35 protein-coding genes, 2 tRNA genes and 3 rRNA genes (2 of these 40 running past the window's edge) are annotated in these 57,671 nt (G+C 40.0%); 15 read left to right on the plus strand and 25 right to left on the minus strand.

Annotated features, from left to right (window positions below):
- From dnaJ to PYV58_RS21905, 4 genes are all read right to left on the minus strand, one after another.
- A protein-coding gene (gene dnaJ / locus PYV58_RS21890) for a molecular chaperone DnaJ (protein WP_034614677.1) crosses the window boundary here: on the minus strand, positions 1 to 238 show its beginning. It extends 875 nt beyond the left edge of the window; only the first 238 of its 1,113 coding nucleotides appear in the window; its start codon is at positions 236 to 238; the stop codon falls past the left edge of the window.
- A gap of 92 nt (positions 239 to 330) precedes the next feature.
- On the minus strand, positions 331 to 708 hold the full coding sequence (locus tag PYV58_RS21895) for a hypothetical protein (RefSeq protein WP_004718846.1): 378 nt from the start codon (positions 706 to 708) through the stop codon (positions 331 to 333).
- A 136-nt stretch (positions 709 to 844) separates the two neighbouring features.
- Positions 845 to 3,991: an efflux RND transporter permease subunit gene (locus tag PYV58_RS21900; protein WP_034614674.1), complete on the minus strand. Its 3,147-nt coding sequence runs from the start codon at positions 3,989 to 3,991 to the stop codon at positions 845 to 847.
- A gap of 2 nt (positions 3,992 to 3,993) precedes the next feature.
- The gene (locus PYV58_RS21905; protein ID WP_004818239.1) at positions 3,994 to 5,094 is read right to left on the minus strand and encodes an efflux RND transporter periplasmic adaptor subunit; all 1,101 of its coding nucleotides are present in this window, start codon (positions 5,092 to 5,094) and stop codon (positions 3,994 to 3,996) included.
- Positions 5,095 to 5,239: 145 nt separating this feature from the next.
- Between PYV58_RS21905 and PYV58_RS21910 the strand changes: the two genes are divergently transcribed.
- Entirely contained in the window at positions 5,240 to 5,860 is a 621-nt protein-coding gene (locus PYV58_RS21910) for a TetR/AcrR family transcriptional regulator (RefSeq protein ID WP_004818238.1), read from the plus strand.
- Positions 5,861 to 6,086: 226 nt separating this feature from the next.
- Entirely contained in the window at positions 6,087 to 8,777 is a 2,691-nt protein-coding gene (ppc, locus tag PYV58_RS21915; protein WP_034614670.1) for a phosphoenolpyruvate carboxylase, read from the plus strand.
- Between the two features lie 41 nt (positions 8,778 to 8,818).
- On the opposite strand, the gene PYV58_RS21920 is transcribed toward ppc, so the two are convergent.
- Positions 8,819 to 9,484 (minus strand): hypothetical protein, encoded by a 666-nt coding sequence (locus PYV58_RS21920; RefSeq protein ID WP_034614737.1) that lies wholly within the window; start codon positions 9,482 to 9,484, stop codon positions 8,819 to 8,821.
- A gap of 63 nt (positions 9,485 to 9,547) precedes the next feature.
- Between PYV58_RS21920 and PYV58_RS21925 the strand changes: the two genes are divergently transcribed.
- The 4 genes from PYV58_RS21925 to PYV58_RS21940 all read left to right on the plus strand — a co-directional run bounded on the left by PYV58_RS21925 (position 9,548) and on the right by PYV58_RS21940 (position 13,412).
- Positions 9,548 to 9,979: a hypothetical protein gene (locus tag PYV58_RS21925; RefSeq protein ID WP_004718858.1), complete on the plus strand. Its 432-nt coding sequence runs from the start codon at positions 9,548 to 9,550 to the stop codon at positions 9,977 to 9,979.
- A gap of 2 nt (positions 9,980 to 9,981) precedes the next feature.
- The gene (locus PYV58_RS21930) at positions 9,982 to 11,286 is read left to right on the plus strand and encodes a M15 family metallopeptidase (protein WP_034614667.1); all 1,305 of its coding nucleotides are present in this window, start codon (positions 9,982 to 9,984) and stop codon (positions 11,284 to 11,286) included.
- A gap of 12 nt (positions 11,287 to 11,298) precedes the next feature.
- A complete protein-coding gene (locus PYV58_RS21935) occupies positions 11,299 to 11,754 on the plus strand; it encodes a hypothetical protein (RefSeq protein WP_034614664.1) in 456 nt (151 codons plus the stop codon).
- Positions 11,755 to 12,110: 356 nt separating this feature from the next.
- Positions 12,111 to 13,412, plus strand: a complete 1,302-nt coding sequence (locus PYV58_RS21940; RefSeq protein WP_004718863.1) for a solute carrier family 23 protein — start codon at positions 12,111 to 12,113, stop codon at positions 13,410 to 13,412.
- A gap of 49 nt (positions 13,413 to 13,461) precedes the next feature.
- On the opposite strand, the gene PYV58_RS21945 is transcribed toward PYV58_RS21940, so the two are convergent.
- A complete protein-coding gene (locus tag PYV58_RS21945; protein WP_034614662.1) occupies positions 13,462 to 14,178 on the minus strand; it encodes a nucleotidyltransferase domain-containing protein in 717 nt (238 codons plus the stop codon).
- Positions 14,179 to 14,359: 181 nt separating this feature from the next.
- Positions 14,360 to 15,490 carry a TDT family transporter gene (locus tag PYV58_RS21950; RefSeq protein WP_034614660.1) on the minus strand — a complete coding sequence of 377 codons (1,131 nt, stop codon included), beginning with the start codon at positions 15,488 to 15,490 and terminating at the stop codon, positions 14,360 to 14,362.
- Positions 15,491 to 15,697: 207 nt separating this feature from the next.
- On the opposite strand from PYV58_RS21950, the gene ribF reads away from it, so the two are divergent.
- From ribF to PYV58_RS21970, 4 genes are all read left to right on the plus strand, one after another.
- A complete protein-coding gene (gene ribF, locus PYV58_RS21955) occupies positions 15,698 to 16,699 on the plus strand; it encodes a riboflavin biosynthesis protein RibF (protein WP_034614658.1) in 1,002 nt (333 codons plus the stop codon).
- Between the two features lie 61 nt (positions 16,700 to 16,760).
- Complete coding sequence (gene ileS / locus PYV58_RS21960) at positions 16,761 to 19,601, plus strand: isoleucine--tRNA ligase (RefSeq protein ID WP_034614654.1); 2,841 nt, start codon at positions 16,761 to 16,763, stop codon at positions 19,599 to 19,601.
- On the plus strand, positions 19,594 to 20,133 hold the full coding sequence (lspA, locus tag PYV58_RS21965; RefSeq protein WP_004718873.1) for a signal peptidase II: 540 nt from the start codon (positions 19,594 to 19,596) through the stop codon (positions 20,131 to 20,133). Before ileS ends, lspA begins: the two co-directional genes overlap by 8 nt.
- Positions 20,126 to 20,611, plus strand: a complete 486-nt coding sequence (locus PYV58_RS21970; RefSeq protein WP_004818226.1) for a peptidylprolyl isomerase — start codon at positions 20,126 to 20,128, stop codon at positions 20,609 to 20,611. Before lspA ends, PYV58_RS21970 begins: the two co-directional genes overlap by 8 nt.
- A gap of 72 nt (positions 20,612 to 20,683) precedes the next feature.
- On the opposite strand, the gene PYV58_RS21975 is transcribed toward PYV58_RS21970, so the two are convergent.
- Complete coding sequence (locus PYV58_RS21975; RefSeq protein ID WP_034614650.1) at positions 20,684 to 21,373, minus strand: aspartate/glutamate racemase family protein; 690 nt, start codon at positions 21,371 to 21,373, stop codon at positions 20,684 to 20,686.
- Between the two features lie 317 nt (positions 21,374 to 21,690).
- On the opposite strand from PYV58_RS21975, the gene PYV58_RS21980 reads away from it, so the two are divergent.
- On the plus strand, positions 21,691 to 22,596 hold the full coding sequence (locus PYV58_RS21980) for a LysR family transcriptional regulator (RefSeq protein ID WP_034614734.1): 906 nt from the start codon (positions 21,691 to 21,693) through the stop codon (positions 22,594 to 22,596).
- A 432-nt stretch (positions 22,597 to 23,028) separates the two neighbouring features.
- Here the strand turns inward: PYV58_RS21980 and PYV58_RS21985 are convergent, their stop codons facing one another.
- The gene (locus PYV58_RS21985; protein WP_004818219.1) at positions 23,029 to 23,772 is read right to left on the minus strand and encodes a sulfite exporter TauE/SafE family protein; all 744 of its coding nucleotides are present in this window, start codon (positions 23,770 to 23,772) and stop codon (positions 23,029 to 23,031) included.
- Positions 23,773 to 23,980: 208 nt separating this feature from the next.
- Between PYV58_RS21985 and PYV58_RS21990 the strand changes: the two genes are divergently transcribed.
- Positions 23,981 to 25,378, plus strand: coding sequence for a glutamine synthetase family protein (locus tag PYV58_RS21990; RefSeq protein WP_034618053.1), 1,398 nt, complete (start codon positions 23,981 to 23,983; stop codon positions 25,376 to 25,378).
- A 568-nt stretch (positions 25,379 to 25,946) separates the two neighbouring features.
- Here PYV58_RS21990 and PYV58_RS21995 read toward each other — a convergent pair.
- The 6 genes from PYV58_RS21995 to PYV58_RS22020 all read right to left on the minus strand — a co-directional run bounded on the left by PYV58_RS21995 (position 25,947) and on the right by PYV58_RS22020 (position 44,253).
- On the minus strand, positions 25,947 to 26,324 hold the full coding sequence (locus PYV58_RS21995; RefSeq protein WP_004818217.1) for a surface-adhesin E family protein: 378 nt from the start codon (positions 26,322 to 26,324) through the stop codon (positions 25,947 to 25,949).
- Between the two features lie 52 nt (positions 26,325 to 26,376).
- Complete coding sequence (locus PYV58_RS22000) at positions 26,377 to 26,667, minus strand: chorismate mutase (RefSeq protein WP_016539541.1); 291 nt, start codon at positions 26,665 to 26,667, stop codon at positions 26,377 to 26,379.
- The gene (locus PYV58_RS22005; protein WP_034618051.1) at positions 26,660 to 28,000 is read right to left on the minus strand and encodes a hypothetical protein; all 1,341 of its coding nucleotides are present in this window, start codon (positions 27,998 to 28,000) and stop codon (positions 26,660 to 26,662) included. The genes PYV58_RS22000 and PYV58_RS22005 overlap by 8 nt, the downstream gene beginning before the upstream one ends.
- A gap of 248 nt (positions 28,001 to 28,248) precedes the next feature.
- Complete coding sequence (ilvD, locus tag PYV58_RS22010; RefSeq protein WP_004718884.1) at positions 28,249 to 30,078, minus strand: dihydroxy-acid dehydratase; 1,830 nt, start codon at positions 30,076 to 30,078, stop codon at positions 28,249 to 28,251.
- Between the two features lie 582 nt (positions 30,079 to 30,660).
- Positions 30,661 to 31,455, minus strand: coding sequence for an OmpA family protein (locus tag PYV58_RS22015; RefSeq protein ID WP_275059681.1), 795 nt, complete (start codon positions 31,453 to 31,455; stop codon positions 30,661 to 30,663).
- Positions 31,456 to 31,518: 63 nt separating this feature from the next.
- Positions 31,519 to 44,253, minus strand: coding sequence for an ESPR-type extended signal peptide-containing protein (locus PYV58_RS22020; protein WP_275059682.1), 12,735 nt, complete (start codon positions 44,251 to 44,253; stop codon positions 31,519 to 31,521).
- 740 nt (positions 44,254 to 44,993) lie between these two features.
- Between PYV58_RS22020 and fmt the strand changes: the two genes are divergently transcribed.
- Positions 44,994 to 45,953 (plus strand): methionyl-tRNA formyltransferase, encoded by a 960-nt coding sequence (gene fmt, locus PYV58_RS22025; protein WP_034618074.1) that lies wholly within the window; start codon positions 44,994 to 44,996, stop codon positions 45,951 to 45,953.
- Complete coding sequence (gene rsmB, locus PYV58_RS22030) at positions 45,950 to 47,257, plus strand: 16S rRNA (cytosine(967)-C(5))-methyltransferase RsmB (RefSeq protein WP_034618073.1); 1,308 nt, start codon at positions 45,950 to 45,952, stop codon at positions 47,255 to 47,257. The genes fmt and rsmB overlap by 4 nt, the downstream gene beginning before the upstream one ends.
- Before the next feature lie 50 nt (positions 47,258 to 47,307).
- On the opposite strand, the gene PYV58_RS22035 is transcribed toward rsmB, so the two are convergent.
- The 4 genes from PYV58_RS22035 to PYV58_RS22050 all read right to left on the minus strand — a co-directional run bounded on the left by PYV58_RS22035 (position 47,308) and on the right by PYV58_RS22050 (position 51,347).
- The gene (locus tag PYV58_RS22035) at positions 47,308 to 47,451 is read right to left on the minus strand and encodes a methionine/alanine import family NSS transporter small subunit (protein ID WP_004718897.1); all 144 of its coding nucleotides are present in this window, start codon (positions 47,449 to 47,451) and stop codon (positions 47,308 to 47,310) included.
- 10 nt (positions 47,452 to 47,461) lie between these two features.
- Positions 47,462 to 48,940 carry a sodium-dependent transporter gene (locus PYV58_RS22040; RefSeq protein WP_034618072.1) on the minus strand — a complete coding sequence of 493 codons (1,479 nt, stop codon included), beginning with the start codon at positions 48,938 to 48,940 and terminating at the stop codon, positions 47,462 to 47,464.
- A 309-nt stretch (positions 48,941 to 49,249) separates the two neighbouring features.
- Positions 49,250 to 49,837 carry a DUF1287 domain-containing protein gene (locus PYV58_RS22045; protein ID WP_034618071.1) on the minus strand — a complete coding sequence of 196 codons (588 nt, stop codon included), beginning with the start codon at positions 49,835 to 49,837 and terminating at the stop codon, positions 49,250 to 49,252.
- Between the two features lie 61 nt (positions 49,838 to 49,898).
- Positions 49,899 to 51,347 carry an aldehyde dehydrogenase family protein gene (locus PYV58_RS22050; protein ID WP_034618069.1) on the minus strand — a complete coding sequence of 483 codons (1,449 nt, stop codon included), beginning with the start codon at positions 51,345 to 51,347 and terminating at the stop codon, positions 49,899 to 49,901.
- Between the two features lie 137 nt (positions 51,348 to 51,484).
- Between PYV58_RS22050 and PYV58_RS22055 the strand changes: the two genes are divergently transcribed.
- The gene (locus PYV58_RS22055) at positions 51,485 to 52,231 is read left to right on the plus strand and encodes a TIGR04219 family outer membrane beta-barrel protein (RefSeq protein WP_034618068.1); all 747 of its coding nucleotides are present in this window, start codon (positions 51,485 to 51,487) and stop codon (positions 52,229 to 52,231) included.
- A 265-nt stretch (positions 52,232 to 52,496) separates the two neighbouring features.
- On the opposite strand, the gene PYV58_RS22060 is transcribed toward PYV58_RS22055, so the two are convergent.
- The 6 genes from PYV58_RS22060 to PYV58_RS22085 form a co-directional block, all read right to left on the minus strand.
- A complete protein-coding gene (locus PYV58_RS22060; RefSeq protein WP_034618067.1) occupies positions 52,497 to 52,829 on the minus strand; it encodes a hypothetical protein in 333 nt (110 codons plus the stop codon).
- Positions 52,830 to 53,091: 262 nt separating this feature from the next.
- A 5S ribosomal RNA gene (gene rrf, locus PYV58_RS22065) occupies positions 53,092 to 53,206 on the minus strand.
- Positions 53,207 to 53,373: 167 nt separating this feature from the next.
- A 23S ribosomal RNA gene (locus tag PYV58_RS22070) occupies positions 53,374 to 56,264 on the minus strand.
- A gap of 337 nt (positions 56,265 to 56,601) precedes the next feature.
- Positions 56,602 to 56,677: transfer RNA gene (locus PYV58_RS22075), tRNA-Ala, on the minus strand.
- Positions 56,678 to 56,721: 44 nt separating this feature from the next.
- Positions 56,722 to 56,798 (minus strand) — tRNA-Ile (locus PYV58_RS22080).
- A gap of 59 nt (positions 56,799 to 56,857) precedes the next feature.
- Positions 56,858 to 57,671: ribosomal RNA gene (locus PYV58_RS22085) — 16S ribosomal RNA — on the minus strand (it continues 725 nt past the right edge of the window).
- Together the 16S, 23S and 5S rRNA genes with 2 tRNA genes alongside form the textbook arrangement of a ribosomal RNA operon.

Raw genomic sequence — 57,671 nt, forward strand, 5'->3', positions numbered from 1 at the left:
CGCCCATACCACCTTCAAAGGCGTTATGACCCATACGGTCGTACATGCTACGTTTTTCACCGTCAGAAAGAATTTCATATGCTTCCGCACATTCTTTAAACTTTTCTTCAGCTTCTGAGTTGTCAGGATTACGATCTGGATGATACTTCATCGCCAACTTACGGTAGGCTTTTTTAATTTCATCATCACTAGCGGTTTTAGCAACACCTAAAACCTCATAATAATCACGTTTAGCCATGATTGGCGATGCTCCACAAAATTTGATAATACTTCTATGCAGAATAAATTGGGGGCGATGTTATTTTTTACAAGCGTGAAATGTGGTTTTTTTTAAAAAACAGCTTTTTTCTGTAAATATTTAGTAAAACCTTTGAGCCATGTATTGAGTAAATATAACCACGCAATGGCACTAAATACCACACCTGCCACAGTGCACGCTTTTACCCAAATGAAACTGTCCCAATAGAAAAAGATTAACGGAATAAACCATAGCGCAGCAAAGGCTGCCAAAATCAAAAAAATGAGAGCATTGCGCATAATCCACAACGCTTGCGCATGTATCCATACCTCTGCATTATCTGCCACTGCTACTTTACGTGCTAACCAATACGCCAACACGGCTGTAATCACCGTAAACAATGCAAGAAACATAAACAAATAAGAGCTCGTAATAAATTTACGATGCTGTTCTGGATTTGTTTGCCCCATGGGTGTTTTTGACCTCAAATTTATTGCATACCGATTTATTTATTATGCAATAAAATTTCCTATGTTATTTTCTGTTAAAGATTAAGTGCTACTATATTGAAGTTTTCAATTTTTCGCACCTAATATTCTCAACAATTTATGTATTTTCTGTAGTTTTTTTAATCTTAAACCAAGTCGCATACAACGCTGGTAAGAAAAATAACGTTAAAAGTGTCGCAATAATTAAACCACCCATAATAGCCACAGCCATTGGTCCAAAGAAAATACTCCGAGAAAGCGGAATCATGGCCAATACCGCTGCCAAGGCGGTGAGAATAATGGGACGGAATCGACGAACTGTAGCATCCAAAATCGCATCCCATTGATTCTGTCCAGCTCGAATATCTTGTTCGATCTGATCAATCAGAATCAGTGAGTTACGCATAATCATTCCAGATAATGCAATGGTGCCTAGCATCGCCACAAAACCAAAAGGCTTATTGAATAAGAGCAGGAATAATACCACCCCAATTAAACCTAACGGCGCTGTCAAAAATACAATGAATGAGCGCGAAATACTCTTTAACTGCAACATCAGCAAAGTAAATACCACCGCAAGGAATAATGGCATCCCTGCATTTACAGAAGTTTGCCCTTTTGCTGACTCCTCTACCGCGCCACCAACTTCTAGCAAATAACCACTTGGTAAGGTTGTACGAAGCTGATCCATTTTTTCAGCCAGCTCATTGACCACGGTTGCAGGCTGTAACTTGGTCCGAATATCTGCCCGTACAGTAATGGTCGGTAAACGATTGCGGTGCCAAATCAAACCATCTTCAAATTTATATTGAAGTGTAGCGATTTGCGCCAAAGGTACAGTGGTGCCTTTACTTGTTGGAACAGCAAGACTGGATAATGCTTCAACATTAACTCGTTCAGCCTGATCACCGCGGATACGAACATCAATCAGCTCACGTTTTTCACGATATTGATTGATAATTGCACCCGATATTGAACTGTTTAAAAAATTCGCCAAATCTTCTGAGGTCACACCCATTTGACGGGCACGGTCTTGATCAATCACCAACGAAATGATTTTACTTTGCTCACCCCAGTCCAAATGAACATTTGCGGTATTTGGATTTTCACTCACCAGTTGAGCAACTTTTTGCGCCTCCAGACGAACAATTGCAATGTCTTCACCCGATACACGAAATTGCAATGGATAGCCGACTGGAGGACCATTTTCTAATAAAGAGACACGGATACGTACCTGTGGCAATAATTGGCGAATTTGCGTATCTAAGGATTTACGAATTTCATCACGATCATCCAGTGACGATGCTAAAACCACAAATTGTGCAAAACTGGCTTGTGGCATCTGTTGATCTAAAGGCAGATAGAAACGTGGTGTACCTGTTCCTACATAAGCAACATAATTATCAATACCCTTTTGCTTAGATAAAAATGCCTCGACTTTCTTCACGGCATCTTCAGTTGCAGTCAGTGATGCACCTTCTTCCAATTTTAAATCGACCAAAATTTCGGCACGGTTTGAAGACGGGAAAAATTGTTGGGGTACAAACTTAAACATCACCACAGACAGAACAAAAACCCCAACCGTAATTGAAATGACGGTTTTTCTATAGGTCACGCACCAATTCACCAACTTTCTAAAGCTTTGATAAAATTTAGATTGATATGGATCAAAATGCTCACCAGTATGATGAATCACAGGCTGAGGTTCTGGTTGCTTTCGTAATCTTGCGAGAAGACGCTGATACCACGGCGCTTTTTGTGGCACTTTGTTAAAATCTGGAAGTAACTTATCGCCTAGATAAGGAACAAAAACCACAGCAGCAATCCATGAAACAATTAAGGCAATGGTCACCACTTGGAAAATTGAACGGGTATATTCCCCTGTGCTTGATGCGGCTGTAGCAATAGGTAAAAAACCTGCTGCGGTAATTAATGTTCCTGTCAGCATCGGAAATGCGGTACTGGTCCATGCAAAACCAGCTGCCTTCATCCTGCTATAGCCTTGCTCCATTTTGATGGTCATCATTTCGACGGCAATGATGGCATCATCGACCAATAACCCTAAGGCCAGAATCAAGGCTCCTAGAGAAATCTTATGCAAGCCAACATCAAATAAATTCATGCCTGCAAAAGTCATCGCAAGCACCAGTGGAATCGAAAATGCCACCACCAAACCTGTACGGAAACCCAGCGAAAAAAAGCTCACCAATAAAACAATAATGACCGCTTCTGCAAGAACTTTGACAAATTCATGAATACTGCGTTGAACAGCCACTGGTTGATCTGAAACTTTTTTCAGTTCCATACCTAAAGGTAGTGATTTTTGTAAGGTTTTAAATTCAGTTTCTAGGTTTTTACCCAATGCGATGATGTCACCACCTTTACGCATAGAAACCGCTAAACCAATTCCATTCTCGCCCATAAAACGCGTGCGAGGTTGTGCAGGCTCACTAAATCCACGATAAACGTCAGCAACATCGCCCAGTTGAATGGTTCGATTTCCCACCAACAAGGGCATTTTTTTCAAATCATCGACACTTTTTAAAGCACCACTGACTCGCACTTGAATACGGTCAGTGCCTGTTTCAAAAAAGCCTGCACTGGTCACACTGTTTTGCTTTGCCAAGGCTTCTTGGATTGCAGTAACTGGTACGCCCATTTGCACGGCTTTGGTGTTGGAAAGCTCAATCCAGATTTTTTGATCTTGTAGACCCACCAGATTGACTTTACTGACATCTTTGACCCGTTGTAAGCGAAGCTGTAAACGGTCTGCATATTCTTTTAACGTTGCATAATCAAAATCTTTGCCTGTCAAGACATAGATATTCCCGAAGGTGTCACCAAATTCATCATTAAAGAACGGCCCCTGAACACCAGAAGGTAACTGTGTTTTGATATCGCCTACTTTTTTACGCACTTGATACCAAACATCTGGAATTTGGTTAGACTTTAATGAGTCTTTTGCCATAAACATGACCATAGACTCACCCGGACGCGAGTAAGCCATAATCTTGTCATAGAGCCCTGTGCTCATCAGTTCTTTTTCAATTTTATCGGTAACTTGTAAAGAAACCTCTTGAGCTGTTGCACCAGGCCAATAAGTTTGTACTACCATGACTTTAAAAGTAAAGGGTGGATCTTCACTCTGAGAGAGTTTTGAATAGGAAAATAGCCCGACAATACCCAATAGGATCATAAAATAAAGTACTAATCCTTTATTTTTGAGTGCCCATTCTGACAAGTTAAAGGCTTTAAATGGACTCATGATCATGCTCCTTTTTGAACAGTTACAGCACGATTTTCACGGTCTACCGGTTTTATTTTTTGCTTTTCACGAAGTAAATGTACCCCTCCTACAACCACCCACTGCCCAGGATTTAACCCTTTCACGACAGTAACGCTGTCACGACCATAGCTGCCCAGAGTCACTGAAACTTTAGCAATCGTTTGGTCTGGATTCACCACCCAAATATAGGCTTGATTGTTATTTGCTGAGACGCTAGATAAAGGTACACTCAATACATTTTGAATATTTTGATTAAAGAATACCCGCGCACTTTGCCCAAGTTGAATTGCGGACTGCCCTTCTTTTAAAGCCACTTTAACCATAAATGTACGTGATTGATCGGCTGCTGGAGAAATTTCTCGAACATAGGCAGCAAATCGATCTTGAGGTTTAGACCATAAAGTCACCCATGCATTTTGACCGACTTTAATCTCTGCAATGGCTTGTTCAGGTACACCTATCACCACTTCACGATCACCATCAATCGCCAGTTGGTACGCCGCCTGCCCTGCTGAAATCACTTGCCCAGTTTCAATATTACGTTGGGTAATCACCCCATTTTTATTGGCAATCAATTGGTTATAACCGGTTTGATTGGCGCTCACATCATAATTAGATTGAGCTTGTTTTAAACTTGCCTGAGCAGCATCATATTGATTTTTGACTGAATCATATTGTGAGCGACTCACAGCATTGATCGGTAAGAGCTGCTGAAAGCGTTTAAATTCGTCTGCTGCAGCCTTGGCCGCAGATTGCGCACTTTCAAGTTGTGCTTTGGCTGAGTTCAATTGTAGCTGGGCATCTTTCACATCAAGCTTTGCTAAGACTTGCCCTACTTTGACACGAGCCCCAACATCGACATAGCGTTCTGTAATTTGTCCCCCGACACGGAATGCCAATGCTGTTTGCTGTCGGGCTTGAACATCCCCCGCATAACTTTTTTGATCTTCATGTGATGTTGCAGGCTGGGTGACCATCACCAAGGGAATTTGTTCCGCTTCAGGTGCTGGTTTGCTACACCCCACTATTGTTACACTACACAATACCAATAGGCTCGTGATCATTAAATTTAAACTACGCATAGGCAAGGCTCTTAATCAAATGCATTTTTTCGGGCAAAATAGAATGAGTATATTTATTTGCTCATTTTTTAATTAATATACTGCATGGTACAGTAATTGTGAATCGTGTATAGAGCAATTAACCTATTTTTTTTTGGAAATTATTGTGCAAACAACCGCTGGACGTCCAAAGGACTTAGAAAAACGGAAACACATTTTGGAAGCCGCCAAAAAGCTATTTCTAAAATTGGGTTATCATGGTTCAAGCATGAACCAAATTGCCAAAGAAGCAGGCGTCACAAAGCTGACGGTATATAACCATTTTCAAGATAAAGAAACTTTATTTTGCTGTGCCATTGAAGCAACCTGTGAAGCGTCTATCGATGCTCGACCATTACGACTCAATCTTCAAAGTGATTTTTATGCGCATTTTTTTCAGGCGTGCGAGTTGGCACTCACTGTCATTAGCCTACCTGAAGCCATTAAACTTGAGCATTTGTTGTTAGAACTTGCCGCAGAGAAAAATCCTTTGGCTTTACAGTTTTATAATTCTTCCCATCAAAGAATGTGTGCAGTCTGGCAAGATTTTTTCCAACAAGCGGGCACGCTTAAATTTATTCAAGCAGATAACATTGAAAAACAAATCAACCTGATTCTGTCATTATTATTGGGTGTTCGACACCACGAGGTTTTATTGGGGATCCGCCAAATTCCTACGGAAGATGAAAAACAACAAATCATCACCGAAAGTATTGATTTATTTATGATGAAATATAAAGCCAACTGAAATTATTTAAAAATAAAATAATGCCCAATTGTTGTTTAAGGCATACTCAATGCATATCGCATAGGCTTGTTGATATCAAAAGGGCAAAAACTAAAGCTAAATATCCAAATTAAAATTAAGTCAAAGCCGACTTCTTGCACAGTCATTTACATACTTTTGTAGGGAGTCACTTGGATTGTGGTGGAATCACGTTATATTCGAGATAACAAGAACTGGAGAGTAACAAATGGTTCAACAAATTGATGCTCCGCTGCGTGAAGATGTACGCTTACTCGGAAACCTTTTAGGCGAAACGCTAAAGGAACATGCAGGACAAGATTTGTTTAATCAAATTGAACAAATTCGGGCTTTAGGTAAAGGCGCTCGAGATGGTCAAATTGAAGCAGAAAAACAACTTGAACAATTATTTTTAAATTTAAAAGATGATGAAATTCTGCCACTCACCCGCGCCTTTTCACACTTTCTAAATTTTGCCAATATTGCTGAACAATATCACGTTGTGCGTAGTCGTCGACAAAGTGAGTGCGATGAAAACTCACCATCACCCAATGTGCTGGATCATTTATTTAGCAAATTCAAAGATCAGCAAATTTCAGCAGAAACGCTCTATAAACAAATTTGTGAATTAAAAATTGAATTGGTTCTTACGGCGCATCCAACCGAAGTCAGTCGTCGTACTTTAATCCAAAAATATGATGGCATTAATCATTGCCTGTCTACTTTTGATCAGCAAAAACTGACACCTAAGCAACGTGCAGATGTGTTAACCGATTTAAAACAACTGATCTGTTCTGCATGGCAAACTGACGAAATCCGTCAGCATCGCCCAACCCCGATAGATGAAGCAAAATGGGGTTTTACCACGATTGAACAGACCTTATGGAATGCGGTTCCAAAATTCATCCGTGAATTGGATGACCTCGTTCAGGACAATTGTGTAAAGGCTTTGCCTTTGGATATTTCTCCAATTCGTTTTGCATCTTGGATGGGGGGTGACCGTGATGGTAATCCGAATGTCACCCATAACATTACTCAAGAAGTTTTGTGGTTGTCACGCTGGAAAGCGGCTGACCTTTATGTGCGTGATATTGAAGATCTTCGTTGGGAACTCTCGATTGAAGCCTATTCCAATGAGCTACTTCAAGCTTTGGGTTATAGCCATCCTGAACCTTACCGCGAATATTTGCGTGCGACCCGTGAACGCCTCAAAGCAACCCGTCAATGGTTGGCAGATAAATTACGTGGTCAGCATTCAGATGTAGATCGCAGTTTAATCATTCGCCATAAAGATGAATTATTACAACCGTTATTACTTTGCTATCGTTCACTAATGGCATGTAATTTACCTGAGATTGCCAATGGTAAATTGCTCGACTTTATCTATCGAGTAAATTGTTTTGGTATTGAATTGCTTAAACTGGATATTCGCCAAGAGTCAGGCCGTCATCGTCAAGCCATCTCAGCAATTACTGAATATCTCGGCTTAGGTAATTTTGAGACATGGACAGAACAAGCGCGTCAGAACTTTTTATTGCAAGAATTACAAAGCAAACGCCCGTTATTGCCTAAACATTTAAATGAGCCTTCAGGTAGTCTGATTGAAAACCCTGATGTTCAAGAAGTCTTTGCAACCATGCGTACTTTGGCTGAACAACCCAAAGAAAGCTTAGGTGCTTATATCATTTCAATGGCTGAATATCCGAGTGATGTTTTGGCGGTATTGTTACTACAAAAAGAAGCGGGAATTGAGCATCCATTACGCGTTGTTCCTTTATTTGAGACCTTGAAAGACTTGGATGGTGCGGCAAGTACCATGAGTACCCTGTTCAATATGCACTGGTATAAACAGCATATCCAAGCTAAGCACGAAGTCATGATTGGCTATTCGGATTCTGCCAAAGATGCTGGTTTTATGTCCGCAAACTGGGCCCAGTATCGTGCGCAAGAAGAACTGACTGCAATTGCCAAACAACATGGTGTTCAACTGACCTTGTTTCATGGTCGTGGTGGTTCAATCAGTCGTGGTGGTGCACCAACCCAACAAGCATTATTTTCTCAACCACCTGGCTCAATTTCAGGCGCAATCCGTGTAACTGAACAAGGTGAAATGATTCGCTTTAAATTTGGTCTAGAAGAAATTGCCTTACAAAATTTGGAAATTTATGCTGCTGCGACCTTAGAAGCGACATTATTACCACCCCCTGTGCCAAAACAAGCATGGCGAGATTTGATGCACAGCATGACGGATTTATCTGTTCAGGTGTATCGTCAGACTGTACGTGAAAATCCTCATTTTGTTAAATATTTACGTACCGTCACCCCTGAGCTTGAGTTACAAATGCTGCCGCTTGGTTCACGCCCTGCAAAGCGTAAAGTCAGTGGTGGGATCGAATCTTTGCGTGCCATTCCTTGGGTTTTTGCCTGGACCCAAATTCGTTTAATGCTTCCTGCTTGGCTGGGTACTGGCGCAGCGATCAACCAAGTGATTGATCAAGGTCAAAAAGCAGTATTGGATGAAATGTTAACGGAATGGCCTTATTTCCAAACCTTAATTGATATGTTGGAAATGGTCCTCTCTAAAGCCGACTCAAATATTGCACTGTATTATGAATCTCATCTTACCGATGATGAAGACTTAAAAGTACTTGGTGCTGAATTACGTCAACGCTTGCATGATGCAGTACAAACCCTGTTGGCGATGAAAGGTGAATCGCAGCTGTTAAGTTCCAATGATGTACTTGATCAAGCCATGAAAGTACGTAAGCCGTATTTATTACCCTTGCATTTATTACAAGCCGAATTAATGAAACGTCGTCGTGCATACTTGGCTGAATGTCAGGCGGAGCATACCCCTGTAGATCATGCACTGATGGTCAGTATTGCTGGTATTGCGGCCGGTTTACGTAATACGGGTTAAGTTCAAGTTTCTTTGAAGGGGTACATAGGTACCCCTTCAACTTAGTGACTCTTGATAAAGTCATTTCTTTGATTATGGATATAGGCAGAAAAGCATTGGTTTCTTGTTTGGAAGCAAATATTAAAACTGCTACTCATCCAAGTATCGACTTGACTTTGTTTATAGAAAATTTCTGCAATAGGATGAAGGTAATAATTAAACCCATCTGCTTGTTGCTCAAAAGAACTATAACTTCGTGCTTTGCTATACAAGTTGTTTAAATCTTGCGTTATTTCCTGAATATTTTGGTTAAAAAACCAAACGATTACATCGTTATTTTGAAATTCACGAGTTCGATAAACGCCTGTTTCATCACATTCAACCGCAAAAATTTTTGCACCTGAATCACTAAAGCTTGAATAGAGCAATTTGGATGATTGGATTTGCTCATGCTGACCAACCTCCATTTCACGAATTTGTCTCGATATATTTAAACATTCTGGTAATTTTTTAAGATCAGATTCAGCATTATTAATAAAAAGTCTTATTGCTTTATCAATGACATACATTTCACCCGTTCCCGTGATAACACCGCCATCCCACCCATACAACTTTACATCGTCATATTCCTCAAAATCATTGATATTTTTATCTTTTAATTGAATGTTTTTGTTATCTACAGCAACCACTACACCATCCTCAAGTTGTATAGCAATGATAAAAGTCATATTGTTCATTTTTGTAAGATATGCTAAACATATAATATCAACAAACTAATAAATGGTATAGTCATGGCTGGTGGTTCACAAATCATCATTTCAAAAAATGGCATAACAATTAAAACACCAAATGATTTTAAAGTTTTTGCCGGGCAACATCAGTTTAAAACGGGAAGTCGTGTTAAAGCTGAAATTCCAACACTTCCTATCTTAAAAGAAGAGACTCTATTTAGTAATAAATGGGATTTTTATGATCTTTTTTATCAGACTGATTTTTCTAATGTGAAATATAAACTCATCAATAATAAAAATAACACCTATGTTTCAGGGACACTGGATCAGCATGGACGAACCCAAAGACTAAGCTCAGACCATAATGATGACTACGATATTCTCATTGGTACAGAAGAAGATTGGACTGTGTCTGTAGATGATGGTCTTGACGATGAGGACGCGTTTGAATACCTATGCCGTTCACATGACCAGCATGATCAAGAGGTTTAATGATGGATTGCTTAGCAAATATTAAATTTCTTGATGTATTAGAACAACCTATTCAAGGATTAGTCCATCAACTTTGGGTGGGGTCTTCTCTTATATCTGATCATGTTACTCCTGCCAGTGGTGAATCTGTTTGGTTTAAGCGACCAATAGGCACAATGATTGATGTGAGGATCAGGAGTAGTACATCTGGGGAATATCAATCTAAAGTCAAAATACAGCTGGTTGGAGAAAAAACAATTTTTATTGTTCGTAGCCCAAAAGTTTTACTGAAAGGCGTGAATCTTTCTACAAAGGATGTGGCAACTGGTACTTATCTAAGATCAACCTATATTGTGGCTGAAGGTGATTATTTATCTCGAATAGCGAATGATAATCAAACAACGACATCAGAATTGATCAAAATAAATAATTTAAAAAGTGATACAGATATTCATCCTGGGCAATTGCTAAAAATCCCTGCCAAAAAAACAGCAACATCTGAAAATAAAACTAAGCCAGTAGAAACAAAACCTCGTCAGCAAGAAAAAACCACGATCATTGTGGTTCAGTACAAAGATACATTAACTTTAATTGCAAAGCTTACAGCTAATACGGTCGATGAAATTAAAAAGCTTAATGGGCTAAGCGATGATCATCTCCGTGAGAATCAAAAGTTAAAAGTTTATGAGCGTAAAGTAGGGCCCACTCAAGCAAAAGCTAAAATTGAGAGCAAGAAAGATAAGACGTCTACGCCACCAAAAGTAAAACAGAATGCTTCTCAAAACAAAGAAGAATCTCCTGTGGCTGAAGTGGAAGCACCTGATCCTGTCAATACTAGTGGCTTATTACCAGAGGCATGTGGAGGAGAAAAGCATTATAAAAGGACTTTAGCGCGAATTGCTGAGTTACATGCTACCTACCAACCCTATGTTATTGAATTGATAAATACAGCATATGAACAGCTTGGCATCACTTGGGTTATTACAGATGGATACAGAAGCCCTGCTACTCAAGGTTCTTTGTCTGGAGGTGTAACAAATGCAGGGCCATTACAAAGCTATCATCAATATGGTTTAGCTATAGATATTGTATCCGTGAGAGATAGTAAAATCACTTATCTTTCAGACGGCAAACAGTCTATAGCTGATAGTAAGGCATTAGGTTTAATTGGGGAGCAATTAGGCTTAGTATGGGGAGGTCGATTTAAAACAAAAAACGGGCCAGATTACCCACATTTTGAATTACATCCCAATGGAAAAACATGGCGTAACTTGAAACCACAGCTGTTAAAACTGGGTGTAAGTAATTACAAGAAATTAATTTTTTAAAAGGAGACACTCTTGCATATATTTTTTAGCCTTTTGACTATAGTCTTCTTTCTGATAAGCACAAATGTCGAGGCAAAACAAAAACTCTATACTGGTGAAGAAATAGCAAAAACTTATAAATTATTACAGTCAATCACAATACCCGCTATATATGAAAATGGAGTAGTACTTACTAAATATGCTAATTTTTATAAAGCAGATGGTGGAGAATGTATTATTGTTTCTAGATTAGATAATGAATCTAACTTTGGTGGGTACGAGGATGTCATATATTTAAAAAAAAGAATAATGTTGCGTAGTTCAAAACAAAGTTTTTTTTCCATTTTTTTAGATGATGATGCAAAGATAAAATCTAAAAAAATCAAATATAGCGATTATTTAAATGGTAAAGAGGTACAACAAGGCCTAAAAGAAGATTTCATTTTATATCGGAAAAAAATGAATAAAAACACATTAAATCAATGTTAAGGATGATTAAGATCAAACTATTAATAATCTTATTTAATTATGCTGACACTGACTAATGTTAATTTAGAAGCAATTTCACACAAATAAAATGCCTAATTCATCAACAATTGCAAAAAAATCTCAATTTGAATGGAAAAAATTTAAGCAGTTACAAAATCCTGAATTATTCTTCTTTTTTATATTTATATTTTTTAATACTTTGATTTTACGCACTAACATTATTTAATTATTTGACCAAATGGTACAAAACATCAATTTTCCCTAATAAATGCAAGTGCTTAGTTTGACTAAAATGATTAAAACTCTCGAAAAGAAAGCGTATGATGTGTCCAATTTGTTTTTTGAGTGCTCAATTTATGTCCAACTGGTTTCCCAAATGGCGTCCTTATTCTGGCAGCATTGATGCAAGACCTGTCGGTACCAATGAGTATTTACCTCCTGCGCAAAGTGTCGTTTTAGGGATTCAACACGCATTTGCCATGTTTGGTGCAACTGTACTCGCACCCTTTTTAATGGGCTTTGACCCAAACCTTGCCATTTTAATGTCAGGGATTTGTACCATCTTATTCTTTATTGTTACGGGTGGTCGTGTTCCAAGTTACCTAGGTTCAAGCTTTGCCTTTATTGGGGTCGTAATTGCTGCAACTGGCTATGCTGCATCAGGTACAGGTACACCAAATGCAAATTTAGCTGTTGCAGCTGGCGGGATCATGGCATGTGGTGTGTTGTATGCAATGTTCGGCTTACTCGTCATGGCAACGGGAACCAAATGGATTGAAAAGCTCATGCCACCAGTGGTGACTGGTGCAGTGGTCATGATCATTGGTTTAAACCTTGCACCTGTTACGGTGAAAGGTGTCGCTGGTAATGACTTTAATATGTGGATGGCATTGGTCACTGTACTGTGTATGGGTTCAATTGCTGTATTCACGAAAGGGCTATTACAACGCTTATTGCTCTTGGTCGGGTTGTTATTGGCTTATTTGATCTATTTCATTGTTGCAAATGTAATGGGAAATGGAACACCGATTAATTTCACACCGATTCAACAAGCTGCATGGTTTGGTACGCCCACTTTCCATTCACCTGTTTTTGATCTCAATGCAATGTTAATTATTGCCCCGATTGCTTTAATTTTGGTGGCAGAAAACTTGGGGCATATCAAAGCAGTCAGTGCCATGACTGGCGAAAACCTAGATCCACAAATTGGTAAAGCTTTTGTTGCAGATGGTATTGCAACCACGCTTTCTGGTGGTGTCGGCGCACCGGGTATGACCACCTATGGTGAAAATATTGGTGTAATGGCCGTTACCCGTGTTTATTCTACGATTGTTTTTGTCATTGCGGGTATTTTTGCAATTTTCTTAGGGTTTTCACCTAAATTTGGCGCAGTTATTCATACCATTCCAACGGCGATTTTAACAGGTGCTTCAATCGTGGTCTTTGGTTTAATTACCATTGCGGGTGCGAAGATTTGGATTGAAAATAAAGTCGATTTTTCTCAAAATAAAAACTTGATGGTTGCCGCAGTAACAATCATTTTAGGAACGGGTGACTTTGCCCTTCAATTTGGTGATTTCAACTTGGGTGGTATTGGTACTGCAACGTTTGCAGCATTGATTCTCAACTGGTTCTTTAGCTTAAAAGATAAATCATAATTATAAATTGAACCTATTTTAAGCAGCCAAAAGACTGCTTTTTTTTATTTTATATAATGTGAGCATCTATCCACAAATAAACGTTTTTTATTTCTTGGAGCGAGGTCTCACTCGATATATTTGGGTGATCAAGTTCTTTTAACAAGTATTGAAACGCTGCTTTCTGTTCAGGATATACATCTATCGCTTGTGCCACAGTATCGTTTAAATTACATGGCCATCCTTCTATATTGTCCAATGTCAAAGGAAGCAGTCGTATTATCCGTTTAATTAAAGATTTTTTAAGGTTGATTAATTCTTTTGCTGTTTGATCAGATGCCTCTAATATGCGTAAATACCCTTGTATATCTGCATCATAACCAGTATTTATCGCCTTAATTACATCTCGTTCAATCTGAACATCGTTAAAAAGCGCAGATAAATCTTCTCCATAAATATGCTGACAAAAGAATTTGATCCATGCTCCCCAACTTTGTAGGGAATGCTTATTTAAAACCTCGTCTAGAAAACCAATATCGACATCAACTTTAGGCAGAAATGGGGGTAAAACCTTAAGATTTGCGCTTATTTCAGCAATCTTTTCATTTAAATTTTTAGGTTTATTTTTAAAAACAACACAAAGGTCTAAATCTGACTGACCGATAATTGCAATGCCTTGAGCGACACTGCCATAAACATAGATACTATGTAAATCTTCGGCAAAGCTGCGACTAAAAGCGTTAATCACCTCTTCTAGCACGGGCTGAAATGCTTTTTGAATCCTCATTGATTGCAACATTCATCCATTTTTAAATTTTCTCAAACCAACATCATACTGCTTATATAAGATTTATTTTGTATTTCAATATTAAAAAAGCCCAACTGTAATCAATAGACAATTGGGCTTGGACGATTTTATCATTGGTTCTTAATGATTGTTTTATAGACGGATCAACAAGGTTTTCTGTTTATTCACGTTCTAAAAAAGTCTTTAAACAAGGAGAGAAAAACAAATTCCCTTGATACATTCCCCGCAAAGTTTTGCTCATCACCATCACCCATAACATCATTAAAATTACAGCAAATGCTAAGCCTGTATCTACGATGAAACTGAGATGTAATTGGTGACCTAAACTCAATATTGCCAAGGTAAATACACCCAGTGGGAAAGTCAGGCCCCACCAACCGAGATTAAATGGTAGCTCGGTTGCCGCATGTTTAAGTGTGGTTAGAACTGCGATTGCAACCCACCACACACCAAAGCCAAGCAAAATAAAACTTGCCACAATTCCAGCATTTTGAAAGAACACACCTAAATTTTCTAACTGAATCAAGGCCAAGACTTGAGGAGCCTGAGCACCTAGAACCAAGAGTGCCAATGCACCTGTACCAATTGGCCCTAAAGCTAACCAACTCGTAATTGCCAACTCTTTGCTCGGTAATTGATGTACAGCCAAACGTAACATCAGAATGGTGAGAATCCCAAAAGCAGGCAATACAGACATCCCCCACAGCATATAACTGGCGAATAAAATAGCCACCGCCTGTTGACTCGCATGCATATGCGCTAAAAGTAAGCCGCCTGATGTTGCTGCAACTTCACAGGCCACAATCGGCAATAACCACATTGCAGTCATTGTATGTAATTGATGATCTTGTTTATGGAACATACAAAACGGTACCAGCACCCCGATACCCACCGCTAAAACCACATCGACATACCACAACAACTGCGCAATTTGGAACGCAACATCACCATAAATGGCTATGCCATATTTTAAAAAGCCATTTAATACCGTTGCCAACCCCATTGGAATTGCACCTAAAAAGAGCGCCATTGCGGGATGGGAAAAAATCTGCTTCGCTTCTTGAGGATAGATGAGCCAGCGTAAGACATACAGTATGATAAATACAGTAAACAGTAGCGTGTTAAACTGCCACAAAATAGTTGCCAGCTGCCATAAAAAATCAGATGCAAACGGAAACTCAGGCAAGATCAGTGCAACAACCCCTGTTCCCATGGTCATGGTGAACCAGTTTGGCGTAAACTGTCGAATCACATCACCTGTTTGTTCAAGTTGGTAAAATGGCTTTTTCATCGCTTCATCCTCATTTCAGCAGATAAATTGATTATAAAAGCATCTTTTAATAAATAAAATTGATTTAATTTCATAAAATGAATCAATTTTACTGATATAAAAGTATTCTCAGTCATTTTTTTCTGGATAAAAACACAACAACAAAGACGAAACTGTGAGATTATGGCAATATATAGTCCTTTCAAATTTTAAGCTTATTTTGAAACCATGCAGCTGTTACGTCTAAATGCCTTAGCACCAAATTTTCAATTGCCCCAAACCGCTGTGACGATTGGCAATTTTGATGGTGTCCATTTGGGACATCAGGCGATGGTTTCTCAACTCAAAGAAGTGGCTGAAGCCCAAAATTTAAAAACCTTGGTGATGATTTTTGAGCCGCAACCTTTAGAGTTTTTCAAAGGTTATGAAGCACCACCACGGATTTCATCACTCAGAGAAAAAGTAGAATATTTATCTGAATTGGGTGTTGATTATATTGCTATCGCTAAATTTGATAATCAATTCCGTAGCTTAAGTGCTGAAAACTTTGCAAGCCTGTTAAAAAACAAACTCAATGCGCAAAGTTTGATCTTAGGTGATGATTTTCACTTCGGTAAAGACCGTCAAGGCAATAGTGAATTTTTAAAACAATATGGTTTTGATGTCACCAATCTCAATACCATTGAATTTAATGGTGAACGTGTCAGTTCAACCCGTATTCGCCAAGTTCTCCAAGCGGGTGACTTATCACTTGCAGCAAAATTATTGGGTCGCCCATACAGCATGATTGGTCGTGTGCAATATGGTGATCAAATTGGTCGTACTTTGAATTTTCCAACCATAAATGTTCGACTTGGCCGTCATAAACCCTGTTTAAGTGGTATTTATGCTGTCGATGTTATTTGCGAAAGTACCTCATTGACACAGAAAGTCAAAGCTGAGAACCCCGATAAAATAGGTGTTGCTGGCTATCAAACAGATGCGTTATTTGGTGCGGGCCATGTGGGAACACGCCCTGCAATCAAACAAGAACATCCAGAATGGCGATTAGAAGTACATTTTCCAAATGTTTCTGCTAATCTGTATGGTCTGTTAATGCGAGTCACTTTCCTCGACTATTTACATGGTGAATTAAATTACCCATCACTTGAAGCGCTTCAGGCGGGAATTGATGATGATGTCGAGCGTTTGCTTGAGTTTCGCAAAAACACCCCCAAATTTCCTTTTTAACTTAAACTTTTATTGTAAAACGCGTCAGCAATGGTGCTGATAATATTGGATGACAACTTGCATGAGCGATAAGCAAACTTCTGAAAATGCAGTGGATTATAAAGCCACGCTAAACCTACCAGGTACTGAATTTGCAATGAAAGCAAATCTCGCAGTACGTGAAGCAAAATGGTTAGAAGAGTGGTATGCCGACAACATTTATCAGCAGATTCGTGCTTCGCGTATTGGCAAGAAAAAATATATTCTGCATGACGGTCCTCCATATGCAAATGGTTCATTGCATTTAGGTCATGTCGTCAATAAAGTTTTAAAAGACATTATTGTTAAAAGTCGCACTTTAGATGATTTTGACGCACCTTATGTTCCAGGTTGGGACTGTCATGGTCTACCAATCGAGCTTAAAGTCGAAGAAAAAATCGGTAAAGTTGGCGTAAAAGTTGACGCATCGACTTTCCGTAAAGCCTGCCGTGAATATGCATATACTCAAGTCGAATTACAGAAAAAAGACTTTGTTCGTATGGGCGTGTTTGGGGACTGGGATAATCCATATCTCACCATGAACTTCAAACAAGAAGCAGATATTGTTCGCGCGCTCGGTGAAATTGCCAAAGCAGGTCATATCGAACCCGGTCTAAAACCTGTGAACTGGTGTATGGATTGTGGATCATCACTTGCTGAAGCAGAAGTGGAATATGAAGATAAAAAATCTGATGCAATTGATGTGGGTTTCGGTGTTGTAGATCTTGCTGATTTGTCTGCAAAAGTTGGTGTCAACGTTAACAATCCAACAGATATCGTGATTTGGACAACGACACCTTGGACATTACCTGCGAACCAAGCGGTTGCCTTACATGCGGATATTGCCTATCAATTGGTGGAAGTTCAGTCTGAGCGTGGCACACAAAACTTAATCTTAGCCAAAGATTTAGTTGAATCTGCATGTGAACGTTACAAACTTGAACAACCAAAAGTATTGGCTGACTTTGTCGGTGCGACGCTCGAAAACTTACAATTACAACATCCATTGATTGTAGATCGCCAAGTGCCTGTGATTTTAGGTGAACATGTCATTGCAACCAGTGGTACAGGTGCTGTGCATACTGCACCTGGACATGGTGTGGACGATTATAAAGTTGGCTTAATCTATAACTTAAAAGTTGAAAACCCTGTAAGTGGTAATGGTGTATATTTACCGACTGCGCCTCTTTTTGCAGGCGAGCACATTTATAAAGCCAATCCAAAAATCATTGAAGCATTAACAGATGCTGGCAAACTCTGGGCGCATCTGCCGATTAAGCACAGTTACCCGCATTGCTGGCGTCATAAAACACCAATCATCTTCCGTGCAACCCCACAGTGGTTTATCAGCATGGATGCGAATGGGTTACGCCAAGATGCTTTAAATGCAATTGAAAACGACATCGACTTTGTCCCTGATTGGGGTAAAAACCGTATCAAGTCAATGATTGAAGGTCGCCCAGACTGGTGTATCTCTCGTCAACGGACTTGGGGTGTGCCGATTCCATTCTTTGTACATAAAGATACCAATGAATTGCACCCTCGTACCGCAGAGCTCATTGAAGATGTGGCGAAGCTCATCGAAAAAGAAGGCATTGATGGTTGGTATAATCGTGAAGCCAAAGCGTTTATCGGTGATGACGCTGAACAGTACAATGCTGTTCGTGACACACTCGATGTATGGTTTGACTCAGGTACAACGCACTATGCAGTATTGCGTGAACGTGCGGAACTGCAAGATCCAGCTGATTTATATCTTGAAGGTTCTGACCAACATCGTGGTTGGTTCCAGTCTTCATTGCTCACATCGATTGCGATCCATAAACGCGCACCTTATAAAGCCCTGCTTACGCATGGTTTTACCGTGGATGAAAAAGGTCGTAAATTATCGAAATCATTGGGTAACTTTATCCCACTTGAAGACATCATTAAGCAGTTAGGTGCTGATGGTTTACGTTTATATGTTGCATCAAGCGATTATCGTTATGAAATTGCCGCAAGTAACGAAATTTTTAGCCGTGTAAGTGACAGCTATCGTCGTATTCGTAATACTTTACGTTTCTTATTGGCAAACTTGAATGGCTTTAAACCATCAACAGATGCGTTACCTGTAGATCAATTGATTGCATTGGATCAATACATCTTACAACGTGCAGCAGACGTACAGAAAACCATTCAACAAGCTTATGAAGATATGAACTTCCATGTCGTCACCAATGCTTTGACCAGTTTCTGTATCAATGATTTGGGTGGTTTCTACTTAGACATCATCAAAGACCGCCAATACACGACTAAAGCAGACTCCACAGCACGTCATTCTGCTCAAACTGCGTTGTATCATTTGGTTCAAGCCTTTGTTCGTTGGATGAGCCCTATCTTGAGCTTTACAGCACAAGAGGCGTGGCCATTGATTCCAGAACAAACTGAAAAATATGTATTTACAGCGCATTGGTATGATATTCCAGTGGCATCAAGCACCAACTTGATCTCTGAAGCGGATTGGCAAACCTTAATTGAAGTCAAATCTGCGGTTAATAAACAGATTGAGACAGCGCGTAATGCTAAATTGGTTGGTAGTAACCTGTCTGCTAAAGTTGAACTTTGGGCAAATACAGACCTACAAAACGTCTTGAAGCAATTGGGCGATGAGCTTCGTTTTGTCTTGATCACCTCTCAAGCAATTGTTTATGACTATGCTGAGCAAGGTGAAGCAACAGAACTTGAAGGCCTACGTGTTAAAGTTTCTGCTGCTGAAGGCGAAAAATGTGCACGTTGCTGGCATGTCCTTCCAGATGTGAATACACATCATGCACATCCAGGGCTTTGTTCTCGTTGTATTATTAACCTTCCTACAGGTCAAGGCGAAGAGAGAAAATATGCCTAATCCGCAAAATAAAAAGGGCTTATTGCAGTTTTATCCGCATAATTTGATGTGGCTTGGACTTTCTGTCCTTGCCATTATCATTGACCAATGGACAAAAAACATTGCAAGTGCAGAGCTGACTTATGCTCAGCCTGTACCTGTATTGCCCTTCTTAAATTGGACATTACTGCATAATTACGGCGCAGCATTTAGCTTCTTGTCTGATGCGGGTGGTTGGCAGCATTATTTATTCACAGGTCTTGCAGGCGTTGTATCGATCATCTTTATTTTTTGGCTCATGCGTATGCCAAAAACCACGCTGATCTTACCTGCTGCAATCGCATTGATTCTTGGCGGTGCATTGGGGAATTTAATTGATCGGGTGACATTAGGTTATGTGGTCGATTTTATTCATTTGCATTACCAAGGCAGTAGTTTCCCTGCATTCAACATTGCCGATAGTGCGATCACTCTCGGTACGATTTTATTGTTAATTGATACCTTCTTTTTAGAAAAGCATCGTATTCAACGTGCGGAAGCGCAAAATGACTGAACAAATGATTAACCCCAATGACGAAACGCGTGTTGCGGATGGCTCAAAAGTAGAACTGCATTTTTCTGTTGCCATCGAAAGTGGTGTTGAAATTGATAACACACGTAGCCGTGAAGAGCCTGTAAGCTTAGTGATCGGGGATGGCAGTTTATTGCCAGGTTTTGAAAAAGCCTTATTTGGTCTTCGTGCAGGTGACCGTCGTACTGTTAGCCTTCCACCAGAAGATGCTTTCGGTCCGTGGAATTCTGAAAATGTGCAAAAATTCGATACAGTAAAATTCGAACAACGTCCTGTTGAAGGCCACATGATTGAGTTTGAAGACAAAGCCAAACAAAGTCTATTTGGCGTGGTTAAAACTGTCGGTGAAGATATCACTGAAGTGGATTTCAACCACCCACTCGCAGGTAAAAATATCACTTTTGAAGTGGAAATCTTCAAAGTTACCCCTGCGGGTCAACAAGGTGTGAAAATCATGTAAGCCTTTGCTTATATAGTATTTAAAGCTCCTTCGGGAGCTTTTTTATTGATACAAATACCCACTTCAAAAAGGTCAAGACAAAGCAAAATCCACAGCAGCTTGCACATGGATCGACGTTGTATCAAACAGCGGAACAGAAAACTGAGTATCTCCAATGAGCATACAAATTTCTGTACATCCCAGAATAATGCCTTCAGCACCCTCTAATATTAACTGCTCAACAATATGGATGTATTTCTGACGAGATTCTTCCTTGACCATACCTAAACACAATTCATCATAAATAATATTGTGAACCATCTGTCGATGCGCTTGGTTAGGCACCAGTACATTGATGCCTTGTTCTTCTAACCGATGCTTATAGAAGTCTTGTTCCATGGTAAATTGAGTACCTAACAAACCGACTTTGCCAATATTCTGATTTAAAACGTCTTTTGCTGTTGCATCAGCGATATGAATAAATGGAACTGAGACCGAGCTTTCAATAGCAGAAGCAACTTTATGCATGGTATTGGTACACAGTAAGATCCCTTCTACCCCTGCTTTCTCCAACTGAATTGCCTTCTCTTTTAAATACAGTGCTGCATCGTCCCATAAACCTTGACGCTGTAATATTTCTATCTCAGCGAAATCAACACTGATTAAAACAATTTTTGCAGAGTGTAATTTTCCTAATTTTTGTTGAACGCTTTTATTCAGCTGCTGATAGTACAAGTCTGTAGATTCCCAACTCATTCCACCTAATAAACCAATCGTTTTCACTTTTTTTGCTCACTTAGAATTTTCATCTTTTCTAGGGTCTTTTGATATTTCATCAATGGTTTACGTTTTAGACTAAAATTGAGCAAGTCAGGCATATGATCAATATCAATCAAGTTACTTTTGTTTCAAGCCTATATATTTTCCAATACAAGCACTTTAAATATCCAGTGACTATCGTACGATATCGTCGTAATCAAGCCTTCATTGTTTCAATTTAAATCTCGTCTTACTCATCACTGAAACAATCTACACGATATCGCATATTTGTATAATTATTCAGCTATACTTTGATCTCATTTCAGCTCTTTATGATTCGCATGCGCCTAGACTTCTTCGATTTGCAACTGTTTATCAATATCGTGGACACAGGAAGCCTCACCAAAGGCGCAGAACGCTCGTCGATTTCACTACAGGCAGCCAGTGAACGTATTAAAAAACTCGAACAACAATATGCCACAAGCCTTTTTACCCGGCATGCCTCTGGGGTCAAACTCACAATTGCAGGTCAAACTTTTGTAGAACAGGCTTTACGTCTAATACAACAAAGTAAACAGCTTGAACAAGCGATGTCACCCTTCGCAAAAGGTCTAAGCACACAGATGACTTTGTGGTGTAATTCATCTGCACAAAGTGAATATCTGCCTTTATTACTTCCTCAGTATTTAGTTGAAAACCCACATATTCAGATTGATCTACAGGAAGCTGAAAGTAATGAAATTATTCAGACCATTGAAAAAGGCAATGCAAAACTTGGCTTAATTTCGAGCTTTTTTAATGCACATCAATTACAAACTTTAGCCTTTTCAGATGATCCGTTAGTGCTGATTTGTCCATCAAATCATGAATTAAGCCAGCGAACAGAGCTCAGACTGGTCGATACTCTGAACTATGCCTTTGTGGGTTTAATGCAATATCACTCTCTACAGCAGTCGATTGAAAACCAAGCCAAATTGCTCAATTGTGCAATTCAGTATCGTTTAAGATTGCCAAATTTTGCTGCGATCGCTCAAGTGGTTGCAAGTGGTGTCGGCATTGCCATTATGCCCAAACGGGCAGCAATGCGACTCAATCAACTCTATGCATTTGATCAAATTGAACTAGTCGGTGAATGGGCAAAACGCCAACTACAATTGGCTGCTCAAAATTTTGATGAACTTCCAACAGCATATCAACACTTTGCCCAATTCTTAATTTCACAAAAATCGAAACTGATTTTAGTTTAAATAATCTGAATTCGATATAAAATTCTTGATGAAATATGATACTCGGAAACGTCATCCGCAACTGTCTGAGGCAGGACCTCATGCATAAAGTATTGTTTCTGCGATTCATTGAATACGTCGCTGGTGGTTGACGAGTTTTGCGGATGACAATGGTTTTGCCTACTTTTGTCGAAACAAAAGTAGGGCGAGCCGCAGGCTGATCCTGAAATTGAATGACAGTTCAGTAAGACTCCGTCAAGATCATTGTTTTTCAATATATTAAAGATATCTTTAAATCAAACTCACGTTAAATACTTAATTAAGCACCACGCTGATATTGATTTTTAAAACTAACTAAATCGCTATCATCTGCTTTGATTTTTTCAGTTTACCCAATAGGGTCATAGCTTCACATTTGCGGAAAGCGCGATTACACGACCATTTGTCCTCAGACTAGATCACACCAAATTGATGCAATACCGAATATAAGCCAAAAATCACCAAGCCACAGAAGAAAACTTTACGAAATTTTTGCTCTGGAATACGGTAACGAATTTTTGTTCCCACCCACATTCCTATTAACGCAGGTACTAAGGCAATAAGAGATAACTGATAATCAATTGGTGTATCTTCAACAGGGTTTTGATGTAAAAAAACGGCAAGGCACAGTGTTGAAACGGTAAAAGCTAAACCTAAAGATTGAACCAAATCATCACGTTTTAACTGCAAAGATTGTAAATAAGGGACCACAGGAATCACCACCACCCCCGTGGCAACAGTTAAAGCACCGCCTAAATATCCAATGATTGGGGAAAGCCATTTTTCATGCGGTGCAAGATTTGGCATACGTTTGGAAAATAAACCATAGAGTCCATACAATGCCAGCATCCCCCCCAGTAATGCTTCACTATGAAAACCACCACTAGAGTGGCCTAAAGTGGGAAAAATACTCCAAATTGAACCGATAATAATCCCCAACAATAAGGGATAAAAACGGCGAACCAACCGCCATACATGACCTTCAGCAAACAATTGCCAAAAGTTGGTCACCATAGATGGAATGATCAATAAAGTTGCGGCTTGGAATGGGCTAATCACAAGGCTTAAAAGTCCCATTGAAACGGCAGGTAAGCCGAGACCAATTGTGCCTTTAATCATGCCTGCAATTGCAAATACACCAATTACAAATCCCATCATGTCGTTTTACCTCAATATTCTGAGGCAATGCTACGCCAAAGCTTTGTTTTGAAATATCACTGTTTTTAGGATAGAGCCTCAAGCAATGATTGAGGCTTGATGTTGAGTGTTTTGGCTAAGTGTCTAAGAAAAGAATTTACGATCATTTTACGTTACTCAAGTAAGCAAGCTTTCTATAATTTTTTTACCTCATTTGGATCTATTCACAATGAATATGTCGCTTGCCAGTTCTACAAAAATATTCCCCACAGCACTGATCTTAGAAAATCAGGACATGCATGATTTCAACAAAGAAATTCAACAATATTTAGAAGATTATCCAGAGACCCAGTTTATTGATATCTGCTTACATGATCTCAATGGTCATCTTCGTGGTAAGCGTATTGAAGTAAATGCCCTCCACCAATTGCAGAAAGGCTGTTATTTTCCATTGTCTATTTATGCGATGAGCTTGGATGGTCAAGTGGTTGAAGAAAGTGGGCTGGGAAAATATATTGGTGAACCCGATCGCTTATGTATGCCCGTCTTGGGCAGTCTAAAGCCTTGTGCAGATCAACCCAATCAGCATGCCCAGCTGCTATTAACCATGAAATCCGATGATGGTTCAGATTGTGTGATTGAGCCTCGCAATATATTAAAAAGAATTTTATTGACACTGCATCAGATGCACTATTTTCCAATGATGGCCGGTGAAATCGAGTTTTATTTGTCTAAAAATATCCAAGATGCCCCGTTTTCTCCCCAATCTGATCCGCTTTCTACCCAATGTTTCGATGTCGATACTCCGCATAATTTTCGAACTGTCATTCAACAAATTGAATTAGAAGCAAAACGACAAAATATTGATTTAACAGGTGTTGTAGCTGAAAGTGCTTCTGGACAATTTGAATTGAATATTCAGCACAGTGACAACATTTTAAAACTGTGTGATGACATCATGAGTATTAAACGAATGATTCGTCAAATTGCGATGCAACATGGTTTAAAAGCCAGTTTTATGGCGAAACCAAATATGGCTAAAGCAGGCAGTGGCATGCACTTTCATATGAGCATACGCAACCAATGGCAAGACAATCTTTTTAAAATAGATCAGTTGAAAAATCCAAACCCCATCATGCACAAAGTGATTGCAGGTTTACTTGACTTAATGCCCGCATCCATGGCTATTTTAGCACCCAATATTAACGCATTCCGCAGATTTCAACTTGGCAATCATGTTCCACTAGAAGCCAATTGGGGCTTCAATAATCGCAACGTTGCGATTCGTATCCCCTGTTCAGATCAGGACAATCAACGCTTGGAATATCGTGTTGCGGGTGCAGACGTCAACCCTTATTTGTGTGTTGCAACCATTCTGACGGGGGTACTGCATGGCTTACATGCAGCACTGGATTTACCTCAATCAATCCAACAAGTAAAAGTGATTAACTCACAGCATTTCTTACCCTCTCATCAGCTTGAAGCACTGCAATTATTTGAAAAACATGCAGTCTTTAAACAATATTTTGGTTCAGATTTTATCCAATTATGGTGTGCATGTAAAAAATTTGAATATCAATCTGTCATCAATAAAATCACAAATGCAGAATTGGAATGGGGCATATAAAGGGCTAATTCAAGAATGAAAATGCCTAAATCAAAATATAGTCAACTTGTCAAAAACGCATACACAAGAATATAATTTCTCTTAATTTATATTTTTAATTAAATCAATTACATGGGGGAATAAATTGTTTGATTATAAAAAACGTTCATTGCCACATTTTGCTTTGAAAGTTTGAATAAGTTTGTGTAGGCGATGCCTAACTTTTCAGAGATGAAAAGTAACAAAAATCTTCTGTTGGATGAGAGGTCCGTCCTGTACCTCCATCCAACGGCGACATCCATGTCGCCCCACGATAGGATAACCATCTATGATTCAAAAGTACCAAAATCGAATTGATAACCAATAGTTTCTAAGAGTTGATACAAGAACATAAGTTCATTTATGACCAATGACTTGATGCAAATCATTTATATGAATAATTAGGTGGTTTGGCTATAGTATGATGACCATAAATTGACAGTAATCAATAAAAAATCCCTTTTATATAAAAGGGATTTTAAGCAGCTTAGACTGAATTGCCTTAAAGCTGATTATGCTTTAAGTATTCAAATAAATAACAATTTAAAAATTATTTACATACGACTTTAAAAAATGCCAGATTAATTTCATCATCATCGATATTACTTGGATCTGAATCTTGTGGATCGCTATTGATCAATTGACCATTTTTTTTATAATCTTCAACTAAGGTGATATTTGTCGTACGATCAGCACATTGGTCTAAATTATGAGAAAGTGTATAGTCACCCTTTTTCATATCCAGTTCTTCACTGTCTGCATCAGCAACAAACTTAGCCCAATAATTAACCGTTTTGTCTTTTTTCACAATACGATCGGTATCTAGATAAAAACTACCATCCTCATCTTTGACAATAAATTTCCAATTTTCTGCAAGTGCATACTGACTCAACATTGTTGTGATGCAGATTAGAATAATTTTTTTCATACCGTTCTCTAAAATAAATATTTTTATGGGCAAAATTAAAATCACATCACCGTTATGGACGGATTTCTTTTAATTCTCTTTGGATAAAATGCTGGATCATTTCCCGATAGAGCATTTCCACCAAATCAGGGTTAGTGCCAACATCTATGGCTTTCTGACGTACTTTATTAATTACTTGTTGTACACGCTCTGGAGACTGTACGTCATCTACATTACGTTTAAATCGGACAGCTTGATCAACATAAAATTGGCGGGTTGCAATCAGTTCAATCAACTCCTGATCCAACTGATCGATTCGATCACGTACTTGTTCTAATGATTCACATTTCTCTTTTTTAATCATCTGTTTTTTCTGCATCCTGTGCTTCTATATGATGTTGAGCGCGTTCCAACTCATTCTCGGCTTTATACTTCTGTTCTAACACATTACTAAAAATACTTTCAATCATCCAAACCCGATATAGGCTATTAAAAACGTAACGCTTTCCTTCAATACGCAATTCTAAAACAGGAAAATCAGGCTGATGTTTCTCTGCACATTGCTGATCATTGGCTGTTAATAAAGCTTCAACGTCAATATCTGTTAGATTTTCAATCCCTAAATCATGTTGCATTTGCTGTAAATGCGGCTTGAATGATAAATCACGCCCCTTGGTCCAAACCGCCTGTAAAATGTCATACATCACATCTACACGTTGCTCTTCTGCTACGCTGTAATAAAGCTTTGCCATATTTAAGGTGCTTTCGGCAGTCGGACGACAGAACGGGGTAAATTTCACTTCTGAACGCTTGGAAAGACGGGTCGCCAAACTCCAGTCAAAAAAGTCCCGACCGTGATAACTCAGCGGAAATAGGTTCAACTGAATATTATAATAATTTGCGAGTTCTTCTTTGATATATGCCAATAATAACCAACTGATTGGGTCTTCTAAGGCAATATATAAATCAAGTTCAGGATGCATGGCCTGAATTTCAGCAAGCTCTTCTGCATCACTCATCAAATGCTCACGCCATTCAATGTGATTGATCAGAAAAATAGGGTTATCAATCAATAATTTTTGTTGTTTTAAACGACGAGTTAACCGTAATAAATCATCCACTGCATGATATTTACGTCCACCAAATTCAAAATAGCTTTCTAAAATTGGACTTTGACCAAACACACGTTCTGGAAAATTCTGTGGTTTTTGATGCTGACTGGCCATCACGAATAAAGTACGCAATTTGCCATACTGCTGCTGCCACAGCATATGAAATACATCTTCGAGTAAATAAAGAAAATTTTGACCGGTTAGCGGTGTATTTCTAAGAATTGTTTCCGCTTGTTGTAATGCTTCTTGAGTCGGTTGTTCTGGTTTTTCATCATCATAACTAAAACGATGTTGATTGGCTAAGATTTTGGCGTCTTCTAAACTATAATTGCGCCATTCTTCTATGGTCATGCCATTGGGGGGTTCTGCTGCGGTATTGGAAATAATCACTTTAAGTGGCTTTAAATCATCACTTAAAAGATCTTCCAATTGGGTCAGTTGCTGTACAGCAAGATAGCTATACACATCATCTAAACGCAGATAAATACTCAGTCCCTGTTCCGTAGATAACACCTCTTGACGAATCGGCTTTTGGTAAAACCAACTCGATCGGATTGGATCAAACCAACGGCGTAACAGTGACATGCGTAGAGCCTCGAAATAAGCACTGAAAAATAAAAGAAAATCTGATTGAAACTCGCTCAAGCATACCATTCATTCATGGGTGATGCTGAGAAAATTAATTCTAACCAGTCATAACAAAACTTATAACAATTTGAATCTGAATGATCAATATCCCAAAACTCGATAAAATTTAAATCGTTAGGTCAATGCAATAAAAAGCACCCAATTCATGAGTGCTTTTGTTTTGTTTGGGAATCTTATTTTAACACTTAGATTTCACGCACCGCACCTTTCGACGCACTGGTGGTATGCATAGCATAAGCTTTTAATGCTTTTGAAACCTTACGTGGACGTTCTTCAGCTGGCTGCCAACCTTTTTCGTCTTGAACCTTACGGCGTGCAGCTAAGGTTGCATCATCAACAGCGAGATGAATTGTACGATTTGGAATATCGATTTCAATCAAATCGCCATCTTCAACCAATCCAATAACACCACCCTCAGCAGCTTCTGGCGATACGTGACCAATGGAAAGACCTGAAGAACCACCAGAGAAACGACCATCTGTAAGTAAAGCACATTCTTTACCTAAGCCTTTCGATTTTAGATAGCTGGTTGGGTAAAGCATTTCTTGCATACCCGGACCACCACGTGGACCTTCATAACGGATGACAACCACATCACCAGCTTTGATTTCATGGCCAAGAATTGAATCTACAGCAGCGTCTTGGCTTTCAAAGACACGAGCCGTACCATTAAATTTCAGGATCGAATCATCTACACCCGCAGTTTTTACAATACAACCATCTACAGCGATGTTTCCGTACAGTACAGCCAATCCACCGTCTTTAGAGAATGCATGTTCAGCATTACGGATCACACCTTTTTCACGGTTACCATCTAAAGTTTGATAATAACGGTTTTGTGAAAATGCTGTTTGAGTCGGAACACCACCTGGTGCTGAACGGAAGAACTCGTAAACCTCTGGATCTTCGGTACGAATAATATCCCATTTATCTAAGGCATCTTTCAACGTATTTTCATGTACGGTATAGACTGATGTATCCAATAGGCCTGCACGATCCAATTCACCTAGAATTGACATGATACCGCCCGCACGATGGACATCTTCCATATGGACATCTTGTTTTGCAGGGGCAACTTTACACAACACAGGCACTTTACGCGATAAACGATCAATATCGTCCATGGTAAAATCAACGCCTGCTTCATGTGCCGCGGCCAATAAATGCAATACGGTATTGGTTGAACCACCCATTGCAATATCTAGCGTCATCGCATTTTCATAAGATGCTTTGGTCGCAATTGAACGCGGTAATATGGTGTAGTCATCTTGCTCATAATGGCGTTTTGCCAACTTAACAATCAATTGACCGGCTTTTTCAAATAATTTTTGACGATTTGCATGGGTTGCTAAAGTTGAACCATTACCCGGTAAAGATAAGCCAAGGGCTTCTGTCAAACAGTTCATTGAGTTGGCTGTAAACATACCTGAACATGAACCACAAGTTGGGCAAGCTGAACGCTCATATTGTTTTACTTCTTCATCGGTAAAACTATCGTCAGCGGCAACCACCATTGCATCAACGAGATCAATCGCATGTTCTGTACCACGGATTTTAACTTTACCCGCTTCCATTGGACCGCCAGAAACAAATACCACAGGAATGTTCAGACGCATTGCCGCCATTAACATCCCTGGTGTGATTTTGTCGCAGTTAGAAATACACACCATGGCATCTGCACAATGCGCATTGACCATGTATTCAACAGAATCAGCAATCAAATCACGCGAAGGCAATGAATACAGCATGCCATCATGCCCCATTGCAATACCATCATCGACTGCAATCGTATTGAATTCTTTTGCCACACCACCCGCTGCTTGAATCTGTTCAGCAACCAGTTGACCTAAGTCTTTTAAATGCACATGACCAGGGACAAACTGAGTAAATGAGTTGACTACCGCAATAATCGGTTTACCAAAATCTTCATCTTTCATTCCTGTTGCACGCCATAAGCCACGTGCACCAGCCATATTTCTTCCATGTGTCGATGTTTTTGAACGATAGTCAGGCATTTGTATTTCCAACATTGTTTGAGCTTGAAATGAATATCAATTCACTCTGGCTAAATAAAACTGATATAGCAATAAATCAGTCGAAATATGAACACATCATACTATAACTTAGCATATAACCAATGATCTTGAGCATGATCTTTTTTTAAACAAGACGTGTCTATTGATATTCCAACAAGCTTTATAGATAAATAAAACATTAGAATTTAATATAACGCTATCGTGTTGGATAGAACACAAAACTTCTATGAATAATTTTTTATTTTTTAATAAAAAATATTTATCATTTAACAAAATTCACTAAATTTTATTTTATAAAAGGCCTCAAAAGAAGCCCGCTCATTCATTTTTGCACAGATTATTTCTGTTTAATCAAAATGTTTTGTTGCTGATGTTTCTGCTGGGTTAACTTGGCAATCAATATTATTTGGTGATGTATGATTTATTCAAAATAAACCAGAACAGTAAATAATTTAAAACGCCCGATGAATTTCATCGGGCGTTGGTATGCAATAAGGCTCAATCTATTTGAAGAATAAACACCTTCTTTTAAACTGAATTTATTTGATTATGCATTCAGTTTTACCAAGTGATGTTTACTCGGCGATTAGGTGCTAAACACTCAACCAATTGAATTTTTTTGTTCATCCCATTGCATTTCTGATACACATCCGTTTTATTTTCTGCTGAAAATTGAATTTGATCCGCAGGAATACCCTGTTGTTTCAATAAATCTACAACGGTATTGGCTCTCGCCGCTGATAAACGTTGGTTATACGGAAATGAACCTAAACGGTCAGTATAACCAGCAACAAAAATCTTGCTATTCCCATCAGTTTGCTTAATTTGATCAGCAATTTTGCTAATCACTTCAGGATTTTTTACCCCATTTTTATCTGAATGATCAAAATAGAATAAAACACTGGCTGATTGGCCTGTAGCGGATAGAGCCGTTTGTTCTGTCGCGGATTGGTTATTGATGCCCCAAGCCATCAGACCTTGGCATTGTTCACCTTTCCAATATAGATTTTCTGAACGGTAGTGCTTATCAAAGTCTATGCGTAACTGGCAACGTTTATATTGATTGGAACTCGGCTCTCGAACATCCAATACATAGTTCCAAGTTTTAACAGCAAAAAGGCCCTCAGAAAATTGTGGATTCCCCAAAACATGGCGAATCTGATCTTTGCTTAAACCTTTATCTAAACGTGCCACGTCATCATATTCATAACGATTCACTTGCTTTAAATAACTGTCTTTTACTTCAGGAAAATGAATTTCTTGGGTATTTGATGTTTCAACTTCAGCGGCATGACTCAATGACATCACAAGACCACTGAATACACTGAACATAATTTTTTTGTTAAATGCTTTCATTTTTTCTCTCTTAAAAATTTGCGAAGAAAAAGGAAGACCGTTCGATCTTCCTTGTCTCGTGATTTAGTCAATTACACCACTGATACCGATACGAACACTTGGATCGCCTTGAGATGCTGCTGCAACACCACCTGTAATCGACCAACGTCCGTTGTCTGCAGTTTTACGTAAGGTCACACCTACCGCATTCTCACCACCATGGTATGCCGCACCTGCTGCATAGGTATATTTACCAGGAATATATGGTGCTGATTCAAGTGCCATTGCTGCTGCAATACCCGCATTGGCTTTTTTCTCAACATCATCAATCCGGTTATTGGTAATACGGAAAGCGTTGTCTAACTTGTTGCTGACATTGTCAATTTTGCTATTCAATGCTTGATCCGCTTGGTTCAATGCATCGATTGCACCACCGACATTGTTATACTTAGAGTCACCAACATTGTAAGTTGGTGCAGTGAAGCTACCTGTAATATTGTCATAGCCAGCACCACCGCCAAGATAATTCACAACTGCTTGGTTGGTGGTATTCAATTGGCTACCGTTGACTGCATCTTTTGATGTTGCATTGACTGCGCCATCTTTAACACCTGTCACAACACGGTTACCGTCTGTACCCGCCACACTCACACTTGTACCACCAGTATCTTTCGCAACTGTAACTGTTGCGTCTTTACCTGCTTGTTGAACTAAGCCGACAGTACCATTGTTAATATCATTTTTGATATTGCTGATATCCGTTGAGTTTTGATCAACTTGTTGCTGAACATTCCACAATTGACCGCCATTTACAGCATCTTTAGAACCTTGAGTGACTGCACCATCTTTTACATTGCTAATGGTTGTACCATTTGTACCACCACCAAGTGTTATCTTATCTTTTGATGCGTCGTCATATTTAACGGCATTATTGGCAAGCTCATTGACATTGTTATTCACATTGCCAATTGCGCTATCTAACTGCCCTTTATTAACTGCATCTGTAGCATTTACAGCATTTGCCACGTTGGTAATTGTTTTATTACCCGCGTTAATACCTGCCACCGTTACACTTGGTCCACCGGCAATGGTTAATCCTGTGTTGTTTATCACAACCGCATTATTACCAATTGAGATTCCAGCATTATTGAGAACCGTATCACCTGCTTTCACAGAATCAACTGTTAAATCTTTTGCTGTTGATACTTCATAGTTGTCTGAACCATCAGCATTTTTGCTCTTATTCACAACAATATTCTGACCATTAGAAACAGTCGTTTTAGATGTTGTTGCCGCAGAGCCAATGGCTTTATCCAATGCTGTTAAAGCATCACCAACATTCGACTGATTACCTTGTGCAACATTATAGGTTGGCCCAGTAATGGTACCATCAGCATTGACCTTCGCATTACCGCCCAAACCATTTACAAGTGCGTTTTGAGTGGTAACAACTTGGTTACCAACAGCTTTTAACTGCGCTACGTTTACAGCATCAGCATCTGCGCTACCCGCTGCAACACCAGTAATTTGACGGTAAATACCGCTTGCCGCATCACCAACTGCTACTGCACCAGTTGTTGATGTTGTATTGCTAATTGCTGTTTTGTCTGCACTTGTTGCAGCTGACAGCGCATAGCCCGCAACACCTGCACCAGTCGTCGCCGCTGAGCCATTGCCTAACACAACTGAACCAGCCACTGTTTTGGTCACATTGTTTCCAAGTACAAACGTATCATCTGTAAGCACTTGGTTATTATTACCTACAGAATAACTGTTCGCACCATCAACAATGGTCGGGTCACCAATCGCACCAGAATGGTTGCCTTTCACTTTATTGCCCGTACCAATACTGATTGATTGTGTACCTAATGCCTCAGCACCTTGACCAATAGCAATGGATTGTTTGCCCTCAGCTTTTGTATTGTGACCTAATGCAACAGCACTATCTGCACCCGTTGCCACAATTGCATTTACACCAATCGCTGTAGAGTTTAAACCACCCGCACTTGAGTCATTGGTTGTACCTAAATCACCTTTCGACATATCGGCATTGGTATGGAAGAACTTAATACCATCAGTATTCATCTTCTGTACTGTTTGACCAATCGTCAAGCGATCTGTGGTTTCTTGACCTTGCTTATCGTAAGTTAAGAACAATGAATCTTGGTTCTTATTGTCAGGTTTTGTATTTACAACTTGATCAATAATATTCACTTTGTTGCCATTACCATCTACAACTTCAGTGATGTTTTTCGTGACAGCTTGCTTCAATTGCTCTTCAGTCGCTGCTCTACCTTTAGTCGCAAAATCACTTGCTCTTAAGTCAGTATTACTTAAGCCTTCGATTGTATTGCTGGCTTTATTTACAACAACATTACCTACAGTCACTTTGTCGAAGTTTACATCTTTCGCTGTTGCAACTTGATAGTTACTTGAACCATCTGCATTGGTACCAGCAGTCACTACAACATTGTCTCCTGCCGTAACTGTGGTCTTCGCTTTGGTTGCTGAATCTTTAATGCTGTTGATTGCACCATCAATTGTGTTTGAACCCGTGCCACCAATGTTGCTTGTCGTAATGATGCCAGTCGTTGCATCTCTCGTGGTCAAACCGCCAATTGCATTTTTCAGACTATTACCAACATCATACAATTGACTACCGTTGATCGCATCAGTTGATGTTGCGTTAATAGCGCCTGCTTTAACGTTGGTGATCGTGGTTCCACCTGTACCTGCAAGGGTTACGTTGTCATAGTTTGCACTGCCATCAGCATTCTTGTCGTACTTCACTGCAAACTTATCAGTTTCACCTTGCGATGCATTCAGGGTATTGATCGCTTTGTTAATGCTGGTTTCTGTGTTGCCACTACCATCTTTAACTGTCAACGCTGTGTTATCTACACCTGCAATGGTATTGCCTGAGCCATCTTTAACCGAGATACCATCTTTACCGATCACTGTAGAACCATTTGTACCGTTGGTTCCATCATTCACTGTAATGCTAGTTAAGTTATTGAGGTTTTTATTTAACTCAATCGCAACTTGACCATTTGCAACCTTCGTAGTGATGTTGCTATCTGCACCAACAACTTCAACCGCTTCGCCTAGGTTCTTCTGAACTTTAGCGCCATCTGCTGCTTGTAATGCAAAGCCTTTACTGGTCGCTGCATTAGTCGCGTCAACAACTGCATTGTTCAAATCACCAGCGTTAACACCTTTGCTCGCATTGGCCTCTTTAGTGTAGTCACCCGCACTCGCAACATTGTTTAAGCTTGTACCACCTGTTGTGGTGATCTTGCCTGTCGTTGCATCTTTAGTACTAGTTGAAGCACTACCTGCTAATGTGATGTTGTTATAGTTTGCACTACCATCAGCATTCTTGTCGTACTTCACTGCAAACTTATCAGTTTCACCTTGCGATGCATTCAGGGTATTGATCGCTTTATTAATGCTGGTTTCTGTGTTGCCACTACCGTCTTTCACTGTCAACGCTGTGTTATCTACACCTGCAATGGTATTGCCTGAGCCATCTTTAACCGAAATACCATCTTTACCGATCACTGTAGAACCATTTGTACCGTTGGTTCCATCGTTCACTGTAATGCTGGTTAAGTTCAAATCTTTACTTAAAGCAAACGCGACATTGTTACCTGTCTTGGTCGCTGTAAGGTTAGTGTCCGCTGGAGTTGCTACACCAATATCAATCGTGTCACCCGCTTTAATCGCACCACTGTTCTGACCGTTGGTTTGTAAGTTAAAGCCACCTTTTAAGGTCGTGATGTCAGATGTATTGGTCGCAATATTTGATGTATTCGTTGCGATATTCGACGTATTGGTTGCAATGTCTTTGCTATTCTGAGCTACATTCTGGTTTGTCGTATAAAGCTGACTACCATTGATTGCATCTGTTGAGTTTGCAGAAACATCACCCGCTTTAACATTTGTTAGTGTTGTACCTGCAGCACCACCGCCTAAAGTCACTTTATCTTTAGTTGTGGCGTTGTCGTATTTCACTGCCGAATTATCTGTTGCTGTTTGTTGTCCCGCCAAAGCGTCTAATTGACCTTTGTTTACAACATCTTTCGCATCAGTTCCTGCTTCTACACCACTGATCTTGTTGGTTGTTTTATCTATAACAACATTGCCAACTGTCACTTTATCCGCAGTTATACCAGCGTTGTTAATCACTGTGTTACCTGTAGTAACGCTGGTTAAGTTCAAGTCTTTGCTTAAAGCAAACGCAACATTGTTACCTGTCTTGGTTGCGGTAAGGTTGGTATCCGCTGGCGTAGCTACACCAATATCAACCGTGTCACCCGCTTTAATCGCACCACTATTCTGACCGTTGGTTTGTAAGTTAAAGCCACCTTTTAAGGTGGTGATGTCAGATGTATTAGTCGCAATATTTGATGTATTCGTTGCGATATTCGACGTATTGGTTGCGATGTCTTTGCTATTTTGGGCTACATTCTGGTTTGTCGTATAAAGCTGACTACCATTGATTGCATCTGTTGAGTTTGCAGAAACATCACCCGCTTTAACATTTGTCAGCGTTGTACCGGTAGCGCCACCGCCTAAAGTCACTTTATCTTTAGTTGTGGCGTTATCGTATTTCACTGCCGAATTATCTGTTGCTGTTTGTTGTCCCGCCAAAGCGTCTAATTGACCTTTGTTTACAACATCTTTCGTATCAGTTCCTGCTTCTACACCACTGATCTTGTTGGTTGTTTTATCTATAACAACATTACCAACTGTCACTTTATCCGCGGTTATACCAGCAGTGTTAATCACTGTATTACCTGTAGTAACGCTGGTTAAGTTCAAGTCTTTGCTTAAAGCAAACGCGACATTATTACCTGTCTTGGTTGCGGTAAGGTTGGTATCCGCTGGCGTAGCTACACCAATATCAACCGTATCACCTGCTTTGATCGCACCACTATTCTGACCGTTGGTTTGTAAGTTAAAGCCACCTTTTAAGGTCGTGATGTCAGATGTATTGGTCGCAATATTTGATGTATTCGTTGCGATATTCGACGTATTGGTTGCAATGTCTTTGCTATTCTGAGCTACATTCTGGTTTGTCGTATAAAGCTGACTACCATTGATTGCATCTGTTGAGTTTGCAGAAACATCACCCGCTTTAACATTTGTTAGCGTTGTACCTGTAGCGCCACCGCCTAAAGTCACTTTATCTTTAGTTGTTGCGTTGTCGTATTTCACTGCCGAATTATCTGTTGCTGTTTGTTGTCCCGCCAAAGCGTCTAATTGACCTTTGTTTACAACATCTTTCGTATCAGTTCCTGCTTCTACACCACTGATCTTGTTGGTTGTTTTATCTATAACAACATTGCCAACAGTCACTTTATCCGCGGTTATACCAGCAGTGTTAATCACTGTATTACCTGTAGTAACGCTGGTTAAGTTCAAGTCTTTGCTTAAAGCAAACGCAACATTGTTACCTGTCTTGGTTGCGGTAAGGTTGGTATCCGCTGGCGTAGCTACACCAATATCAACCGTATCACCTGCTTTGATCGCACCACTATTCTGACCGTTGGTTTGTAAGTTAAAGCCACCTTTTAAGGTGGTGATGTCAGATGTATTAGTCGCAATATTTGATGTATTCGTTGCGATATTCGACGTATTGGTTGCAATGTCTTTGCTATTCTGAGCTACATTCTGGTTTGTCGTATAAAGCTGACTACCATTGATTGCATCTGTTGAGTTTGCAGAAACATCACCCGCTTTAACATTTGTCAGCGTTGTACCGGTAGCGCCACCGCCTAAAGTCACTTTATCTTTAGTTGTTGCGTTGTCGTATTTCACTGCCGAATTATCTGTTGCTGTTTGTTGTCCCGCCAAAGCATCTAATTGACCTTTGTTTACAACATCTTTCGTATCAGTTCCTGCTTCTACACCACTGATCTTGTTGGTTGTTTTATCTATAACAACATTGCCAACAGTCACTTTATCCGCGGTTATACCAGCAGTGTTAATCACTGTATTACCTGTAGTAACGCTGGTTAAGTTCAAGTCTTTGCTTAAAGCAAACGCAACATTGTTACCTGTCTTGGTTGCGGTAAGGTTGGTATCCGCTGGCGTAGCTACACCAATATCAACCGTATCACCTGCTTTGATCGCACCACTATTCTGACCGTTGGTTTGTAAGTTAAAGCCACCTTTTAAGGTCGTGATGTCAGATGTATTGGTCGCAATATTTGATGTATTCGTTGCGATATTCGACGTATTGGTTGCAATGTCTTTGCTATTCTGAGCTACATTCTGGTTTGTCGTATAAAGCTGACTACCATTGATTGCATCTGTTGAGTTTGCAGAAACATCACCCGCTTTAACATTTGTTAGCGTTGTACCTGTAGCGCCACCGCCTAAAGTCACTTTATCTTTAGTTGTTGCGTTGTCGTATTTCACTGCCGAATTATCTGTTGCTGTTTGTTGTCCCGCCAAAGCATCTAATTGACCTTTGTTTACAACATCTTTCGTATCAGTTCCTGCTTCTACACCACTGATCTTGTTGGTTGTTTTATCTATAACAACATTGCCAACAGTCACTTTATCCGCGGTTATACCAGCAGTATTAATCACTGTATTACCTGTAGTAACGCTGGTTAAGTTCAAATCTTTGCTTAAAGCAAACGCGACATTGTTACCTGTCTTGGTCGCTGTAAGGTTAGTGTCCGCTGGAGTTGCTACTCCAATATCAACCGTATCACTCGCTTTAATCGCACCACTATTCTTACCGTTGGTTTGTAAGTTAAAACCACCTTTTAAGGTACTGATATCAGACGTATTGGTCGTGATTTGATTACCTTGATTAGTGACAGTGGTATTTAACGTACTAATGTCTGATGTGTTTTTCGCAACATTTTGATTAGTCGTAAATAATTGACCACCATTCACAGCATCTGTTGATGTTGCTGCACTGATATCACCTGCCGCTACATTGGTAATCTTTTTACCACCCGCATTGATCCCAGTCGTTTTATCAACCACCACAGTACCAACAGTCACTTTATCCGCTGTTACACCAGCGTTGTTAATCACGGTGTTACCTGTAGTAACGCTGGTTAAGTTCAAGTCTTTGCTTAAAGCAAACGCAACATTGTTACCTGTCTTAGTCGCTGTAAGGTTGGTATCTGCTGGCGTAGCTACACCAATATCAACCGTGTCACCCGCTTTAATCGCACCACTGTTCTTACCATTACTTTGTAGGTTAAAACCACCTTTTAAGGTGCTGATATCATTACCTTGGTTGGTAACAGTTGTCGTCAAATTACTTACATTTTGATTAGTCGTAAATAATTGACCACCATTCACAGCATCTGTTGATGCTGCTGTACTGATATCACCGGCTGCAACGTTGGTAATCTTTTTACCACCCGCATTGATCCCAGTCGTTTTATCAACCACCACAGTACCAACAGTCACTTTATCCGCTGTTACACCAGCGTTGTTAATCACGGTGTTACCTGTAGTAACGCTGGTTAAATTCAAATCTTTGCTTAAAGCAAACGCAACATTATTACCTGTCTTAGTCGCTGTAAGGTTGGTATCCGCTGGCGTAGCTACACCAATATCAACCGTATCTCCCGCTTTAATCGCACCACTATTCTTACCGTTAGTTTGTAAGTTAAAACCACCTTTTAAGGTGCTGATATCAGATGTATTTGTTGCGATATTCGACGTATTGGTCGTAATTTGATTACCTTGATTAGTAACAGTGGTATTTAGCGTGCTGATGTCTGAAGTGTTTTTCGCAACGTTTTGATTAGTCGTAAATAATTGACCACCATTCACAGCATCTGTTGATGTTGCTGCACTGATATCACCTGCTGCAACGTTGGTAATCTTTTTACCGCCTGCATTGATTCCAGTCGTTTTATCAACCACCACAGTACCAACAGTCACTTTATCTGCGGTTACACCAGCATTGTTAATCACGGTATTACCTGTGGTAACGCTGGTTAAGTTCAAATCTTTGCTTAAAGCAAACGCAACATTATTACCTGTCTTAGTCGCTGTAAGGTTGGTATCCGCTGGCGTAGCTACACCAATATCAACCGTATCACCTGCTTTGATCGCACCACTATTCTTACCGTTAGTTTGTAAGTTAAAACCACCTTTTAAGGTACTGATATCAGACGTATTGGTCGTAATTTGATTACCTTGATTAGTGACCGTAGTATTTAACGTACTAATGTCTGATGTGTTTTTCGCAACATTTTGATTAGTCGTAAATAATTGACCACCATTCACAGCATCTGTTGATGCTGCTGTACTGATATCACCGGCTGCAACGTTGGTAATCTTTTTACCACCTGCATTGATCCCAGTCGTTTTATCAACCACCACAGTACCAACAGTCACTTTATCCGCTGTTACACCAGCGTTGTTAATCACGGTGTTACCTGTAGTAACGCTGGTTAAATTCAAATCTTTGCTTAAAGCAAACGCAACATTATTACCTGTCTTAGTCGCTGTAAGGTTGGTATCCGCTGGCGTAGCTACACCAATATCAACCGTGTCACCTGCTTTAATCGCACCACCGTTCTTACCGTTGGTTTGTAAATTAAAGCCACCTTTTAAGGTGCTGATATCAGATGTATTGGTTGCGATATTCGACGTATTGGTCGTGATTTGATTACCTTGATTGGTAACAGTAGTATTTAACGTACTAATGTCTGATGTGTTTTTCGCAACGTTTTGATTAGTCGTAAATAATTGACCACCATTCACAGCATCTGTTGATGTTGCTGAGCTGATATCACCTGCCGCTACATTGGTAATCTTTTTACCACCCGCATTGATTCCAGTCGTTTTATCAACCACCACAGTACCAACAGTCACTTTATCTGCGGTTACACCAGCATTGTTAATCACGGTATTACCTGTGGTAACGCTGGTTAAGTTCAAGTCTTTGCTTAAAGCAAACGCAACATTGTTACCTGTCTTGGTTGCGGTAAGGTTAGTATCCGCTGGCGTAGCTACACCAATATCAACCGTGTCACCCGCTTTAATCGCACCACTGTTCTTACCGTTAGTTTGTAAGTTAAAACCACCTTTTAATGTACTGATATCAGTACCTTGGTTGGTAACAGTTGTCGTCAAATTACTTACATTTTGATTAGTCGTAAATAATTGACCACCATTCACAGCATCTGTTGATCCTGCTGTACTGATATCACCTGCCGCTACATTGGTAATCTTTTTACCACCCGCATTGATCCCAGTCGTTTTATCAACCACCACAGTACCAACAGTCACTTTATCCGCTGTTACACCAGCGTTGTTTATCACTGTATTACCTGTGGTAACACTGGTTAAATTCAAGTCTTTGCTTAAAGCAAACGCAACATTGTTACCTGTCTTGGTTGCGGTAAGGTTAGTGTCCGCAGGCGTAGCTACACCAATATCAACCGTGTCACCCGCTTTAATCGCACCACTGTTCTTACCATTACTTTGTAAGTTAAAGCCACCTTTTAAGGTACTGATATCAGATGTATTGGTTGCGATATTCGACGTATTGGTCGTGATTTGATTACCTTGATTAGTGACAGTGGTATTTAACGTACTGATGTCTGATGTGTTTTTCGCAACATTTTGATTAGTCGTAAATAATTGGCCACCATTCACAGCATCTGTTGATGCTGCTGTACTGATATCACCTGCTGCTACATTGGTAATCTTTTTACCACCTGCATTGATCCCAGTCGTTTTATCAACCACCACAGTACCAACAGTCACTTTATCCGCTGTTACACCAGCATTGTTAATCACTGTGTTACCTGTAGTAACGCTGGTTAAGTTCAAATCTTTGCTTAAAGCAAACGCAACATTGTTACCTGTCTTGGTCGCGGTAAGGTTGGTATCCGCTGGCGTAGCTACGCCAATATCAACCGTGTCACCCGCTTTGATCGCACCACTGTTCTTACCATTACTTTGTAAGTTAAAACCACCTTTTAAGGTACTGATATCAGACGTATTGGTTGTGATTTGATTACCTTGATTAGTGACCGTAGTATTTAACGTACTGATGTCTGATGTGTTTTTCGCAACATTTTGATTAGTCGTAAATAATTGACCACCATTCACAGCATCTGTTGATGTCGCTGAGCTGATATCACCGGCTGCAACGTTGGTAATCTTTTTACCACCTGCATTGATCCCAGTCGTTTTATCAACCACCACAGTACCAACAGTCACTTTATCCGCTGTTACACCAGCGTTGTTAATCACTGTATTACCTGTAGTAACGCTGGTTAAGTTCAAGTCTTTGCTTAAAGCAAACGCAACATTATTACCTGTCTTAGTTGCTGTAAGGTTGGTATCCGCTGGCGTAGCTACACCAATATCAACCGTGTCACCCGCTTTAATCGCACCACTGTTCTTACCATTAGTTTGTAAGTTAAAGCCACCTTTTAATGTACTGATATCAGATGTATTGGTCGTGATTTGATTACCTTGATTGGTAACAGTTGTCGTCAAATTACTTACGTTTTGATTAGTCGTAAATAATTGACCACCATTCACAGCATCTGTTGATGCTGCTGTACTGATATCACCTGCCGCTACATTGGTAATCTTTTTACCGCCCGCATTGATCCCAGTCGTTTTATCAACCACCACAGTACCAACAGTAACTTTATCCGCGGTTACACCAGCGTTGTTAATCACGGTATTACCTGTAGTAACGCTGGTTAAGTTCAAGTCTTTGCTTAAAGCAAATGCGACATTGTTACCTGTCTTGGTTGCGGTAAGGTTAGTGTCTGCTGGTGTTGCTACACCAATATCAACTGTGTCACCCGCTTTAATCGCACCACTATTCTTACCATTAGTTTGTAAGTTAAAACCACCTTTTAATGTGCTGATATCATTACCTTGATTGGTAACAGTTGTCGTCAAATTACTTACGTTTTGATTGGTTGTAGTTAATTGACCAAAGTTAACGGCATCACCTGTTGCTGTCCCTGCAGCAACATTTGTAATTTTTTGACTGTTTAAATTTGCCCCACCATTTAAATTACTTATACCTGTAACAGTCTGAGTTCCACCTATCGTACTATTTCCTGTAACAGCACTTGCGCCATTTACCTGCAAACCTGTAGAAGTCACTGTTCCTGCAAAGTTAGGAGCATCTGCTATTTGTATTGCAATTGCACCGCTCTGATCTGTTACCGTTTTAACATTCGCACCGCTATAAGTACCAGTTGTTGTTGCTGTTCCACTAATTGCAATACTATCTCCAAGCTTACGATTAATATCTGTCGTATCGCCCGATTTTCTAGCATTTCCAGTGAATGTTATGGCTTTATTTGCTTGTGTGCTTACAGTATCAAGTTGACCTTTATTGACGGCTTGATCAGCTGTTGTGGCATTAGCAACATTATTAATCGTAGTGTTAGCTGCATTGATGCCACTACTCGTAACACTTGGACCGCCTGTAATTGTTAAGCCAGTATTATCTAACTTACTATTTCCAGTCGTAACAGTTGTAAATGTTGGTGTTGCACTTGTAGCAACTGAATACGATATTGAACCATCGGCAGCTGTTGTAGGCGTAACAACAATATTTGAACCACCTGTAACACTTCGTTGAGTCGCTTTAATTGCGTCATCAATTGTTGTTTTACCCGTTCCACCAATATTAGTTGGGGCTGTATATGCATTGGTTGCTGCATTATATGCAGCACCACTACCTACACCTAAAGCACCAGCCACACGACCATTTGTATCATCATAAGCTTTGTCTAGTTGAGCAACTGTCACAGCATCTGATGCTGCTGAACCATCTGCTACGTTTTGAATTCGACGGTTACCAGCTGCTGTACCATTACCAACTGATACGGCTCCAACAGTTGGAGCCGCTTGCGATGTTAAAAATCCTGTCCCAGTAATAGCTGATGTTATTGAGTTTGAACCTAACGCCACACTGTTATCGATAGAAGCAACGGCATTAGAGCCTATTGCCGTACCCGCAACAGTTGAACCAGTTACTTTAGCGTTTACACCTATTGCTGTACCTTTTGTTGTTCCAGCAGCAGTAACAGATTGAGCACCAACAGCAACACCGCTATCATTGATATCAAATGTAAATGAATCAGCCGAAGCACCTGTCCCCAATGCAAAGCTTTGTCCCCAGCTTTGTGCGCCTTTACCAATTGCAATAGAATTGATATCAGTTGTGCCACCAGTAGCTGTAGCTCCATCACCTATTGCAATACTACCACTAGCTGATGTTTGAGCATTTCGTCCAATAGCAATTGCACCAATACCAGAAGTCCCCGAATCAGTACCTATCGCTATTGATGAAGTATTAGACGCTACAGCTCCCGAACCCAGAGCAACACTTGACTCACCTGTTGCTTTAGTATCAACACCTGCAGCAAGTGCCCATTGTGCAGCTTCAGTATTATGTCCTAAAGCAGTACCGCCTTTTCCTGTAACCTTCGCATAGCTCCCATATGCTGTTGCACCGAGTACTCCACCACCCGAAGCATTACAACCTGCAACAGTAGAGTACGTACCAGAACCATCGGTTATCGCCCCAGTTGTTCCATTGGTTTGAGCTTTATAAACTGTTGTATTTCCACCAGATACGCAATCTGCATCATTTTTATTTCCTTGTGCTTGCATATCTATAGTGTTAGCCATAGCCTCTGGACTAAACGCTACCATCAAACTAACTGTTGCTGCCCCAATAATTCCAGTTACTTTTGAAGACTTGGTTTTCCCTTTTGCCAATTCAGAAACTGCAACCCATGCTGACAAAGTCGCATTCCAAATCACTTTGTAGATCTTATTCATATTACTTTTCCTTTAGGAGATGCATTACAGCCGCTGATTTCGCCTCAATAATGCATATAAAATGTACAATTTTTTTTATTTAACAATTTACATACATTTAAATCAATAGAAAAATTGAGATATATTTCACTTATTTTGTTTTTTTAAACACATGGTCTAAACTTTTAAATAAAAAGTAAAATAATCATACATTTTATAAATTTTATATCTATAAATCAGCAATTTATATAAATTTTAAAAGGCATTAAGATTTATTAAATACATATTGTTCTTAAATTGAGCATGTGACAAAATTTGTCACTTTTATCAAAATAATATGTGATTTAGTTTACATTTGATTTATTGTTAAATTTCGATTAACTGCCTATCCTTGTTCAGTTAACAATTTTTTATTGCGCAATAGGTCACAATAATTCTAATTTCTATCTCTAAATAATCTGTTTGTTTAGATTAAGTTAAAAATAAGGCCTATTTCTATCAATTTAAAGTGAAAAATTTTATATAAAAAAGTGATATTTATTTTAAAAACGAATGTTGGTTAATTTAGATTTACGCGAATTTTAAGAGTGCTGTAAAAGACATCTTCTGACTATTTCCAAACCAGATAGGTGATTAGAACAAAATATACAATTGATCGTATTTTATTTTTTACATAGAAAAACCCGTATTTTCATTTGAAAACGCCACCGTATAATCAGGTTTGCTATAATTCAATTTAAAATTTAATCTGAGCATAACCTTTGAAGATCATTTTTGCAGGTACACCCGAATTTGCAGCTTCTGCTTTAGCAGCACTCATTGAAACTGATCACGAAATTGTGGCTGTGTATACTCAACCCGACCGTAAATCAGGTCGTGGACAAAAATTGACAGCTTCAGCCGTGAAACAACTTGCGCTCGCAAATAACTTACCCGTCTATCAACCACTTCATTTCAAAGCATCAACAGACGAAGGCTTAACGGCTCAACAAGAATTAGCAGCTTTGGGTGCAGATGTAATGGTGGTTGCGGCTTATGGTTTAATTTTGCCTCAGGCCGTATTAGATACACCGCGCTATGGTTGTTTAAATATTCATGGTTCTTTGCTACCACGTTGGCGTGGTGCTGCTCCGATTCAGCGTGCCATTGCAACGGGTGACACTGAAACCGGAGTAACGATCATGAAAATGGCGGCTGGACTAGATACAGGCGATATGATCTTTAAAACAGTTTGCCCAATCACAGCACAAGAAACCTCAGCGACTTTATATGACAAACTTGCGCTCCAAGGCGCTGAAGCAATTTGTGTGGTATTAGAGTCAGAACAAAAATTACAACAATATTTAGATGCACGTGAAGTGCAAGATGAACAATTTACGGTATATGCACATAAACTCACAAAAGCTGAAGCACAAATTGATTGGACTAAATCAGCAGTTGAACTTGATCGCAATATTCGGGCATTCAATCCTTGGCCAGTCGCATTTACACCAATAGATGAAAGCAATAATTTACGTGTGTGGAATTCTCAAATTTCAGACCTTACAGCCAATGGCGAAGCACCCGGAACCATTATCGAAATGAACAAACAAGGTGTACATGTGCTGTGTGGAGATGGTGTGATTTGTCTGACTAGCCTACAATGGCCAGGTGGCAAAGCCATTAACCCTGTACAAATTATACAAAGCCATAAACTTTCAGTAGGAAATATATTCGCATGAGCCAAATTCAATCATCTGCAAAAAATTTGAATTTGCGCGCACAAGTGGTTAAAACACTTTTAGCTGTTCAAAATGGACAGTCTTTGGCTTCCGTTTTAAACCAACATATCAATATTATTTCTGAACGTGATCGTGGTTTATACCATGAGCTTACTTTGGGCTGTTTACGTCAGTGGTATTCTTTAAAAGCAATTACCTTACCCTTGCTCACAAAACCGTTAGACAATGAGGCACTAGAAAGTTGCTTATATTTGGGTTTATACCAGATTTTATGCACCCGTATTCCTGCACATGCGGCGATTTCAGAAACTGTCAATGCAGCGAAGCAATTAGGTTTTGAACCGATGAGTGGTTTGGTCAATGCCATCCTTCGTCGTGTTTCACGTGAAACAACTGAGTTTCAAACGGCTTTGAATAATACCCATGGTTTACCAAGCTGGCTGTTCAAACGACTTAAAAAAGATTGGGCTGATCTACTCCCTGAAATCTGTCAAAATTTAAAACAAGTTGCCCCACTAACGCTGCGTGTCAATCAACGTCAAATTAGTCGTGATGAATATCTTGATATTTTAGATGAAGAACAGATTGATGCTCGTCCTTGTACACTTTCAGATGTTGGTATAGTTCTGGAACAAACGGGCAATATTACTCATTTACCTGGCTTTGAAGAAGGCGGGTTTTCTGTTCAAGATGAACATGCTCAATTGTGTGCAACACTGTTACCCAACTTAGATGACAAAGTCATTATCGATGCTTGTGCAGCACCGGGTGGTAAAGCAGCTCATATCTTAGAACGTTTCAATCCTAAAAAATTAATCGCACTTGATCATGATGCTAAACGCTTATTGCGTGTTTCAGAAAACTTGGAACGCCTTGAATTAAATGTTGATGCAACAGTTGAAATCATCACAGCAGATGCTACAACATGGGTGCCTAAAGAATTGGTCGATTGCATCGTATTGGATGCACCATGTTCTGCTATTGGTGTTCTACGTCGTCATCCTGATATTCGCTTATTGCGTCAATCTACAGATATTCAGCAAGTGGTCGATCTGCAAAAGCAAATTTTAAAGCATATGTGGCAGCAGCTTAAAGTTGGTGGAACACTACTTTATATTACCTGCTCAATTCTGAAAGTTGAAAATGAACAGCAAATGGTCGAGTTTTTTGCTGAACACGCAGATGCTGAAGAAATCAAGATTGATGCAAACTGGGGAATAGAACAAATTCACGGTCGTCAATTGTTGCCTGAAGCGCATCATGGTGATGGTTTCTATTATTGCCGAATTCAGAAAACAGCTTAAAAAACGCATTAAAAAAGCAGGCTAATTCGCCTGCTTTTTTTGACTCAAGTTTAAAGGGTATGGTGATCTTTAACTTCTTCCAGAACTTCATCCAGTTCTTCAGGATTTTTCATCAAATGTAGGATCGATAAAATCAACCCACCCCATAAAAATACCATTGAAATAATCATCATCACGATTGCAGAAGTATTCATTTTGACGCTCCTATCGATCTTTCATTTTGCTAAGGACTAAAGCAATAACAGCACAGAAAATCACACTGCCCCAACCAAAGAACATCAACATACTAGAACTATAGGTATCGTATCCATTTTTAATCAAGCTAAAAACGGTCATAGATAAAGTGACCAGCAAAATTAAAGAAGTGATTACGGTTAAAGTGAAATCCCAACCTTTACCAAGCTGCACAGTTGAAATACGATTCACATGATCACGTAATTCCATCAATGCCGAACGTTTAAACCACGCTATCGAAATAATTGACAATAATGCACCGCCAATAATCCCAATGTTATTGATAAAGTGATCGACGATATCTACCAGCTTAATCGAGTTCACGCTAGAGAATAAGAAAATTGAAACCAGCGCACTACCACCGCCAATGATGCTTACGGCTTTTTTACGGCCCCATTTTAACTTGTCTTGCATCGCTGCAATCGGCACTTCAAGGATACTCACCATTGAAGAAATACCCGCAACAAATAAAGAAGAGAAGAACAGTAAACCGAATAAATCAGCACCAGTCCCTAAACTAGAAATGATTTTAGGAAAAGCAATGAATGCCAAACCAATACCGCCACTGACCACTTGATCTACAGGTTTTCCAGCTGAAAATGCCATAAAGCCCAGCGCCGCGAAGATACCAATCCCCGCAAGGATTTCAGTAGACGCATTGGCAAAACCAACAATGAGGCCCGAGCCTGTTAAATTGGTTTTTGGTTTAAGATACGAGGCATAAGTCACCATGATCCCAAAGCCAACAGAAAGTGAAAAGAATGTATGACCAAATGCTGCAAGCCATACCTTATAGTCCCACATTGCTGCCCAGTTCGGTGTAAAGAAAGCATTTAAACCTTGAACTGCACCGGGTAAACGCAACGCTTGAATAACAAGAATCGTGAACAGAATAAACAGTAAAGGCATGAAAATTTTATTGGATAATTCAACCCCTTTTTTCACACCACCAAATAAGATGATCAACGTTAATGCCCAGATTCCTACAATTGGCCAAAATAAATGACCAACAAATTGAAAATCAAAACTTGTTGATTTTGAAGTTTGTAAATAGGTATTGAAGAAGAAGTTTTCAGGATCACTTCCCCACAATTGACCTACAGAAAAATAAACATAACTACCGGCCCATGTCAGTACGCTGGCATAGTACAAACCAATAATGATACAGACACAGACTTGCCACCAACCTAAAGTTTCGCCCCCTTTAAATAAAGCACGATAGGCTTTAGGAGGTGAAGTATTACTTTTATGCCCTGTCGCATAGTCTAAAAATAACAGTGGCAATCCTGCCGTGATAAGTGCAATTAAATATGGAATTAAAAAAGCGCCACCACCGTTTTCATAAGCAATGTAGGGAAAGCGCCAAATATTACCTAAACCGACAGCCGATCCAACAGCTGCGATAATAAAACCTGATCGTGATGTCCAGTTTTCACGAGATTCTGTCATAAAACACCTAATTCTGTAGATGTCCTCAAATGCTGCTTTTTTTCATTGTGATCTGCGAGCAAAAGAAGTACCAATTTTAAATTTTGTTGTTTGAATAAAACAGCACCTTTTGGGTGCTTTGTTATTATTCCAAACCAGTAACTTTGCAAACTTCTCGGTTAAAGTGCATCAACAAAATTACTGTTTAATGTTGTAACAATACTCGTTTTGCAGCGCTTTTTCTGTAATTTGTGTCTATTTTCTCAGGTTTTTTTTACTTTTTATTGCACATGGTTAATTTTTAGCTATTTTGCTTAGAATTGCCTATTTCTAATTGACCGTCTTGGGTAAACGATAATGCCCAATGATTTTATATTCATGCAAAATGTCATTTTCACGTGTTCCAGAACCAATGTTATGAATAACCAAAGGTGTTTTTGACAACATTGTGGTTTTATTTGAAATGATACCAATGTGGGTTAAGCCTTTACCTAAATCCCATGCCACGATATCACCTGCTTGATACTTTTGATCATTCACTTGATAACCTTGACGCTGAAAATAGGTCATGATATTTGGAACCCGTCGATGATCAATATTTCGATCGGTTGCTTTTAAACCCCACTTTTGTGGATATTTTTTAAAATTGGCTTTCATATCTTCATGAATACGTTGTTGCAGATCTATACCTTGATGGCGTAAGGCGCGAATAACCACGTCTGTACATACACCTTTGATCAATGGAACATCACCCATTGGATAAGACAACTGAGTATAAGCAGGATCATAATAAAGTGTTTTCAAAATCTGAGAGCGTGCATCATTTACCAGTTTTTCAGATTGAAATGCCCAAATTTGCACACTCTGTAAGCAAAGCAAAACCATTAAAAATAATGAATTGAAAAATTTTATTATCATTTTTTAACTCTATATAAAATTCAAAGAAATAAGGAGCCGTAGCTCCTTTTAGAATATTAACTTATTGTTTGATCACAAGTAAGCTCTCTTCCTGCATATCACCAATTGCAGACTGGATCCCCTCACGACCTAAACCCGAATCTTTCACACCACCATATGGCATATTATCAACTCTGAAGGTGGGTATATCATTGATAATTACCCCGCCCACGTGTAAATGATCCCATGCATAAAGCATCTTATTGAGATTTTGAGTATATACACCAGCTTGTAAACCAAAGCGACCTTGGTTAATCACTTCGATACCTTTCTCAAATGTTTTATATTTTTCTAAAATTGCCACAGGGCCAAATGCTTCATTTTGATAAATTTCAAGAGATTCATCGACATTTTCAAGCAAAGTTGGTTCAAATAAAACCCCTTTTAAAGTGCCACCAATTAAGATTTTCGCACCCTTTTTCTCCGCTTTATCTACCCATTTTTTTAAACGAATCGCTTCTGCTTCTTTGATCATTGGGCCCACTATCGTGGTTTCTACATGTGGATCTGCCGCAGATACTTTTTTCAATTTTGCTAAGATTTTTTTTCTAAATTCTATATAAATATCAGCATGGACTAAAATTCGTTGCACACTAATACACACCTGTCCCGCATGACCATATGCACCACCAATTACTCGATCAATCAATGCATCACTTATTTCTGTATCAGGTTCAATTAAAACAGCTGCATTCCCCCCCAATTCGAGGGTTACTTTTTTACGACCAGCACGTGCTTTCATATCCCAACCCACTTGATCAGAACCGGTAAAGCTGAGCAGCTTAAAGCGATCATCCGTCACTAACACATCAGCATGTTCTCGTGGACAAGGCAAAATTGAAAATGCGCCTTTTGGTAAATCTGTTTCAGCCAAAATTTCTGCGATTTTTAATGCGGAAATTGGCGTCAAACTTGCCGGTTTCAATACAAATGGACAACCCGCTGCAATTGCTGGTGCAATTTTATGTGCTGTTAAATTCAAAGGAAAATTAAATGGACTGATCAGAGACACTGCACCAATCGGTACATGTTGTACCATTCCCCGATATGCAGAAGCCGCAGCCGTTACAGCCAAGGGCATTAAATGACCATCATTAATTGTGGAGACTGCATCTGCCGCTAGTTGAAAAGTATTAATCAGCCTTTCAACCTCAGCTGCTGCAGCAAGTTTAGGCTTTCCACCTTCGATAATTAAAATTTGGGTTAATTCTTCACGGAGCTCTTTAAAACGCTGAACACAATGTAACAGTATTTTTTGCTTCTGAAATGGTTTTAAAGCAGCCATTTCTTTCTCTGCTTTCACAGCTGCACTGATGGCTTTTTCTAAAATTTTTGCATCCGCTAAAGCCACTTTTGCATAAATTTTCCCCGAAAATTTATCATGAACTTCAAGCCATTGCCCTGATTTAATCGCTTTATTGGCGACATAAAGTGGGAATTCAATCACTGCTTGATCAATAGAATCACTCATCCTACACCCTCGATTTAATCTTTTTAATAATGCAAAATTTGATAAACCCCTATATCATGCCTTCAGTTGGTACAGTATTGAAATGTATTTAAGTAACAAAAATATAGGATGAAAAATCATTTCATCAAGAAGGACATATGAAATCTATTCAATTACCCTTATTTATCGCAGCCCTAGGTCTAAGTTCATTTGCTCAAGCTGATTTTATTGGTTTTAAAGGTGATATTAGTTATTGGAGTATTGGTGGAGATTCTCAAATCAACCACAAAACAACCAGTCTATCCAACAAAACGGGGACAGATAACTTATTATTAGATCCTTATACTGGACTAAACGCAAAACATGATTTAGATACCAAAGGCACGATTCAAGCCTCTGTTGCTTTTGAGCACCCGATCCCAATCATTCCCAATGTAAAATTAAAATATACCAAGTTAGATACTGAAACTGAGTCTAATAAGGAGTTTGCTAAAACTAAAATTGATTTAGACCATACAGATCTTATTCTTTACTATGAAATCTTAGACAACATTGTAAAAGCTGATGTCGGTGTAGGGGCAACTAAACTCAACGGTACTGTAAAGCAATTTTCACAAAATGTTGATGTTGATGAATATGCACCGATCCTTTATGCAGAAGCTGGCGCAAAACTACCATTTACAGGTTTAAGCGCAAAAGCTGAGGCGACTTATACCAATGTCAATGATGTAAAAATCACGGATGCTCAGGCTGAAATTCAATATGATTTTGTTAAATCTATTGTTTTAGATCTTGGTGCCAAAGTGGGTTACCGTGTTTTAAATATCGAACTCAGTGATTTAGATAACCGTGATATGAAGTTTAATTTTAAAGGGCCTTATATTGGTTTAAATGCCCATTTTTAATAGAGAATACCCGTTTATGATCATGTAAGCTTTTTCTTACATGGTCTGCCGAATTATGCGTATAGGCAGAACAGCTAAATTTTAATACTATAAACACATCAGGAAACAGGAAGTTTCCATTAAAACAAGAATAAGATAGGACAATAACGCAGGATAGCGAAAGGTACGACAGGAGTTATACCTCAGAACCAATACAAAAAACCTCAGGCATGGATGTCTGAGGTTTTTTATTTTGGATACACTAAAAACAATTAAAGTAAAAAACTTACCACTTCATAAAAGCCATTCCTTCAATAGCATCAATTTGAATCAGTTCAGTTTGTTTTTGAACCAGTTTAACCGCTTCATGCAAACTTATTGTTTTTGTATAAGAGCCTTTTTGATCAGGAACAGGAATATCTGCATCTAATGAATAATCATCATTAACGATAAACTGTAAAGTACGATCATTTTTATCAACGATCCCTAAAAAGTTTTCTGGCCTGATTAACACAGATTGCATTATTTCTATGATTTCATCGATAGATGCATACTGATTTTGAGTGGGTAAAACCTCTTCACCATCATAATCTGTAAAGAAAAATTGGAAAATCAACATATTATTAACTGTTTTTATCGTAATACTTTAATTTTTAGCATAAAGAAACGGCTGGTTCAATAGCTCGACTCTTTCTATATCCCTTACTTCAATAATGATCATGATGAGGAATACAGAAAATCAGTTCAGTTTCATCAATGCATAAGCTTAAGCAGTGATCAATTAGCTTAATATAACGAGATCTGTTTCATTTCGCTAACCAACACCACGCATAAAAAAACACCCCGCTCTCGCTAGAGATCGGGGTGTTTTTAGATTTAAAAGCTGGCGATGACTTACTCTCACATGGGTAACCCCACACTACCATCAGCGCTAAGAGGTTTCACTTCTGAGTTCGGGAAGGGATCAGGTGGTTCACTCTTGCTATTGTCGCCAGCAAACTGTTATGGACTTGTTCGGGTCTTATTTAAATGCCTTACTTCGTACCAAATGAGTTTAACAGAACATTTGAGTTGGGTATTGTAACTAGCTTTTCAACTAAATCAAGTATGTTTGATCTTTTATGAATCAAATGATGCTTCATATACAACTGCTTGGGTGTTGTATAGTCAAGCCTCACGAGCAATTAGTATTGGTCAGCTTCATGCGTCACCGCACTTCCACATCCAACCTATCAACGTCGTAGTCTTCAACGGCTCTTTAGAGGACATAAAGTCCTAGGGAAATCTTATCTTGAGGTAGGCTTCCCGCTTAGATGCTTTCAGCGGTTATCCCTTCCGAACATAGCTACCCGGCGATGCGACTGGCGTCACAACCGGTACACCAGAGGTTCGTCCACTCTGGTCCTCTCGTACTAGGAGCAGATCCTCTCAAATTTCCAACGCCCACGGTAGATAGGGACCGAACTGTCTCACGACGTTCTAAACCCAGCTCGCGTACCTCTTTAAATGGCGAACAGCCATACCCTTGGGACCTGCTTCAGCCCCAGGATGAGATGAGCCGACATCGAGGTGCCAAACACCGCCGTCGATATGAACTCTTGGGCGGTATCAGCCTGTTATCCCCAGAGTACCTTTTATCCGTTGAGCGATGGCCCTTCCATACAGAACCACCGGATCACTAAGACCTACTTTCGTACCTGCTCGACTTGTGGGTCTCGCAGTTAAGCGCGCTTTTGCCTTTATACTCTACGCGTGATTTCCGACCACGCTGAGCGCACCTTCGTACTCCTCCGTTACTCTTTAGGAGGAGACCGCCCCAGTCAAACTACCCACCAGACATGGTCCTCGTCCCGGATAACGGGACAGAGTTAGAACCTCAATATTACCAGGGTGGTATTTCAAGGATGGCTCCATAGCAACTGGCGTCACTACTTCAAAGCCTCCCACCTATCCTACACAAGTAAGATCAAAGTTCAATGTCAAGCTGCAGTAAAGGTTCACGGGGTCTTTCCGTCTAGCCGCGGGTACACCGCATCTTCACGGCGATTTCGATTTCACTGAGCCTCTGCTGGAGACAGCGCCCCCATCATTATGCCATTCGTGCAGGTCGGAACTTACCCGACAAGGAATTTCGCTACCTTAGGACCGTTATAGTTACGGCCGCCGTTTACTGGGGCTTCGATCAAGAGCTTCGCTTACGCTAACCCCATCAATTAACCTTCCAGCACCGGGCAGGCATCACACCCTATACGTCCACTTTCGTGTTTGCAGAGTGCTATGTTTTTAATAAACAGTTGCAGGGGCCTGGTTTCTGTGGCTGCCAATAGCTCAAGGAGCAAGTCCTATCACCGTCAGCAGCGTACCTTCTCCCGAAGTTACGGTACCATTTTGCCTAGTTCCTTCAGCAGAGTTCTCTCAAGCGCTTTGGTCTACTCGACCTGACCACCTGTGTCGGTTTAGGGTACGATTCCTGTGTAACTGAAGCTTAGAGACTTTTCCTGGAAGCATAGTATCAGCCACTTCGCTAGTAAACTAGCTTGCTATCAGCTCTCAGCATAGAGCACCCCGGATTTGCCTAAGATGCATGCCTACTGCCTTTCACCTGGACAACCAACGCCAGGCTGACTTAACTTTCTCCGTCCTCTCATCGCATTACACAGAAGTATTGGAATATTAACCAATTTCCCATCGACTACGCCTCTCGGCCTCGCCTTAGGGGTCGACTCACCCAGCCCCGATTAACGTTGGACTGGAACCCTTGGTCTTTCAGCGAACGGGTTTTTCACCCGTTTTGTCGTTACTCACGTCAGCATTCGCACTTCTGATACCTCCAGCATACTTCTCAATACACCTTCATCGGCTTACAGAACGCTCCCCTACCACGTATACATAGTATACATCCGCAGCTTCGGCATATAGTTTTAGCCCCGTTACATCTTCCGCGCAGGCCGACTCGACTAGTGAGCTATTACGCTTTCTTTAAAGGGTGGCTGCTTCTAAGCCAACCTCCTAGCTGTCTATGCCTTCCCACATCGTTTCCCACTTAACTATAATTTGGGGGCCTTAGCTGGCGGTCTGGATTGTTTTCCTCTTGACTACGGACGTTAGCACCCGCAGTCTGTCTCCCGGATAGTACTCATAGGTATTCGGAGTTTGCATCGGTTTGGTAAGTCGGGATGACCCCCTAGCCGAAACAGTGCTCTACCCCCTATGGTATTCGTCCGAGGCGCTACCTAAATAGCTTTCGGGGAGAACCAGCTATCACCGAGTTTGATTAGCCTTTCACCCCTATCCACAAGTCATCCCCTGGCTTTTCAACGACAGTGGGTTCGGTCCTCCAGTTAGTGTTACCCAACCTTCAACCTGCTCATGGATAGATCACCCGGTTTCGGGTCTATACCCAGCAACTAAACGCCCTATTAAGACTCGATTTCTCTACGGCTCCCCTATGCGGTTAACCTTGCTACTGAATATAAGTCGCTGACCCATTATACAAAAGGTACGCAGTCACCGAACAAGTCGGCTCCCACTGCTTGTATGCATGCGGTTTCAGGATCTATTTCACTCCCCTCACAGGGGTTCTTTTCGCCTTTCCCTCACGGTACTGGTTCACTATCGGTCAGTCAGGAGTATTTAGCCTTGGAGGATGGTCCCCCCATATTCAGACAAGGTTTCACGTGCCTCGCCCTACTCGTCATCATTATATGTGCCCTTTCGTGTACGGGACTATCACCCTCTACGGTAGCACTTCCCAGAGCTTTCCGCTAAAACACATATAACTTAATGGGCTGATCCCCGTTCGCTCGCCGCTACTGAGGGAATCTCAATTGATTTCTTTTCCTAAGGGTACTGAGATGTTTCACTTCCCCTCGTTCGCCTCGCATGACTATGTATTCATCATGCGATACCTACCTTATGGTAAGTGGGTTTCCCCATTCAGAAATCTCCGGATCACAGGATATTTGCCGCCTCCCCGAAGCTTATCGCAGGCTATTACGTCTTTCATCGCCTCTGACTGCCAAGGCATCCACCACATGCACTTAATTACTTGACTATACAACCCCAAACAGTCGTTAATCCCTACAAGGAGGATCAACAATGTGAACTTAATCACTTCTATTTGTTGCCTGTGAACTTAATCACCATACAGCTTCAATTTAATTCATATACCAAAACGCTTGATTCAGTTTTATCGCTAGTGCTCATTTCACTCAACATTAACAATTACTTGCTAACATCAACTAAAACGAGTTTAAACAATTATTTCAACTCAAATATATTCTGTTAATGATTCACTACCGCCTCGTCAGCGAGTAGTTAACTGTGATAAATCACAGAACTTAATAAGCTATCGGCTTACTAAGTTCTGTAATCACTTAGTCTTTAATTAGTGGTGGAGACTAACGGAGTCGAACCGTTGACCTCCTGCGTGCAAAGCAGGCGCTCTACCAACTAAGCTAAGTCCCCAGCTTAAGATCTTAATATATCTGCTCTTCTGTGTTCAGTAGACTTGGTGGGTCTGACAAGACTTGAACTTGTGACCCCACGCTTATCAAGCGTGTGCTCTAACCAACTGAGCTACAGACCCTCAGATACATCAATGAAGAACAACTTGTTGTGGATTCTTACCAATCGTCAATCTTTCGTTAAGGAGGTGATCCAGCCGCAGGTTCCCCTACGGCTACCTTGTTACGACTTCACCCCAGTCATCGGCCACACCGTGGTAAGCGTCCTCCTTACGGTTAGACTACCTACTTCTGGTGCAACAAACTCCCATGGTGTGACGGGCGGTGTGTACAAGGCCCGGGAACGTATTCACCGCGGCATTCTGATCCGCGATTACTAGCGATTCCGACTTCATGGAGTCGAGTTGCAGACTCCAATCCGGACTACGATCGGCTTTTTGAGATTAGCATCCTATCGCTAGGTAGCAACCCTTTGTACCGACCATTGTAGCACGTGTGTAGCCCTGGTCGTAAGGGCCATGATGACTTGACGTCGTCCCCGCCTTCCTCCAGTTTGTCACTGGCAGTATCCTTAAAGTTCCCACCCGAAGTGCTGGCAAATAAGGAAAAGGGTTGCGCTCGTTGCGGGACTTAACCCAACATCTCACGACACGAGCTGACGACAGCCATGCAGCACCTGTATGTAAGTTCCCGAAGGCACCAATCCATCTCTGGAAAGTTCTTACTATGTCAAGACCAGGTAAGGTTCTTCGCGTTGCATCGAATTAAACCACATGCTCCACCGCTTGTGCGGGCCCCCGTCAATTCATTTGAGTTTTAGTCTTGCGACCGTACTCCCCAGGCGGTCTACTTATCGCGTTAGCTGCGCCACTAAAGCCTCAAAGGCCCCAACGGCTAGTAGACATCGTTTACGGCATGGACTACCAGGGTATCTAATCCTGTTTGCTCCCCATGCTTTCGTACCTCAGCGTCAGTATTAGGCCAGATGGCTGCCT

Origin of the sequence: Acinetobacter sp. TAC-1 (assembly GCF_029025845.1) — a bacterium.
Classification (GTDB): Bacteria; Pseudomonadota; Gammaproteobacteria; order Pseudomonadales; family Moraxellaceae; genus Acinetobacter; species Acinetobacter guillouiae.

What these genes read in the sequence shown, in the direction of transcription:
- PYV58_RS21905 (WP_004818239.1), bottom strand. Translation starts at nt 5,094, where the DNA reads ATGCGTAGTTTAAATTTAATGATCACGAGCCTATTGGTATTGTGTAGT.
- PYV58_RS21895 (WP_004718846.1), bottom strand. Translation starts at nt 708, where the DNA reads ATGGGGCAAACAAATCCAGAACAGCATCGTAAATTTATTACGAGCTCT.
- PYV58_RS21940 (WP_004718863.1), top strand. Translation starts at nt 12,111, where the DNA reads ATGTCCAACTGGTTTCCCAAATGGCGTCCTTATTCTGGCAGCATTGAT.
- PYV58_RS21990 (WP_034618053.1), top strand. Translation starts at nt 23,981, where the DNA reads ATGAATATGTCGCTTGCCAGTTCTACAAAAATATTCCCCACAGCACTG.
- PYV58_RS21930 (WP_034614667.1), top strand. Translation starts at nt 9,982, where the DNA reads ATGGATTGCTTAGCAAATATTAAATTTCTTGATGTATTAGAACAACCT.
- PYV58_RS22020 (WP_275059682.1), bottom strand. Translation starts at nt 44,253, where the DNA reads ATGAATAAGATCTACAAAGTGATTTGGAATGCGACTTTGTCAGCATGG.
- PYV58_RS21980 (WP_034614734.1), top strand. Translation starts at nt 21,691, where the DNA reads ATGCGCCTAGACTTCTTCGATTTGCAACTGTTTATCAATATCGTGGAC.
- PYV58_RS22015 (WP_275059681.1), bottom strand. Translation starts at nt 31,455, where the DNA reads ATGAAAGCATTTAACAAAAAAATTATGTTCAGTGTATTCAGTGGTCTT.
- PYV58_RS22055 (WP_034618068.1), top strand. Translation starts at nt 51,485, where the DNA reads ATGAAATCTATTCAATTACCCTTATTTATCGCAGCCCTAGGTCTAAGT.
- PYV58_RS21900 (WP_034614674.1), bottom strand. Translation starts at nt 3,991, where the DNA reads ATGAGTCCATTTAAAGCCTTTAACTTGTCAGAATGGGCACTCAAAAAT.
- PYV58_RS21995 (WP_004818217.1), bottom strand. Translation starts at nt 26,324, where the DNA reads ATGAAAAAAATTATTCTAATCTGCATCACAACAATGTTGAGTCAGTAT.
- ribF (WP_034614658.1), top strand. Translation starts at nt 15,698, where the DNA reads ATGCAGCTGTTACGTCTAAATGCCTTAGCACCAAATTTTCAATTGCCC.
- PYV58_RS22050 (WP_034618069.1), bottom strand. Translation starts at nt 51,347, where the DNA reads ATGAGTGATTCTATTGATCAAGCAGTGATTGAATTCCCACTTTATGTC.
- ileS (WP_034614654.1), top strand. Translation starts at nt 16,761, where the DNA reads ATGAGCGATAAGCAAACTTCTGAAAATGCAGTGGATTATAAAGCCACG.
- lspA (WP_004718873.1), top strand. Translation starts at nt 19,594, where the DNA reads ATGCCTAATCCGCAAAATAAAAAGGGCTTATTGCAGTTTTATCCGCAT.
- ppc (WP_034614670.1), top strand. Translation starts at nt 6,087, where the DNA reads ATGGTTCAACAAATTGATGCTCCGCTGCGTGAAGATGTACGCTTACTC.
- PYV58_RS22060 (WP_034618067.1), bottom strand. Translation starts at nt 52,829, where the DNA reads ATGTTGATTTTCCAATTTTTCTTTACAGATTATGATGGTGAAGAGGTT.
- PYV58_RS21985 (WP_004818219.1), bottom strand. Translation starts at nt 23,772, where the DNA reads ATGATGGGATTTGTAATTGGTGTATTTGCAATTGCAGGCATGATTAAA.
- PYV58_RS22045 (WP_034618071.1), bottom strand. Translation starts at nt 49,837, where the DNA reads ATGATAATAAAATTTTTCAATTCATTATTTTTAATGGTTTTGCTTTGC.
- PYV58_RS22005 (WP_034618051.1), bottom strand. Translation starts at nt 28,000, where the DNA reads ATGTCACTGTTACGCCGTTGGTTTGATCCAATCCGATCGAGTTGGTTT.
- PYV58_RS21970 (WP_004818226.1), top strand. Translation starts at nt 20,126, where the DNA reads ATGACTGAACAAATGATTAACCCCAATGACGAAACGCGTGTTGCGGAT.
- ilvD (WP_004718884.1), bottom strand. Translation starts at nt 30,078, where the DNA reads ATGCCTGACTATCGTTCAAAAACATCGACACATGGAAGAAATATGGCT.
- PYV58_RS22000 (WP_016539541.1), bottom strand. Translation starts at nt 26,667, where the DNA reads ATGATTAAAAAAGAGAAATGTGAATCATTAGAACAAGTACGTGATCGA.
- PYV58_RS21925 (WP_004718858.1), top strand. Translation starts at nt 9,548, where the DNA reads ATGGCTGGTGGTTCACAAATCATCATTTCAAAAAATGGCATAACAATT.
- PYV58_RS21920 (WP_034614737.1), bottom strand. Translation starts at nt 9,484, where the DNA reads ATGACTTTTATCATTGCTATACAACTTGAGGATGGTGTAGTGGTTGCT.
- PYV58_RS21950 (WP_034614660.1), bottom strand. Translation starts at nt 15,490, where the DNA reads ATGAAAAAGCCATTTTACCAACTTGAACAAACAGGTGATGTGATTCGA.
- PYV58_RS21945 (WP_034614662.1), bottom strand. Translation starts at nt 14,178, where the DNA reads ATGAGGATTCAAAAAGCATTTCAGCCCGTGCTAGAAGAGGTGATTAAC.
- PYV58_RS22035 (WP_004718897.1), bottom strand. Translation starts at nt 47,451, where the DNA reads ATGAATACTTCTGCAATCGTGATGATGATTATTTCAATGGTATTTTTA.
- PYV58_RS22040 (WP_034618072.1), bottom strand. Translation starts at nt 48,940, where the DNA reads ATGACAGAATCTCGTGAAAACTGGACATCACGATCAGGTTTTATTATC.
- rsmB (WP_034618073.1), top strand. Translation starts at nt 45,950, where the DNA reads ATGAGCCAAATTCAATCATCTGCAAAAAATTTGAATTTGCGCGCACAA.